The sequence below is a fragment of the Acidovorax sp. JHL-9 genome, from assembly GCF_000426205.1.
GTDB classification, from domain to species: domain Bacteria; phylum Pseudomonadota; class Gammaproteobacteria; order Burkholderiales; family Burkholderiaceae_C; genus Acidovorax; species Acidovorax soli.
Genome location: NZ_AUEX01000001.1, coordinates 1 through 57029, shown reverse-complemented (window position 1 = coordinate 57029; position 57029 = coordinate 1). Strand labels below are relative to the sequence as shown.

Here is a 57029-nt window from a genome sequence, read left to right as displayed (position 1 = left end):
ACTGCCTGTGGCTGGCGCTCGACCAGGCCCAGCAGCATCTGCAGCAGCTCGTCGCGCCGCCGCTGCGACAGGCGTCCCACCATGCCGAAGTCGATGAAGGCGATGCGGTTGCCTTCCAGGTAGAACACATTGCCGGGGTGCGGATCGGCGTGGAAGATGCCGTCCTGCACAATCATTTTCAGTACGGCCTGGGCGCCGCGCCGGGCCAGTAAGGCGCGGTCAAAGCCGGCTTCGGGTGTCAGCACATCCAGCTGCCCGCCGGACACGCCCTCGATGAATTCCTGCACGTTGATGCGCTCGCTGGTGTGCTCCCAGTAAACGCGCGGCACCACGATGTGGGGCAGGCTGGTGAGGTTGCCGGCAATGCGCTCGGCGCTGCGGCATTCGCCCGCCAGGTTGAGTTCGCGCCGCAGTGAGCGGGCGAACTCGCGCACCAGCTGCTGCGGGCGGTAGGGCTTGAGGGCGGCCAGTTCGGCTTCGGCCAGCGCGGCCAGCCGCTCCAGCAGGCGCAGGTCGGCCTCGATCACCTCGCTGATGCCAGGCCGGCGTATCTTGACCACCACCTCGCTACCGTCGGGCAGCTGTGCGCGGTGCACCTGTGCAATCGAGGCCGCGGCCAGCGGCTCGGTGTCAAAGCGCGCAAAAACTGCCTCGGGCTCATCCCCCAGGTCCTGGCGCAACTGGGGGCGCAGCACCTCCAGGGGCACGGCCGGGACATGGCTGTGGAGTTTCTCGAACTCGGCAATCCAGTCGGGGCCGAACAGATCGGCACGGCCCGCCAGGAGCTGCCCGAACTTGACGAAGGTGGGGCCCAGCTCTTCCAGTGCCAGCCGTACCTGCACGGGCGGCTCGACGCGGGCCAGGTCGCCCGCCAGGTTCCAGTGGAGTGCCTGGCCGGCGCGCTCCAGCTTGTCGGCCAGGCCGAGGCGGCGCACGGTGTCGCCAAATCCGTGGCGCACCATCACGCCCAGAATCTCCTTCAGGCGCCCCAGGTCGCGCGCGGTGTCCAGGGTCTCGATCAGCATGGGGCGATGATAGTCCGGTGCTTTCAATGGCCCCCTGCAGGGCCATGCCGCCTAGCGGCTGCGCGGGCCCGCTGCCGGGTATTCAGGTCCAGTGGTAGTGGCCCGCGGCATGCAACGCCCAGCGGCCGTCGCCCGCCAGTTCCAGTACCTGGTGGTGGTATTCCAGCACGCTCCGGTGGTGGCTCACACTCACTGGCGTGATCGACAGGCCCGCCAGCTGTCCGTACAGCAGCGCCTCATTGGCAGAGTCGAGCGCACTGGTGGCTTCGTCCAGCAGCAGGTAGCGGGGCTTGGCCAGCAGCGCACGGGCAAAGGCCAGGCGCTGCTGCTCGCCGACCGACAGCACCTTGGCCCAATCGAGGTGGGCGCTGAGCCCGCCGAAGCGCTCGGCCAGTGTGGGCAGGTTCACCCGCTCCAGCCATTGCTGCAGCTCCGCGTCCGTGATTTCGCGTTCCGTCTGGGGGTAGAGCAGCTGGCAGCGCAGGTCGCCCAGGGGCAGGTAGGGGTTCTGGGGCAGAAAAAGCATGTCGGGGTCGGCGGGGCGCACCACTTCGCCAGACCCGGTGGCCCACAGCCCGGCCACCACGCGCAACAGCGAGCTTTTGCCTGCGCCGCTGGGCCCCACGATCAGCAGGCCCCGGCCAGGGTGCACGCGGAGCGTGAGGTCGCGCAGCAGCAGGTGTTCGCGGTTGGGGGTGAGCACCGTCAGCTGCGTGACCCCCAGTTCGAAGCCGGGCACGGTATGGATATGGACCGCTGGTTCGAGGCTGGGCTCGCTGGTGCCCTGCGGTGCGGGGGGCAATGCCTGGCCTTCGAGGGTGGTGGCAAATGCATGCAGCCGGTCCACGCCGGCCGAGAAGCGGCTCAGGCTTTCGAAATGCTCGACGATCACTGTCAGCGCGCTCAGGATGGCCGCAAAGGCGCCCGCGGCCTGAATGGCCCGCCCCACCTCCAGGTCGCCCGAGAGCACCTGGTTGGCAATGATCACGCTGGGCAGCACGATGGTCAGGAAGCTGTGGGTGTACTGGAACAGGTTGAGCTTGAACTGCCAGCGCAGCACCTGCTGGTAGTTGGCATACAGGGCGTCAAAAATGCGCCGCAGGGTGGACATTTCACGCTGCTCGCCACCGTGAAAGGCGATGGGCTCGGCATGCTCGCGCACCCGCACCAGGCTGAAGCGGAAATCGGCCTCGCGCTGCAGCTGGCGGTAGTTCAGCCCGATCAGGCGTTGGCCAAAGACCTTGGCGGTGAACACGGTGCTGAAGATGGCGTAACCGATCAGAAAATAGACCAGCCCCTGCGAAATGGCCCACAGCACACTGGCAAACGCAATCAGCTGGATCACCGCGCCCAGCGCGATCATCGAAAAATACAGCGACTGCTGTGTGAACGCGTTGATGTCTTCCGCGATGCGCTGGTCGGGGTTGTCGATGCCCACAATGGCATTCAGCCGGTAATAGGACCGCTGGTCGAAATAGCGCGCCAGAAAATGCTGCGTGAGCCAGCGCCGCCAGCGCAGGCCCAGGGTGTCGCGCACGTAGTAATACAGCGCGTAAATCGGCACGGCCGCCACCAGGATGAGTGTGTAGCGCCGGATGGAAGCCCAGAAGCGGTCCGCATCGTGCGCCGCCAGTGCGGACGTGAATTCGCCGGTTTCGTGGTTGAACCACACGTTGAAGGCGGTCTGCCCCAGCAGCAGCAACACCAGCAGCGCCAGCAGACCGCGCGAGCGCCAGCGCTCCTCGGATTGCCAGTAGGGCCGTGCAATCTGCACGAAACGGCGCCACAGGCGGGCGTTGAAGCCTGATGGATTTTCGTGGGACATGGGTTGTTCGGTGTGGTGCAGGGCTTGCCCTGAGGATTGTCGCCGCAGCCCAGCCTGCCGTGCGCAGGCCGGAGACCTTGCGGACAGTCGCAAGAATCAAGAAGAGAAACAAGATTGCTATTAAAAGTATAGCTTATGGCGCTTTGTAGTAAGGCGCCATGGCCACTTTTTACCAAAATTCGCGCGGACCTTGTCTTTTGACGGCCCCGAGCTTGCGGTACACCGTGGCGCGGCTGATGCCCAGTGCGCGGGCGGCTTCGGCCACGTTGCCGCGCGCATCCTGCACAGCCTGGCGAATGAGGGCGGCTTCGGCCGCGCGCAGCGGCGCCAGGCTGCTGGCGCCGGCCACCACCGGGACGGTGTGCGCCAGGCGGGATGGCGTGCGGGCCGGACGGGATCGCAGGGCCAGGCCCTGCAGGCGCAGGCCCGACCACAGGGGCAGGTCCAGCGGCACGGCCGGTTGGCGTTGCCCCGCATCGAACAGCAGGGGCCACGGCAGGGCCAGCAGATCGCCGCAATGCACTGGCGTGTCGGGCTCGCGCAGCGGCTGCGGCAGCAGCTGGCGTGCCATGGTGTTGGTGCCCACCACGGCGCCGTCGGCGTCCAGCGCCATCAGGCCGTCGCCGTCGCCACCCAGCGTGCTGCCCGGCCAGTTGATGCGCAGCAGCAGCGCGTGCGGCAGTTGCAGCAGCAGGGCGTCTTCGATGGCGCGGGCCGAGCGGGCGACCAGGTGGCGCAGTTCGGGCCGCTCGGGCACCTCCACGCCGGTCAGGTCGAGCATGCCCACGCACTGGCCCTGGGGCCCGAACAGGGGGGCGCCGGCGCAGCTGTAGCCGCTGTTGGCGTCAAAGAAATGTTCGCCCCGGTGCAGCCACACCGGCTGCAGCTCGGCCAGTGCAGCGCCGATGGCGGTGGTGCCCACGGCGGCCTCGGACAGATCGATGCCCACGCGGCCGATGGCGTGGGCGCGGGGGTCATGGCGGTCCACCGCGCCCTGCACCTCGATCACCATGCCGCGCGCGTCGGTCAGCAGGGCGAAATAGTGCATGCCTGCAATGGCGCGGGTGAGTTGCGCCAGCACGGGCCGGGCTGCTTGCAGCAGCGCGGCGTGCAGCTCGGCGGTGCGCTGGACGGCGCGGGCACTGACGACGTTGAACACCAGCGCCTGCGCGGGCCGGTGCCCGCTGGCCAGGCAGCGCTGCCACGAGCGCACGATCCAGGGCTCGATGGCCAGCGCGGCGGGCAAGGGCCCCTGGCTGAGCATGGCGCTGCGCGCCTGGGAAATCAGGTGCTGGCGCTCGGCGGGCATGGGCGGGGCAACGGCAAGCATGGAACCTCCGGTAGAGGGGGTGGCGCTGGGTGCGCGGCAGATGTGGCGCGGCCCTTTGGATGCAGTCCGCATGTGCACTGCAACATGTTTCATTTTGAGAATATCCCGTGCAGCCCTCCAGGAACCGAGGGTTCTCCCTAGGGATCGCGAAGTGCGCGCAGCCCAAGATGCGGTTTGCAGTTCCAGCCAACACCGATTCAGGAGACAGCCAGATGCAAGTCCAGTTCACGGTCAACGGGCGTGCCGCCCGTGTTGACGTTCCTCCCAACACCCTGCTGGTCCACGCGCTGCGCGAGCACCTGCTGCTCACCGGCACCCATGTGGGCTGCGATACCAGCCAGTGCGGCGCCTGCACCGTGATCGCCAACGGCCGTGCCGTCAAATCCTGCGCCATGCTGGCCGTGCAGGCGCAGGGCGCCGAGGTGCAGACCATCGAAGGCCTGGCTGCACCCGACGGCACCATGCACCCCATGCAGGCGGCGTTCAAGGAGTGCCACGGCCTGCAGTGCGGCTTCTGCACCCCCGGCATGGTGATGAGCGCGGTGGACCTGTGCCAGCACCACCCCCACGCGAGCGAGGGCGAGATCCGCGAGCTGCTCGAAGGCAACATCTGCCGCTGCACGGGCTACCAGAACATCGTGCGCGCGGTGCAGGTCGGCCAGAAGGCCATGGCGTCGGCATAAACACAGGGGAGAACAACCATGGGTGCATCCGACTTTTCCAAGCTGCCGCACATCGGTGAGCCGCTCAAGCGCAAGGAAGACTACCGCTTCCTCACCGGTGCGGGCCAGTACACCGACGACGTGGTGCTGGCCGCGCAAAGCCACGCGGTGTTCGTGCGCTCGCCGCACGCGCACGCCAAAATCAACCGCATCAACGCCAGCGCCGCCCAGGCCGCGCCGGGCGTGCTGGGCGTGTTCACCGGCGCCGACGTGGCCGCCGACAGCATCAACGGCCTGCCCTGCGGCTGGCTCATCACCAGCACCAACGGCGAGCCCATGAAGGAGCCGCCGCACCCCATCCTGGCGCAGGGCAAGGTGCGCTACGTGGGCGACCATGTGGCCATGGTGGTGGCGCAAACCCAGCAGCAGGCGCGCGACGCCGCCGAGCTGGTGGAGGTGGATTACGACGTGCTGCCCGCCGTGGTCAACGTGGCCGATGCCGCCGCCGGCAAGGTGGCCGGGGCGGTGGTGCACGACATGGCTCCCGACAACCATTGCTTCCAATGGGCGATTGGCGACAAGGGCGCGGTGGACGCCGTGTTCGCCGGCGCCGCGCATGTGACGAAGCTCGACCTGGTCAACAACCGCCTGATCCCCAACGCCATGGAGCCGCGCTCCGCCATTGGCAGCTACAGCCGCGCGAACGACGAATACACGCTCTATGTGAGCAACCAGAACCCGCATGTCGAGCGCCTCTTGATGACGGCCTTTGTGATGGGCCTGCCCGAGCACAAGGTGCGCGTGATCGCCCCGGATGTGGGTGGCGGCTTCGGCTCCAAGATCTTCCTGTATGCCGAAGACGTGTGCCTGACCTGGGCCGCCAAGAAGCTCAACCGCAACATCAAGTGGGTGGCCGACCGCAGCGAGTCCTTCCTCTCGGATGCGCATGGCCGCGACCATGTCAGCCACGCCGAAATGGCCATGGATGCCAACGGCAAGTTCCTGGCCCTGCGCGTGCACACCGACGCCAACCTGGGCGCCTACCTCTCCACCTTTGCCAGCGCGGTGCCCACCATCCTGTATGCCACGCTGCTGGCCGGGCAATACAGCACACCGCAGGTCCATGTGGAAGTGGATGCCTGGTTCACCAACACGGCCCCGGTGGATGCCTACCGCGGTGCGGGCCGGCCCGAGGCCACCTACCTGCTGGAGCGCCTGGTTTCGCGCTGCGCCTGGGATATGGGGCTTGCGCAAGACGAGATCCGCAAGCGCAACTTCATCACCAGCTTTCCCTACCAGACGCCGGTGGCGCTGCAGTACGACATTGGCGACTACCACGCGTGCATGGCACAGGCCGAGCAGCTGGCCGACGTGGCAGGCTTTGCCGCACGCCGGGTGGCCAGCGAGGCCAAGGGCTTCAAGCGTGGCATCGGCTACAGCAGCTACATCGAGGCCTGCGGCATTGCGCCGTCGAACATCGCGGGCGCTCTGGGCGCGCGGGCCGGGCTGTTCGAATGCGGCGAGGTGCGCGTGCACCCCACGGGCAGCGTGACGGTGTTCACCGGCTCGCACAGCCACGGCCAGGGGCACGAGACCACCTTTGCGCAGGTGGTGGCCGCGCGCCTGGGCATCCCGGTGGAAAACGTGGACATCGTGCACGGCGATACGGGCCGCGTGCCGTTTGGCATGGGCACCTACGGCTCGCGCTCCATCAGCGTGGGCGGTGCGGCCATCATGAAGGCGCTGGACAAGATCGAGGCCAAGGCCAAGAAGATCGCCGCGCACCTCATGGAAGCCAGCGATGCCGACATCGACTTCAGCGGCGGCGAGTTCACCGTGCGCGGCACCGACAAGAAGATCCCCTTCGGCCAGGTGGCGCTCACGGCCTACGTGCCGCACAACTACCCGCTCGACAAGCTCGAACCGGGTTTGAACGAAACCGCGTTCTACGACCCGACCAACTTCACCTTTCCTGCGGGCACCTACATCTGCGAGGTGGAAGTGGACCCGGCCACGGGCTTGACCCGCGTGGACCGGTTCACTGCGGTGGACGACTTCGGCACCATCATCAACCCCATGATCGTCGAGGGCCAGGTGCACGGTGGCCTGGTGCAGGGCATTGGCCAGGCGCTGCTGGAAAACTGCGTGTACGACCATGAAACGGGCCAGCTGCTCACCGGCAGCTTCATGGACTACGCCATGCCGCGCGCCGACGACTTCCCCACCTTCCAGCTCGGCCATGTGTGCACGCCCTGCACGCACAACCCGCTGGGCACCAAGGGCTGCGGCGAGGCCGGGGCCATCGGCTCGCCGCCTGCCGTGATCAACGCCGTGCTCGACGCCTTGCGCCCGCTGGGTGTGCGCGACTTTGACATGCCCGCATCGCCGCACCGTGTGTGGGAAGCCATCCAAAGCGCCAAAACATGAAGCACCCCCTGAGTCGCTTCGCGCCTTCCCCCTCCAGGGGGACGCCGCCAGCGCGGCGGGGCGGCCCTTGCGCGGCGGCCGCTGGCCTTTGCCGCGCGTTTTTCACCGGTTGCGAGCCTTTGCTGTCGCAGCATGAAAACTGACAGGAGTTCCCTATGTACGCATTCACCTTTGAAGCGCCCACCTCCACCGCTGCTGCTGCGCAACTGATCGCCCAGGGCGGCAAGCTGCTGGCCGGCGGGCAAAGCCTGCTGCCCTCCATGCGCCTGCGCCTGGCCAACCCCGAGAAGATCGTCGATCTGAACCAGATTACCGAACTGGCGGGCATCCGCCGCGAGGGCAATGCGCTGGTCATCGGCGCCATGACGCGCCACGCCGACGTGGCCAGCAATGCCGATGTAAAAGCCGCCATTCCTGCACTGGCCGACCTGGCTGCCCACATCGGCGACCGCCAGGTGCGGGCGCGCGGCACGCTCGGCGGATCGGTGGCCAACAACGATCCCGCCGCCTGTTACCCCAGCGCCGTGCTGGGCCTGGGTGCCACGGTGGTCACCCACCGGCGCGAGATCGCGGCCGACGATTTCTTTGGGGGCATGTTCACCACGGCGCTGGATGAGGGCGAGCTCATCACGGCCATCCGCTTTCCCATCCCCAAGCGCGCGGCCTATCTCAAGTTCAAGCAGGCGGCTTCGCGGTTTTCGCTGGTGGGCGTGTTCGTGGCGCAGACCGACAGCGGTGTGCGCGTGGCCGTCACGGGCGCGGCCAGCTGCGTGTTTCGCCATGCGGGGCTGGAGGCGGCGCTGAACCAGAGCTTCACGCCCGCATCGGCAGCGGCAGTGACGATCGATGCGAGCGAACTCAACGCGGACATCCACGCCAGCGCTGCCTACCGCGCCAACCTGATCAGCGTGCAAACCCAGCGGGCCGTGGAAAAATTGATGGCAACCCCCTGAGTCGCTTTGCGCCTTCCCCCTTCTCTCGAATTGCAGCGCAATTCGGGAGGGGGGACACCGCCAGCGCGGCGGGGCGGCCCTTGCGCGGCGGTCGCTGGCGCAGGCTGTGCCAATATCGATAGCCTGTGCTTTTTCTTCGCGGTAAGTTGGATCAAATTGACCTCTGGTGCTTATGAAATAAGCACTAAAAGCTATTAATGAAGTAGCAATGAATTCGTCTATCGCCGCACCAGTCCCGGTTTCCATCGACGCCCTGGTGCATGCCTTGCAGGGCGTGGGCTACTTTGCCGACCGGCGCCTGGCCACGGCGGTGTTCCTGGCGCTCAGGCTGCAGCGGCCCTTGTTGCTGGAGGGCGAGCCCGGCGTGGGCAAGACGGCGCTGGCGCAGGCGCTCTCCAAGGTGCTGGCGCGCAGCCTGATCCGCCTGCAGTGCTACGACGGCCTGGAGCAGCGCGAGGCGCTGTACGAGTGGAACTACGCCGCCCAGTTGCTGCACATGCGCGCGGCTGAACTGTCGCCCCCCACGCTCGGCACTGGCGTGTCCTCGCTGCCCCCCGAGGGGGCGCTCGCCGCCTTGGGGCGGCCCGGCGGCGGCTCGGCAGTCACCACAGCTGGCGCCTTGCGCGATATCGAGGCAGAGGTGTACCAGGACCGCTACCTTATCCGCCGCCCCCTGCTGCAGGCGCTGCAGGCCCCAGCGCCCGGCGCCGTGCTGCTCATTGACGAGGTGGACCGCGCCGACGAGCCCTTCGAGGCCTTCTTGCTCGAATACCTGGGCGAGTACCAGGTCAGCATCCCCGAGATCGGCACCGTGCGCGCCACGGCCACGCCGGTCACCATTCTCACCAGCAACCGCACGCGCGACCTGCACGACGCCGTCAAGCGCCGCTGCCTTTACCACTGGCTCGACTACCCCGAGCGCGAGCGCGAGCTGGCCATCGTGCGTGCCCAGGTGCCGGGCGCCAGCGAAGCGCTGGCCACCCAGGTGGCCGAGTTTGTGGGCCGCCTGCGCAGCCAGCCCTTTGCCAACGCTTTTCAGCGCGCCCCCGGCATAGCCGAGAGCGTGGAATGGGCCAAGGCGCTGGTGGCGCTGGACACCATCGTGGTAGACCCGGAGGTGGTGTCGGACACCGCCGGCATCTTGTTCAAGCAGCGCGAGGACGTGGCGGCGCTCACGCGCGACATGGCGGTGCTGTTGCTGCAGCCCGCCGATGCATGAAGGCCTGGCCATGGCGCAGGGCGCAACGATCTCCCCGATATCGCAGCTGGGCGATGCCCGTACCGGCAAGCTGGCCGACAACCTGAGCGGCTTTGGCCGCACCCTGCGCCGCGCCGGTGTGCGCGTGGACGCCGCGCGCATGGCCCTGGCCCAGCAGGCGGTGATGCTGGTGGGCCTGCGGCGCGAGGATTTCAGCGCCGCGCTGGAGGCCGTGCTGGTCAGCCGCGAGCAGGATCGCATGGTGTTCCGCGAGCTGTTCGACGCCTACTTCAAGAACCCCGACGTGGCGCAAAAGCTGCTCGCGCAGATGCTGCCCAGTGCCGAATCCAGGGCCGAGCCCGCCAGGCGCCGCCCCCGCGTCAGCGAAGCCCTGGCACCCGTGCATGCCGCCCGCAACGCACCACCGCCGCGCGAGGACGACAAGGTGGATTTCGACGCCGCCATGACGTCCAGCGACCTGCAACGCCTGCGCCAGGCCGACTTCAACCAGCTCTCGGCCAGCGAGTACCTGCTGGTGGAGCGCCTGGCGCGCGACATCCCCCTGCCTTTGCCGCGCTACGCCGCCCGCCGCACCCGCCCGGGCCTGCGCGGCAGCCGCCCGCACTGGCCGGGCGCCATGCACCTGGCCGCCCGCAGCGGTGGCGAGGTGCTGCGTGTGCCCTGGCTGCAGCGGCGCCAGCAAGCCCTGCCGCTGCTGGTGCTGGTGGATGTGTCCGGTTCCATGGAGCGCTATGCGCGCCTGCTGCTGGCCTTCTTGCACGCTGCCACCGCGCCGCGCCACACGGGTGCCGTCGTGCGCCGCGATGTGTTTGCCTTTGGCACGGGCCTGACCGACCTCACGCCCGCCTTTCGCCTGGCCGACACCGATGCCATGCTGCAGGCGGCCAGCCATGCCATCCACGACTTTGCCGGTGGCACCCGCATGGGCGAGAGCCTGGCCCAGCTGCGCGCGCAGCATGCCCGGCGGCTGGTGGGGCGGCGCACGCTGGTGCTGCTCATCAGCGACGGGCTGGATACGGGCACGCCCGAGGTGCTGGCGCAGGAGCTGGGCTGGCTGCGCCGCCACGCAGGCCGGCTGCTATGGCTCAACCCGCTGCTGCGCTTTGAGGGCTACGCACCCACGGCGCGGGGTGCGGCCGAGCTGCACCGCCAGGCCCATGGCATGGTGGCCGTGCACAACCTCAGCCGCTTGCAGGGCCTGGCGGCCAGCCTGGCCACCTTGCTCCGGCAATGACCGATTTCAGAGAAACGAAAAACACGAGAGGAACCCGCCATGGAAATGCAAGCCACCCGCACCCTTGCCGTCAGCCAGCAACAGGCCTGGGATGCGCTCAACGACCCCGAGGTGCTCAAGCGGTGCATCCCCGGCTGTGACAAGGTCGAGCCCACGGGGGAGCACCGGTACGCCGTGGCCATGGCCGTCAAGATCGGCCCCGTGTCGGCCAGATTCACGGGCAAGATCACGCTGGCCGACATCGTGCCGCCCGAGAGCTACACCATCGCCTTTGATGGTTCGGGCGGCGTGGCCGGCTTTGGCAAGGGCCATGCGCGGGTCTTGCTGGTGCCATTGCCAGCCGATGGCGCAGGACAGGAGAATTGCGAGCTGAACTACACCGTGCAAGCCAGCGTGGGCGGCAAGATTGCCCAGCTGGGCCAGCGCCTGATCGACGGCGCCGCCAAGGGCATGGCCGAAGACTTCTTCCAGCGTTTTGACGACGAGATGCAGCGGCGCTACCCGCGTGACGATGCGGCGGAAACGGTGCCGTCGGAATACGACCAATTGCGCGATGCAAGGGCGGGTGATGGCCATCCCCCCGCGGGCATCCCGGTTTGGGTGTGGGTGGCTGGCGCGGTGGTGCTGGTGCTGTTAGCGTGGTGGCTGACTTGACTTCCAGGCTGGCCTGGGGTGTACCCGTTTGCAGGGCCTTGAATTGAGTGCAGTGTTTCACGCCGCTAGCAATCTTGATGGATGGGTGAACCATGGAAAACCTGGATGTGATGGTGCTGCGCACGCTGCAGGACTGGCGGGCGGCGGGGCGGCGTGCGCTCCTGGCTACGGTGGTGCGCACCTGGGGCTCGTCGCCCCGGCCGGTGGGTTCCATCATGGCGCTGTGCGAAGACGGCGCGGTGGTGGGCTCGGTGTCGGGCGGCTGCATCGAGGACGACCTGATGGACCGGCACACGCGGGCCTATGCGCAGGCTGCGCCGTCCGCCGATGCGCCCCCCGATGCGGACCACCGCATTCCCAGCGGCCCGCCGTCCTTCGTCAAATATGGCGTTTCTGCCGACGAGGCGCACCGCTTCGGCCTGCCCTGCGGCGGCACGCTGGAGTTGCTGCTGGAGTACGACCCCGATCCGGCCAGCCTGGCCGAGCTGGTCGCGGCGCTCGGAGCGGGCCGGCTGATGCGGCGCAGCGTGCGCCTGGCCGATGGCGGCGTCACCCTGTCGTTGGCCGATGCCCCCGGCGACCTGGTGGTGGATGCGGTGCAGCTCACCAACACCTTCGGGCCCGAATACCGCATGCTGCTGATCGGCGCGGGCCAGCTGGCCGAGTACCTGGCGACCATGGCCCTGTTCAACGGCTTTGCGGTGACGGTGTGTGATCCGCGCGAGGAATACCGGGGCAGCTGGGGTGTGCCCGGCGCCACCGTGCTGAGCGACATGCCCGACGATGTGGTGCTGGCCTTCAAGCCCGATCGCCGCAGCTGCGTGGTGGCACTCACGCATGATCCCAAGCTCGACGACCTGGCGCTGCTGGAGGCATTGAACACCGATGCGTTCTATGTGGGCGGCATCGGCTCGCGCCGCAACAACGAGGCGCGCCGGGCCCGCATGATCGAACACTTTGACCAGACGCCGCAGAGCCTTGCGCGCTTGCGTGGCCCCATCGGTATCTACATCGGCAGCAAGACCCCTCCCGAGATCGCCGTGAGCGTGATGGCGGAAATCCTGGCGGTCAAGAACGGCGTGACCCTGCCGCGCGACATGGCGGTAGCCCAGGCCAAGCAGGCCCGCGAGGTGCAGCCCAACGACCCTGGGGCGTTGATCTGCGGTGTGCGCTAGGCATTGCGGGTGTGCCAGGGGCCATGCGCAGAGCTGCACTGCGTGGCGCCCAGAAAAAAGCCCTCCGAAGAGGGCTTGTTTTCGCAGTGGCCCCGTGGGGCCATTGGGCCGATCAGCCGCCCTTCTTGGAGCGCTTGCCGGGGTTCTTCTTGCTGCGCGTAGCCACGCCACGCTCCAGGCTGACGCGCTGACCACGGCCAGACGTGGGCAGGCTCACGCCGGGCATGGGCTTGGGTTGGGGGGTGTGCTTGCGGTCTGCTTCGGTGACGATCTTGTTGCCCATGGTAGGTCTCTGAGGGAGTGGAAAAAGGGGGATATTAGGCCACAGCCGAAATCGGGGCTCTTCGGCGGACCTGCGTTGGACCACCACAGGAGCAGGGCGATGCCGGAACGGCTGGGCTGCGCTTCAGGCCGCAGGCTGGAAGGCATAGCCATTGCCCGAGGCCGCCATGCGCCCCAACGCCGGGAACGGGAAATGGAAGCCGCCCAGCATGGCATTGCGGGCCGTGATGTGCTGGAACATCTCGCGGCGCACCTTGCGGGCGGCTTCGGCATCCATGTCAAAGGCCACGGCCCAGTCGGGATTGCGGGCGAACAGGGCCGGCACATTGGTCAGGTCCGCCACATAAAAGAAACTCTGGCCGGCCGAGTTCAGTTCGAACAAGGTGTGTCCGGGCGTGTGGCCATAGGCCGCCACCGATTGGATGCCGGGTGCCACTTCGGCCCCCGCAGCAAACTGCACCAGCGTGTCGGCGGGCATGGTGGCAAAGGTGCGGCGCACGTTCTCGAACGCGCCCTTCATGCCTGCGGGAGCTGCGGCCATGCGGGCATCGTCCATCCAGAAGGCGTGCTCGGCGGCGGGCACCAGCACCTTGGCCTTGGGAAAGGTCCATTCACCCGCCTTGTTGCGCAGGCCGTTGATGTGGTCGCCATGGAAATGGCTGATCAGCACCGTGTCAATGTCGGCCGCCTGCAGGCCTGCTGCCCGCAGGTTTGCCAGCAGCTTGCCCGTGGTGGGGCCGCCAAACTCGCCCAGGCCGGTATCGATAAGGATCTTGCGTGCACCCGCCACCACGAGGAAGGGTGTGTAGGGCACGTCGATGTAGTCCGTAGGCAGGCCCTGGGATGCCAGCAGGGAGCGCACTCCGGCCAGGGGCGCGTTCTTGACAAACTCTTCCCTCAGCGGGCGGCGCGTGACACCGTCGTTCAGCGCAATCACCTCCACATCGCCCACCTTCATGCGGCGAAAGCCGGGGCCGGGCAGGGTGGGCGTGCCGAAATCAGGCGCGTTCTGGGCCCAGACAGGGACAAAAGAGCCCGCTGCGTAAACGGTGGTGGCCAGGCTTGCGCCCAGGAAGTGGCGGCGTGACAGCATGAAACTCTCCAGTATTGGGTTGAACCAGTGAGTCGAAAATGTAGCGCCACCGGCACGATCAAAGGTGTTCCGTGCGCGAACCTGTTGGCAATCTGGGGTCTTTGGTCGATAACCGGTGTTAACCCTGTGTTTTCTGGTGCTTCGTCCGCTGGCTAATCGATTTCGAAGGCTGCGCGCAAGGCCGTACAGAAGTCGGCATGTCCGCTGATCGTCAGGGTGATGGTGGTCCGCGGTGGCACCGGGTTGCCCGCCACCGTGCGCAGTTGGCTGGAGGCCACATCAAACTCCAGCACCAGCGGCGTGCTGACCTCCTGTGCACCTTGCAGGTCGTATTGCCATGCACCCCCGTCTTCCGCGGGGCCGCAGGCATCGGGCCAGTGCCGGTGCGCCCAGGCCAGCACGGCGCTGATTTCGGCCTGCAAAGCGGACACTTGCGTGGGTAGAACGCTGGCCATGGCATCGAAGCTGCCGGTGCCTTCGGCGTCTTCACTGAAATCGAAATCGAGGTAGCGCAGGGGCATGGCGATGAAAGGGCAGGGAACGTTGCCGGATTGTCGTGCACCGCGGCAAGATGCCCGGCGTGGCCACTTTCCGATGGAGCGCTGGTACCCTCCCGGGATGTCCTCGCCCATTGCCATGACCCACTCACCGCTTGTCTTGCAGATCCAGGGCCTGTCTTTTGGCTACCCACACCGCGCCTTGCTGGACCATTTTCACGCCACCCTGTCTGCAGGGCTCACGCTGGTGCGCGGGGACGAAAGCTGCGGCAAGACCACGCTGCTGCGGCTGCTGGCCGGCGAGCTTGCGCCGCAGGCGGGCCGGCTGGTGCTGGCGGGGCTGGACCGGCAGACCGCCCCTGACGCCTGTCGAGCGCAGGTGTTCTGGGCCGATCCGCGCTCGGATGCGCTCAATGAACTGACGGCGCGCGGGTGGTATGCCCGTTTGCTGCAGCAGCATGCGGCCTGGGATGCTGCCACGCTGGAGGCGCATATCGCCGGTTTTTTGCTGCACCCCCACCTGGACAAACCGCTGTATGCGCTCTCCGCAGGCAGCCGGCGCAAGGTGCTCATGGCGGGGGCGTTCGCATCGGGCGCGCTGCTCACGCTCATCGATGAGCCCGTCGCCGGTCTGGACAAGCCCTCGGTGGCTTACCTCACGCAGGTGCTGGCCCGGTTGGCTGCACAGACAACCCGCATCGTCGTGGTGGCCCACCACGAAGCGCTGGCGGGTGTGCCGTGGGGGCTGGTGGTGGATCTGCCCGCTGCGTGATGTTCTGGCGCGACAGGGATAGACTTGCGCTTTTTCGTCTTCATCTCCCAGGATCCGCCATGGACGCTCTTCTCTTTGTGCCGGTGGCCGTGGCCATTTCACTGACGCCCGGGCCCAACAATTTCTGCGGGTTGAACAATGGCATTCGTGCGGGCGTGGGCGCGGCTCTGGTCGCCACCCTGGGGCGGGTCGCGGCTTTCGCCATTTTTCTTGCGGTGTCCGCGGTGGGTCTGGGCGCCATGCTGCTGGCCTCCGAGGCCGCCTTCACGGCGGTCAAATGGGTGGGGGCCTGCTATCTTTTCTGGCTGGGCTGGCGGGCCTGGCGCAGCCGCGAGTTCAGCGGGCTGGCCGTGGTCGAGGGCGAGGGGGCGGTAACCAGCGGCGCGCCCGTGAAGTTGCGCGCGCTGATTGCACAGGAGTTCCTGCTGGGCATCACCAACCCCAAGGCCATCATTTTGTTTGCGGCCATCTTTCCGCAGTTCATCGATCCGGCGCAGCCTGCTGCGCGGCAGTTTTTCGTGTTGGGCTCGATCTACCTGGCCAGCGAGTTTGTCGCGACCGCCGTGTATGCGACGGGCGGGCGGCAGATTCGCCGGTTCATTCGCAGCTCGCGCGGGGTGGTGCGCCTGAACAAGGCCACGGGCGGGTTCTTCATGGGGGCGGGCGGCCTGTTGCTGGCCACCAACCGCTAACCTGGCGCGCCAGCGCCTGGTGGCCTGGCCAGCGATGGCCGGTAATACCAAGGTAAAGCCACCGTAAATTCCGGGCAGAGACGGCGGGGCGTGGCTACCATAGCCCGACTTCACTCTGCGCCGTCCCATGCTGCCCCACCGTTCCCACTGCCTTCCCCTGCGGCCTACCCTGCGCCAGAGTGGCCGCGCACTGTGGTGGGGACTGCTGTTGATCGTGATCGCCCTGGCCGCGGGCGGCGGCTGGTGGTGGCAGCAGCGCAACACGGCCACCGATGGGGCCGCGCCTGCTGCGCGTGCGCCGGGGCGCTTCAGCGCCGGCGGGCAGGTGCAGCCGGTGTCGGTGGGCGTGGTGCGGCGCCAGGATGTGCGCGTGATGGTCCAGGCCATCGGCACCATGAGCGCGCGTGCCACGGCGGTGGTGCGGGCCAAGGTTGGTGGCGAGCTGATGGCGTTGCACTTCAAGGAAGGCCAGCAGGTCAAGGTGGGCCAGTTGCTGGCCGAGATCGATTCGCGCAGCTACCAGGCCGCGCTGGGCCAGGTGCAAGGCAGCCTGCAGCGCGACCAGGCCCTGCTGCGCAACGCGCAGCTCGATCTGCAGCGCTACAAGGACCTGCTGGCCCAGGATTCGATCGCCACCCAGCAGGTGGACACGCAGGCGGCCCTGGTGCGCCAGCTCGAAGGCGCCGTGGCCGCCGGCCAGGCGCAGGTGGATGCCGCGCGCCTGCAGCTGGGCTACACGCGCATTACCGCGCCCATTGCCGGGCGCCTGGGCCTGCGCCAGGCCGACCGGGGCAACGTGGTCGGCCCGTCGGATGCCAATGGCATCGCCACCATCAACCTCGTGCAGCCCATCGATGCGGCCTTTGCGGTGCCCGAGGCGCACCTGGCGTCCATCACCCGGCGCCTGGCCGAAGGTGCCGATCTGCCCGTGGAGCTGTGGGACCGCGAGCAAAAGCGGCGCCTGGCAAGCGGGCGCCTGAGCGCGCTCGACAACGCCATCGACCCCACCACCGGCACCATCAAGGTGAAGGCGTCGTTCGCCAACGAGGACGGCGGGCTGTTTCCCAACCAGTTCGTCAATGTGCGCCTGCAGCTCGATGTGCTGCCGAACGTGCTCACCGTGCCCGGCACGGCGGTGCAGAACAACTACGTCTATCTGGTGCAGCCGGATGGCACCGTGACGCAGCGGCGCATCCGCGTGGGTGTGGCCGATGGCGGCCGGGTCAGCGTCGAGGGCGAGCTGAACGACGGCGACCAGGTCGTGACCGACGGCATCGATCGCCTGCGCGAAGGTGCCAAGGTGGCCGTGATCGATGCCGGTGTGGCCGCCCGCGCCGACGAGGCCGCGCAGGACGCTGGCGCGCGCCGTGCAGCCCTGTTGCGCAGCCTCACGCCGGCCGAGCGCGACAAGCTGGCCACCATGTCGCCCGACGAGCGCCGTGCTTTCCTGCGTGCCCGCCGCCAGCAGGCCGGCGGGGCTGCGCCGCCGGCATCGGCCGCTTCTGGCGCTGCGGCCACCGCATCTGCTCCCGTTCCCGCTCCCGCTGCTTCGCGCTAAGACCATGCACCGCGCCTTGCGGGCAACGCTGCCATGAATCTCTCGCGCATCTTCATCCTGCGCCCCATCGCCACCTCGCTGCTGATGGTGGCCTTGCTGATTGCTGGCTTGCTGGCCTACCGGCAGTTGCCTATCTCGGCCCTGCCCGAGGTGGACTACCCCACCATCCAGGTCACCACGCTGTACCCCGGTGCCAGCCCCGATGTGATGACCTCCAACGTTACCGCGCCGCTGGAGCGCCAGCTGGGCCAGATGCCGGGCCTGGCCCAGATGTCGTCCACCAGCTCGGGTGGGGCCTCGGTCATCACGCTGCGCTTTGCACTCGACATGTCCATGGATGTGGCCGAGCAGCAGGTGCAGGCCGCCATCAACGCAGGCAGCAACCTGCTGCCGAATGACCTGCCCATGCCGCCGCTTTACAGCAAGGTCAACCCGGCCGATGCGCCCGTGCTCACGCTGGCCATCACCTCGCCCTCGCTGTCAGTCATCCGCCTGAATGACCTGGTGGAAAACCGCCTGGCGCCCAAGCTCTCGCAGGTCAAGGGCGTGGGGCTGGTGGCGATCGCGGGCGGGCGCCGGCCGGCCGTGCGCATCCAGGCCAACCCCACGGCGCTGGCCAGCCTGGGCCTTACGCTGGAGGATGTGCGCACCGTGATCGCGGCGGCCAACGTCAAGCAGGCCAAGGGGGGCTTTGATGGCCCGGCGCGGGCCTCGACCATCGATGCCAACGACCAGTTGCAGTCGGCGCAGGAATACCGCGATCTGGTCCTGGCCTTCAAGAACGGCAACCCCATCCGCCTGAGCGACGTGGCGCAGGCGGTGGACGAGGCCGAGAACACCCGCCTGGCCGCCTGGGCGGGCACGCCCGAGACGGGTTCCAGGGCCGGTGTCATCCTCAACATCCGCCGCCAGCCCGGCGCCAACGTCATCGAGACGGTGGACCGCCTCAAGGCGCTGCTGCCCCAGCTGCAGGGCACGCTGCCCGCATCGCTGGATGTGCAAGTGCTGACCGACCGCACCACCACCATCCGCGCCTCGGTGAAAGACATGCAGGTCGAGCTGGCCCTGGCCATCGGCCTGGTGGTGGCGGTGATCTTTGTCTTCTTGCGCAGCGCCTCGGCCACGCTCATCCCCAGCCTTGCGGTGCCGCTGTCGCTGGTGGGCACGTTTGGCGTGATGTACCTGGCGGGCTTTTCCATCAACAACCTCACGCTGATGGCGCTGACGATCTCCACCGGCTTCGTGGTGGACGACGCCATCGTGATGATCGAGAACATCGCCCGCCATGTGGAACAGGGCGAGCCACCGCTGCAGGCCGCACTCCAGGGCGCCAGGCAGATCGGCTTCACCATCATCTCGCTGACCATTTCGCTGATTGCGGTGCTGATTCCGCTGCTGTTCATGGGCGACGTGGTGGGACGGCTGTTCCATGAATTCGCCATCACCATGGCCGTGGCCATCCTGCTGTCGGCCGTGGTGTCGCTCACCCTCACGCCCATGCTGTGCGCGCGCCTGCTGCGGCACACGCCCGAAGAAAGCCATGGCCGCATTTACCAGGCCACGGGCCGGTTCTTTGACCGCACCATTGCCCTGTATGGCCGTGCGCTCCAGTGGGTGCTGAACCACCGCGGGCTGACCTGGCTGGTGTTTGCGGCCACGCTCGCTCTCACCGTGGCGCTGTATGTGCTGGTGCCCAAGGGCTTCTTTCCAGTGCAGGACACCGGCACCCTGCAGGCCACCACCGAGGCCGACCAGTCCGTCTCGTTCGCCGCCATGGCCGAGCGCCAGCAGCAACTGGCCGGGCGCATCCTCCACGACCCGGCCGTGAAAAGCGTGTCGTCCTTCATCGGCGTGGATGGCACCAACGCCACGCTGAACACGGGCCGCCTGCTCATCGACCTGAAACCCCACGCCGAGCGCGACCGCGCCCCCGTGGTGCTGCGCCGCCTGGCCGATGCCACGCGCGACCTGCCCGGCATCCGCCTGTATGCCCAGCCCGTGCAGGACCTCACCATCGAAGACCGCGTGGCGCGCACGCAGTACCAGTTGCTGGTCTCGTCACCCGACCGGGCCCAGCTGCAGGCCAGCACCGCCGACCTGGTGCAGCGCCTGCGCGCGCTGCCGCAGCTGGCCGACGTGGCCAGCGACCTGCAAAGCCAGGGCCTGCAGGCCTTTGTGCAGATCGACCGCGCCCAGGCCAGCCGCCTGGGGGTGACGGTGGCGGGCATCGACACGGCGCTCTACAACGCCTTTGGCCAGCGCCTCATTTCCACCATCTTCACGCAGTCCAACCAGTACCGCGTGGTGCTGGAGGTGGCGCCGCAGTTCAAGCTGGGGCCCGAGGCGCTCAGCAGCATTTACGTCACCTCGAGCGCGGGCAAGCCGGTGGCGCTGTCGTCGGTGGCCCGCATCGAAGAGCGCCCCATGCCGCTGGCCGTGAACCATGTGGGGCAGCTGCCCGCGGCCACCCTCTCGTTCAACACCGCGCCGGGCGTGGCGCTGGGCGATGCCGTGAAGGCCATCCAGGCCGAGCAGGCAGCGGCGCGCGCGGCGGGCTCGCTGCCGCTGTCGGTGGACACCAACTTCCAGGGCGCGGCGCTGGCGTTCCAGGCTTCGCTGCCTTCCACGCTGCTGCTGATCCTGGCGGCGGTGGTGACGATGTACATCGTGCTGGGGGTGCTGTACGAGAGCACGATCCACCCGGTCACCATCCTCTCCACCCTGCCGTCGGCGGGCGTGGGGGCGCTGCTGGCGCTGGGGCTGGCGGGGCTGGATATCGACATCGTGGCGGTGATCGGCATCGTGCTGCTGATCGGCATCGTCAAGAAGAACGCCATCATGATGATCGACTTTGCGCTGGAGGCGCAGCGCGAGCAGGGGCTGCCCGCGCGCGAGGCGATCTACCAGGCCTGCCTGCTGCGGTTCCGGCCGATTGTGATGACGACGCTGGCGGCCTTGCTGGGGGCTTTGCCGTTGATGCTGGGCGGCGGGGTGGGCAGTGAGTTGCGGCATCCGCTGGGGGTGACGATGGTGGGGGGGCTGATCGTGAGCCAGTTGCTCACTTTGTTTACCACGCCGGTGATTTATCTGACGTTCGAGGGGTGGGCGGGGCGGTGGCGTAATCGGGTTGGGGTGAAAAGTGCCTGAAGCGTTTGTTTTATCTGCGCTGACAGTTATTACTTTGGAAGCGGGTTGTGTGCTTGTGCAGGGGGCGGAGGCCGGGTCTCGCCCCGGCGGGCGAGGTACTTTTCTTTGCTTCGCCAAAGAAAAGTGCCCAAAAGAAAGGCGACCCACAGTCTGCGACCCCCACGCGGTGCGTGGGGGCAAACCTGCGTCGGTGCGGTTGCGGGGTGCGCCGTGGAACTCGCTTTGCGCTGCGCGCGCCGCTCGGACAACCACGGCGAGTCAGTTGACGAAGCATGCGCGCACTGGCGCGCATGCCACCCCGCAACCGCCCCGCCGCAGGCGCAGCCAGATGGGGTGGATGGCCGAACATCCAAACAGCCATTCGGGCCATCGCTGCGCTCGGCCCAGGTTGCGCAGCGCGAGGCGCTTGCGCCCGCGAGGTGGGGCCGAGCGCAGCGATGGCCCGTGTGGATCTCCGCCCCCCGGGTTCCCTTCTGTGCGTGCCGAGGAGCGCAGGGCGTGGGGCGGGCGTGTGCCGAAGGACACACGCCTTCGTGAACTGACTTGCCGCAGTTGTTTGAACGGAGCGCCACAGGCGCGCAGTGAGTTCTGCGGCACGCCCCATGACCGAGCACCACAGGTTGCCCCGCAGCGCAGCGAAGGGGACACGCACAGCAGGGTCGCCTTTTCTTTGGTGACTTTCTTTTGGCGAAGCAAAAGAAAGTTACTGCGCCGCCGGGCGCACACCCCGGCCTCCACCCCACGCACAAGCACACAGCAAGCTTCCAAAAACATAGCTTCTAGCGCAAGCACAAAAAGCACCAGAGCCAAAAAACACTTCAAGAGAGGCACAAAATGAGCCTCTCCACCCCCTTCATCCACCGCCCCATCGCCACCACACTCCTCACCCTGGGCCTGGCCCTGGTGGGCGCGGTGTCCTACTTCCTCCTGCCCGTCGCCCCGCTGCCGCAGGTGGACTACCCCACCATCTCGGTCAGCGCCAGCCTGCCCGGCGCCAGTCCCGACACCATGGCTGCCACCGTGGCCACACCGCTGGAGCGTTCGCTGGGCGCCATCGCCGGGGTCAACGAGATCACCTCGCGCTCCATCCTGGGCAGCACCAGCATCACGCTGCAGTTCGACCTGAGCCGCGACGTGGACAGCGCCGCGCGTGACGTGCAGGCCGCCATCAACGCCGCGCGCACGCTGCTGCCCACGGGCATGCCCAGCAACCCGACCTACCGCAAGGTGAACCCGGCCGACGCGCCCATCATGATCCTGGCGCTCACGTCCAGCGCGCACACGCGCGGGCAGATGTACGACGCGGCCTCCACCGTGCTGGCGCAAAAGCTCTCGCAGGTCGAGGGCGTGGGCCAGGCCACCGTGAGTGGCGGGGCGCTGCCCGCCGTGCGCGTGTCGCTCGATCCCGTGCGGCTGGCGGCCAATGGCGTGTCGCTGGAGCAGGTGCGTGGCGCCATCAGCAGCACCAACGCCAACCGCCCGCTGGGCGCGGTGGAGCGCGAAGACCATTACTGGCAAGTCGGCGCCAACGACCAGGCGCGCGTGGCCGCCGACTATGCGCCGCTGGTGCTGCGCTGGCAGAACGGCAATGCCATCCGCCTGGCCGATGTGGCCGAGGTGACCGACTCGGTGCAGGACGTGCGCAACTTTGGCGTGGCCAACGGCAAGCCGGCGGTGCTGCTACAGGTGTACAAGCAGCCGGGCGCCAACATCCTGGAGGCGGTGGACCGCGTGCGTGCACTGCTGCCGCAGCTCAAGGCGTCGATCCCGGCCGCGATTGACGTGCAGATCGTTTCCGACCGCACGCCCACGCTGCGCGCCTCGGTCAAGGAAGTGGAGCGCGCCCTGCTGATTGCCGTGGCGCTGGTGGTCCTGGTGGTGTTCCTGTTCCTGCGCAACGGGCGCGCCACGATCATCCCCGCCGTGGCCGTGCCGGTGTCGCTGGCGGGCACGTTCGGCGTGATGTACCTGGCGGGCTACACGCTCGACAACCTCTCGCTCATGGCGCTGACCATCGCCACCGGCTTCGTGGTGGACGACGCCATCGTGGTGCTGGAAAACATCATGCGCCACATGGAGCGCGGCAAGACGGCGCTGCAGGCCGCGCTCGACGGCGCGCGCGAGATCGGTTTCACCGTGGTGTCGATGAGCCTGTCGCTGATCGCCGTGTTCGTGCCCATCGTGTTCATGGGCGGCATCGTGGGGCGGTTTTTCCGCGAGTTTTCCATCGTCATGGCAGCGGCCATCCTGGTGTCGCTGCTGGTGTCGCTCACCACCACGCCCATGATGTGCGCTGCGCTGCTCAGGCCGCACAGCGCGGTGGCTCGCACACCCGTTGCGTCCCGTTGGGCATGGTTCTCGCACTGGCTGGACGGCCTGGAGGCCCGGGGCCTGCGCGGTTACCGGCGCAGCCTGGCCTGGTGCCTGCGCCACCAGCCGCTGGTGCTGCTGGTGCTGGCGGGGGTGGTGGGGCTCAACGTGACCCTCTACACCGCCATCGACAAGGGCTTCATGCCCGAGCAGGACACGGGACGCATCTCGGGCTTCATCCGGGCCGATCAGGCCACGTCCTACCAGGCCATGGAGCAGCGGCTGCAGCGCTTTCTGGCCATCGTGCAGGCCGACCCGGCGGTGGAGCATGTCACCGGGTTCACCGGTGGCTGGCAGCGCAATGCCGCGCAGATGTTCATGACGCTCCATCGCGGGCCGGGGCGGGAAACCTCCGAGGCCGTCATCACCCGCCTGCGCGCCCAGCTCAAGGACGAGCCCGGCGCGCGCCTGTTCATGGTGCCGCAGCGCGACATCCGCATCGGCGGGCGGCAAAGCAGCGCCTCTTACGACTACACCCTGCAGGCCGACGACATCGCCGAGCTGCGCACCTGGGAGCCACGCATCCGCCAGGCCCTGGCCCAGCTGCCCGAGCTGGAAGACGTGAACAGCGACGTGTCCGACTTTGGCCTGCAGACCACGCTGGTGATCGACCGCGATGCCGCCACGCGCGCGGGCCTGACCATGGCGCAGATCGACGCCACCTTGAACGATGCCTTTGGCCAGCGCCAGGTGGGCGTGATCTACAACCCGCTCAACCAGTACCGGGTGGTGATGGAAGCCGCGCCGCGCTACCTGCAAAGCCCCGAAACGCTGCGCGGCTTCTTCTTTGTGAACAGTGCGGGCCAGCAGGTGCCCTTGAGCGCGTTTGCGCGCATCACCACCACCCATACGCCGCTGTCGGTCAGCCACGAGCGCGGCACGCCGGCCAGCACCGTGAGTTTCAGCCTGGCGCCGGGGGTGTCGCTGTCGCAGGCCACCGATGCGGTGCACAACGCGGTGGCCGAGCTGGGCGTGCCGGTGGGCCTGCGCGGCACCTTTGGCGGCACGGCGGGGGCGTTCCAGGATGCGCTGGCGGGCCAGCCGCTGCTGATCCTGGCGGCCATCATCACCATCTACCTGGTGCTGGGCATGCTGTACGAAGACCTGGTGCACCCGTTCACCATCCTTTCCACTCTGCCCTCGGCCGGTGTGGGGGCGCTGCTGGCGCTGATGCTGTTCAAGACCGAGTTCTCGCTGATCGCGCTGATCGGCGTGATCCTGCTGATCGGCATCGTCAAGAAGAACGCCATCATGATGATCGACTTTGCCCTGGTGCGGCAGCGCACCGGGCACATCACGGCCGCCCAGTCCATCTACCGCGCCTGCAGCCTGCGCCTGCGGCCCATCCTCATGACCACGCTGGCCGCCATTTTTGGTGCGTTGCCGCTGGCGTTGAACCGGGCCGATGGCGCCGAACTGCGCCAGCCCCTGGGCATTGCCGTGGTGGGCGGGCTGCTGCTGAGCCAGTTGCTCACGCTGTACACCACGCCCGTGGTCTATGTGGCGCTGGACCGGCTGAGCGGCCGCGTGCAAGGCGGGGCACGCTGGCGCCGCCACCCGGCTGCCGGCCCGGCGCCCGCGCTGCAAGGAGATTCCTGATGTCCCCTGATAACTACTGTTTGGATAGCTGCTCGCGCATTTCCAGCAAGCGCTGGAAGGCATTGTTGCTGGTAAGCGCTGCACTGCTCACGGCCTGCAGCACCCAGCCGCCCTACGAACGCCCCACGCTGCCGGTGCCAGCCGCCTACAAGCAGGCTGCCAGCGCCAGCGAGGGCGGTGTCTGGCAGCCCGCGCAGCCTGGTGGCGCCGTGCCCGATGCGTGGTGGACGCTGTATGGCGACAGCGCCCTCAATGCCTTGCAGCAGCAGGCCGCCGCCGGCAACCAGAACATTGCCTTGTCCGTGGCCCGCCTGCGCGCCGCACAGGCCGCACTGGCCGGCAGCAGTGCCGGCCAGTGGCCCGCGCTGGGCGCCAGTGCCAGCAGCGGGCGTGCGCGCAGCGGCAGCACTGCGGCCGACGGCAGCAGCACCGCCCGCGTCAGCACCAGCCATGCCCTGGGCCTGAACGCCAGCTGGGAGCTGGACCTGTGGGGCCGCGTGGCTGCCAGTGTGGATGCGGCGCGCGCCAGCGCCCAGGCCAGTGCCGACGACCTGGCCGCCATGCGCCTGTCGGTGCAGGCCACCGTCGCGCAGACCTATTTCGCGCTGCGCGCCGCCGAGCTGCAGACGCAACTGCTGGGCGAGACCCTGGCCGCCTACGAGCGCAGCTGGGCGCTGACACGCAACCGCCAGAAGGCCGGCGTGGCCTCGACCGCCGATGTGGCCCAGGCCGAGGCGCAATACAAATCCACCCAGGTGCAGCGGCTTGAAGCCGAAACCAGCCGCGCCCAGCTGGAGCACGCCCTGGCCGCGCTGGTGGGGCAGGCGCCGGCGGCGTTCAACCTGCCCGTCACGGCCACGTTGCCGGCGCCCCCGGTGGTACCCGCACAGCTGCCGTCACAGCTGTTGGAACGCCGCCCCGACATTGCCGCGGCCGAGCGCCGCGTGGCCGCAGCCAATGCCCAGATCGGCGTGGCGCGCGCGGCGTTCTTTCCGGCGCTCACGCTGTCGGGCACGGCGGGCTACCGCGGCGCGGAGCTGTCCAGCCTGCTCAGCGCCCCCAGCCTGTTCTGGTCGCTCGGACCGGCCCTGGCCGTTTCGCTGTTCGATGGTGGCGCCCGCAGCGCGGCGGTGGAGGCGGCCCGTGCCGCCAACGAGCAGGCCGCCGCCAGCTACCGCCAGACCGTGCTCACGGCCCTGCAGGAGGTGGAAGACAACCTGGCCGCAGCCGCCGCGCTGGCGCAGGAACAGCAATGGCAGACCGAGGCCGTGGCGGCGGCCCAGCGCGCGCTCGACGTGGTGGGCAACCAGTACCGCGCAGGCACCGTGGGCTATCTGAACGTGCTGAGCGCTCAGACCACGGTCCTGGCGGCCCAGCGCAGCCTGATCGACGTGCGCAACCGGCGGCTCGCCGCAGTGAACGCGCTGCTCAAGAATGTGGCGGGGAGCTGGGGGCTGGCAGCAACGGGTGCGGGCTGAATCGGGCAATGTGTGAAAAAACCTAGAAATGGCAGTGACCCGCCGCGTCCTCACGCCTTGCACACCGATCACCGCACTGGCAAGCGCGTTCAACGGCCGTTGCCAGGTTGAAGGCGTGACGCGCGCTGCACCACGGCTGAAGGAAGGTGCCAGCCCCGCCCATGGGACTGCAGCCCTGAGCCCCTGAAAATCCCGCTTTATGAACACCACGCCCTCTGCCACCACCGCCCGTTGGTTCACCCCGCTGTATCCCCTGTTTTTTGTCGTGCTGTGGAGCACGGGCTTCATCGGTGCCAAATTTGGCTTGCCCGATGCCGAGCCGCTCACCTTTCTCTCCCTGCGCTATGGGGCGGTGCTGGTGCTCATGGGCGCACTGGCCCTGCTGACCCGTGCCCCCTGGCCCCGCTCTCCCCGCCAATGGCTGCACATTGGCATGTCGGGCCTGCTGGTCCACGCGGTGTATCTGGGGGGCGTCTTTATCGCTATCGGCCACGGCTTGCCTGCGGGGGTCACGGCGCTGGTGGTGGGTTTGCAGCCAGTGCTGACCGCCTTGGGCGCCGGGGCATTTTTGGGTGAGCGGGTGCGTGCGACCCAGTGGGCTGGCCTGGCAACCGGGTTTGCGGGCGTGGGGCTCGTGGTGGCGCACAAGGTCATTTCGGTCACCACCGGCGGTGCGCTGTGGGCCATGCTGGTGCCCGCCGTATTGGCGCTGCTGGGCATCACGGCGGGCACGCTGTACCAGAAACGGTTCTGTCCAACGTTTGACTTGCGCACCGGCTCGGTCATTCAGTTCGTGCCAAGCCTGGCGGCCACCTGGCTGCTGGCCAGCCAGACCGAAACCATGCAGGTGCACTGGACGGGTGCCTTTGTCTTTGCGCTGGCCTGGCTGGTGCTGGTGCTGTCGCTGGGGGCCGTCAGTTTGCTGAATGTGCTGATTCGGCAAGGCAGCGCGGTAAACGTGGCCAGCCTGTTCTACCTTACGCCCCCCACCACGGCGCTGATTGCCTGGGCGTTGTTTGGTGAGACGCTCACGGGCCTGGCGCTGGTGGGCATGGGACTGGCGGTGTTTGGGGTGTGGCTAGCGCGCAAGTAGGGTAGCGGCAGGCCTCTCCAACGGCTTTTTCCGGGATTGCCGGGGATCTGTTCGTGGCGAATGCGCTGCCTTCTGTGTGGGAATGCGCCGGGATGCGCAAATTCGCTGGTCAGGTGACCGGTGCCGGGTTGAACAGTACCAGCGCGTTCTGCAGCTTCCAGTGCTCGGCCCAGGTGCGGCGGCCGCTGGCCACGTCGAGCAGCAGGCGCAGCAGCTCCCAGCCGGCTTCCTCGATGGTGATCTCGCCGTCGGCGATGCGGCCCGCGTTCAGGTCCATCAGGTCGTGCCAGCGGCGCGCCAGGTCGGTGCGCGTGGCCACCTTCACCACCGGGCAGGCCGCCAGGCCATACGGCGTGCCGCGCCCCGTGGTGAATACATGCAGGTTCATGCCCGCGGCCAGCTGCAGCGTGCCGCAGATGAAATCGCTGGCGGGCGTGGCCGCGAAGACCAGGCCCTTCTGGTCGGGCCGCAGCTTGTCGCCGGGTGCCAGCACGCTGGCGATGGCCGCCGTGCCGCTCTTGATGATCGAGCCCATGGCCTTCTCGGCGATGTTGGACAAGCCGCCGGCCTTGTTGCCCGGCGTGGTGTTGGCGATGCGGTCCACGCGGCCGCGGTCGAGGTAGGCGTCGTACCAGGCCAGCTCGCGCACGATGTCCTCGGCCACCTGGGGCGAGGCCGCCCGGGCGGTGAGCTGCTCGACGGCGTCGCGTACCTCGGTGTTTTCGGAGAACATCACCGTCGCGCCCGCGCGCACCAGCAGGTCGGCCATGTGGCCCACCGCCGGGTTGGCGGTGACGCCCGAGAACGCGTCGCTGCCGCCGCACTGCACGCCCACCACCAGCGCGCTGGCGGGCACGGTCTGGCGCTTGCGGGCATTCAGCCGTTCCAGGTGGGGGCGGGCACGGGCCACGATGTCGTCGACCATCGACATGAAGCCCACATGCGCTTCGTGCTGCAGGCAGACGACATCGGGGCCGGCCTTGCGGTCGCCCTGCACCGGAATGCTGCCCGGCGGCAGCAGGCGCTCGGGCTGCAGCTTCTCGCAGCCCAGGCTGACCACCAGCACCTCGCCGCCGAAGTTGGGGTTCAGGCTGATGTGGCGCAGCGTGCGGATCGGGATCTCGGCGCCTGGCGCGTCGATGGCCACGCCGCAGCCATAGGTGTGCTCCAGCGCCACCACGCCGTCAACGTGGGGGTACAGGGGCAGCAGTTCGTCGCGGATGCGCTGGGTGGCCACGTCCACCACGCCGGCCACGCACTGCACCGTGGTGGTGATGGCCAGCAGGTTGCGCGTGCCCACCGAGCCATCGGCATTCACATAGCCCTCGAAGGTGAGGCCAGTGAGGGGCTCCCACGCCGGGGCCGGCCGGGTGGCCATGGGCAGGCCCTGCAGCGCGCGGGCCTCGGGAATGTCGAGCAACCGCTCATGCACCCAGCTGCCGGCCGGGATGGCCTGCCGGGCGTAGCCGACCGGCACGTTGTAGCGGACCACCGCATCGCCCGGGGCCAGGTCGTGCAGCGCCACCTTGTGGCCCTGGGGAACCTTGTCGCGCAGGACCAGGCCTTCTGGCAGGGCGGTGCCGGCGGGCAGGCCGCCGTCGGTGGCGACGATGGCCACGTTGTCCGCAGCGTGCATGCGGATCAGCACCGGGTGGGGCGCCGGCGGGTGGGAGTCTGGAGTGTTCATGGGGCGGTGGGAAAGGGGGGGCTCAGGCCGCTGCGGAGATCAGCTGCCCCGTGGCATAAAAGCTGGCCAGGTTGTCCAGCACGCGCCGGGCCATCGCCTGACGGGTCTCTTCGGTGGCGCTGGCGATGTGCGGCAGCAGCACCACGTTGTCCAGCGCCAGCAGCGCGGCCGGCACCTGCGGTTCGTGCTCGAAGACGTCCAGGCCAGCACCCGCGATGCGCCGCTCGGCCAGGGCGCGCACCAGCGCCGCCTCGTCGACTACGGAGCCGCGCGCCACGTTGATGAGGTAGCCGCGCGGCCCCAGCGCGTCGAGCACGGCCGCATCGATCAGGTGCCGGGTTTCGGGGCCACCGGCGGTGATGACGACCAGGTAGTCAGCCCAGCGTGCCAGTTCCACCAGTGCCGGCTCGTGCGCCCAGGGCACGCCGGCCACCGCGCGGCGGCTGTGGTAGCGCACGTCCATGTCGAAACCGCTGGCGCGGCGCGCGATGGTCTGGCCGATGCGCCCCAGGCCGACGATGCCCAGGCGCGCTCCGCTGACCTTGCGGCCCAGGCCGAAGGTGGCGCCGGCGGCCCAGCGTCCGGCGCGCACGAAGCGGTCCGCCTCGGCGGTGCGGCGCGCCACGTCGAGCATCAGCGCGAAAGCGGTGTCGGCCACGCAGTCGTTGAGCACGTCGGGTGTGTAGCCGACGGCGATGGCGCGCGCACGCGCCGCCGCCAGATCGATCTTGTCCAGGCCGACGCCGAAGCTGGAGATCACGCGCAGCTGCGGCAGCGCGGCGATCAGCGCGGTCGGGGCGCCGGCGCCGCCGGCCGAGGTCACCAGGCCGGTGAATTCGGCGCCGTGGCGCGCCAGGAAGGCGTCGGGATCGGCCTCGTCGGCGAGGCGGTGCAGGTCATGGTCGGCGGCCAGCTGCGCTTCGAGCGCTGGCAGCAGGCGTCCGGCCTGGAGGATGCGGTGTTTCATGGCGGAGGGGCTGTCCGTGGGATGTGATGCCGCGCTGGCGGAGGGGCTGTCCGTGGGATGTGATGCCGCGCTGGCAGAGGGGCTGTCCGTGGGATGTGATGCCGCGCTGGCAGAGGGGCAGGCGGCGCGCTGGCTTGTTTCATTCGGGCGGGGCCGGTGGCGAGCCGGCCCGCACGCGTCACTCCAGCGTCACCTTGCCGTCCTTGACCACCTTGGCCATGGATTTGACCTCGGACCCCAGCCAGGTCTTGAACCGGGAAGGCGGCATGTCGTAGGGATCGGCGCCCAGCACTTGCAGACGGCCCCGGACCTCGGGAATGGCCAGGATGCGCTGGACCTCCTCATGGAGCCTGTCCACCACGGGCTGCGGCGTTCCGGCGGGCGCCAGAAGGCCTTGCCAGCTGCCCGTCAGGAAGCCCGGCAGCGTTTCACCGACGGTGGGCACCTCGCCCAGTACCGTGTTGCGCTTGGCGCTCGATACGGCGATCAGCTTGATCTTGCCGGACTTCACATGCGGATAGGTGGCCACCATGCCGTTGAAGGTCACGTCCACCTGTCCGCCGATCAGGTCGGTCATGGCCTGGGCGCCGCCCTTGTAGGGCACATAGCCCCAGTCCAGGCCGGCACGCTGCGCAAACACCACGCCGGCCAGGTGCGTGGCCGAGCCCATGCCCGCTGCGGCGGCAAAGTTCACCTTGCCCTTCTGGGACTTGGCCCAGGCAATGAGCTCCTTGGTGGTGTTGGCGGGCACCTGGCTGCTGGTGACCAGCAGGTGGGGGGAGTAGGCGACCATGGTCACCGGCGCGAAGTCGCTTTCCAGGTTGAACGGCAGCTTGTACAGCGATGGGGCGATGGAGAGGTTGCCCACATCCGTCAGCAGCAGGGTGTAGCCATCGGGGGCCGCCTTGGCCACCGCGTCGGCGCCCAGGTTGCCGCTGGAGCCAGGCTTGTTGTCCACCACCACGGGCTGCCCCAGGGATTCGGACAGCTTCAGCCCGATCAGGCGGGCCAGCACGTCCGAGGTGCCGCCGGCGGGAAACGGTACCACGATCTTGAGGGGCTTGGCTGGCCAGGTCTGGGCCTGGGTGAATGTGGCCGTGGCGGCCAGCGCAAGGACGCACAGGGTGCGCAGCGGGTGCTTGTTGAACATCGTTGTCTCCTGAGGGGTCTCAAAAAAAGGACGGCGCGCTCCCAGACCGCGCCGTGGCGCCAGGTCAGCAGGGCTGGCCCTGCCGCGCGGCCAGCCAGCCCGGCGCATCCTGCAGCGCCACCGGGCGCAGGAAACGGTCCATCGCGGCCCAGCCCACCGATGTGCTGCCCGGCTGGGTGGAGGAGGGGAAGGGGCCGCCATGCTGCTGGCCGGCCGAGACGGCCACACCGGTGGGGTAGCCCGAGAACAGGACCCGCCCGGCCACCTGCGAGGCGGCGCGCACCAGTGCAAGCACTTCGTCGGAGGGTTCGTCGGCACCCCAGACCGTCACCGTGAGCGAGCCGCCAATGGCCTGCAGCACCTCGATTGCCTGCGCCGTGCCGGCCACGCGCACGACCAGGGCAGCGGGGCCAAACACTTCCTCATGCAAGGCCGGGTTGGCGAGGAAACCGGCGGCGTCGATCTGCGCCAGGAAGGGGCGCGGCGGCTGCCCTTCGGCGGCCGTCTCGCCCAGCACGACGGCCAGACCGGGCTGCGCGGCCCAGGCGGTGCGGCCGGCGTCGAAACCCGCACGCATCTGCGCTGTGAGCATGTGGTGCGGGGTGCTGGCTTTCAGTGCACCAGTCAGCTGAGCGACGAAGGCGTCGCCTTGCGCGCCCTGCGGCACGACGATGACGCCGGGGCTGGTACAAAACTGGCCGCAGCCCATGGTGATGGAGCCGGCCAGGCCCTGGGCCAGTTGGGCCCCCTTGGCGGCCAGGGCCGCAGGCAGGGCGATCAGCGGGTTGACCGAACCCAGCTCGCCGAAGAACGGAATCGGCCGCGGCCGCGACTGTGCCGCCTTCTCCAGCGCCAGGCCACCGCGCACCGAGCCGGTGAAGGCGGCGGCCGCGATCAGCGGATGCTGCACGAGCGCCACGCCTGTTTCCGTGCCACGGCCGTCCACCATGTCCAGCACGCCGGATGGCAGGCCCTGCGCCGCGACCACGCCCCGTGCCAGCTTGGCCACGGCATGCGACAGGGCGCGATGCCCGCGGTGTGCCTTGACCACGACCGGGCAACCGGCCGCCAGTGCCGCAGCGGTATCACCGCCCAGCACCGAAAAGGCAAAGGGGAAGTTGCTGGCGCTGAACATGGCCACCGGACCCAGCGGCACGCGCACGCGCATCAGGTGCGGGTGGCCGACCGGCGGTGCACCCGCCACGGCCGGATCATCGGTAAAGGCAAATGCCGCGCCCTGTTCGACCTGGGTGGCGAAGCCGCGCAGCTGGAATGCCGTGCGATCGAGCTCGCCATTGAGCCGGGCCGTGCCGAGGTGGGTCTCCTGGTCGGCCAGTGCCACCAGCGTTTCGCGCTCGGACTCCAGTGCGTCGGCCAAGCCGCGCAGCAAGGTGGCGCGGGTGGCCGCAGGCGAGGCGCCGAAGGTGGCGAACGCATGGCTGGCAGCGCTGACGATGGCGTCCAGCTGGCTGGCGGAGGTGTCCTGGAAGGTCATTGGGGTTGGATGGGTAAGGGGGAGTCTTGTGCGGGCAAGCCGAGGGTGAATCGCCGAACCGCCAAGCACCCAGGCGATGGGTGCCGCGATCCGGGGGGCCAGGTCGTCAGTCCGCAGTGATCTTGCGGGCCACGATGAGCTTTGCCCAGCGGGCGTATTCCGCCGCCTGGAAGCTGGCGAACTGCTCGGGCGTGTTCAGCACCATTTCGAAGCCCAGTTCCAGCAGCCTGGCCTTGGTTTGCGGCTCGTTCAGGATCGAGGCGATGGCGGTGTTGAGCTTCGTCTTGACGTCGACAGGCAGGCCTTTGGGGCCGGCGATGGCCTGCCATGAATACACGTTCGCGTCCTTGATGCCGCTTTCTTCCAGCGTGGGCACGTTGGGCAGCAAGGTGGACCGCTTGGCGCTGGTGATGGCCAGTGCCTTGAGCTTGCCCGCCTGGATTTGTGGCATGGCGGTATTGATGTTCATGAACGAAGCATCCACCTGGTTGCCCAGCAGATCGGTCATCACGGGACCGCCGCCGCGGTAGGGCACATGGATGCCGCTGGTGCCGGTCTGCTGCCAGAACAGTTCGGCCGTCAGGTGGTCGCTGCTGCCATTGCCCGAGGACGCAAAGGTCATCTTGCCCGGATTGGCCTTGATGAAGGCAATCACATCGCTCAGCGTGTTGTGCCTGGATGCTGCCGGCACCACCAGCACATTCGGGGCCTGCACCGCCACGGTGATGGGGTCCAGGTCCTTGAGTGCGTCATAGGGCACCTTGATCAGGTGCGGTGCAATCACGAACGGGCCCAGCGATGCCACCAGCAAGGTGTGGCCGTCGGCCGGGCTGCGTGCCACCTGCGCTGCGCCGATGGTTCCGGTGGCCCCGGGCTTGTTCTCGATGATCACCGTGCCGCCCAGTTTGTCGGGCAGCTTGCTCGACAGGGTGCGGGCGATCATGTCGGTGGAGCCCCCTGGCGGGAAGGGCACCAGCAGCGTGATCGGCTTGGTCGGCCATGCGAGGGCGCTCGTGGATGCGAGCGCGCCCAATGCGAATGTGCAAAGAATTTTCCTGATCATCGTGTGTCTCCTCTGGATGGAAAGGGTGCTTTACTGGGGGCCCAGCTTGGCGATGAGTGCCGCGAGTTCTTCACACTCGGAGGGCGTCAGTTCCGACAGCGGCGCGCGCACCGGCCCGGCATCGTGGCCGACGATGCGGGCGCCTGCCTTGATCATCGAGACGGCGTAGCCCTGCTTGCGGTTGCGGATATTGAGCAGCGGATGGAAGAATTCGCGCAGCAGGCGGTGCTGGGTGCCCATGTCGTCGGTGCGCACTGCTTCATAGAACTGCATGGCGGTGCGGGGGATGAAGTTGAAGACCGCCGACGAGTACACCGGCGTGCCCAGCGCCTTGTAGGCGGCGGCATACACCTCGGCGGTCGGCAACCCGCCCAGATAGGAGAAGCGGTCGCCCATCTTCGAATAAATGGCGCTCATCAGTTCGATGTTGCCCACACCATCCTTGAAACCGACCAGGTTGGGACAGCGGTCGGCCAAAATGGCCAGGGACTCGGGGGTCAGCTTGCTGACGCTGCGGTTGTAGACGATGACACCGAACTTCACGCTCTTGCAGACCTGCTCGACATGGTTGATCAGGCCTTCCTGGCTGGCTTCGGTCAGGTAGTGGGGTAGCAGCAGGACGCCATGCGCGCCCTGGCGCTCGGCTTCCTGGGCACAGGCAATCGCAAAGCGCGTGGGGCCGCCCGCGCCTGCAATGATGGGCACCTTGCCACGGCAGGTCTGTACCGCGGTCTTGATGACCTCCGCATATTCGCTGCCCGTCAGGGAAAAGAATTCGCCCGTACCGCCTGCGGCAAAGAGGGCGGATGCGCCATAGGGTTTCAGCCATTCAAGCCGTGCGGCATAGCCCTTGGGGTTGAAGTCGCCGTTGGCGTCGAAGTCCGTCAGCGGGAACGACAGCAGGCCGCTGGACATGATTTGCTTGAGGTCTTGGGGATTCATCGGGGCGGTTCCTGTGGAAGGGCTCAGTAACGGGTGAAAGCGGCTTGGGGGGGGCGGTCTGTTGCAGGAGCGCCATTTCGACGGGCCTGCGTGTTACAGTCAAACCTGACATTGATATACGTTATCAGTTGTCGTACAAGTTGGATCGAATTATTACGTGGTCACGGTATCCATGAATCTAGGGAATACCCTATGAATCTTCCTCTCCTGCCCCGCCGCAAGCCGCGCAGCCTCGCCATCGAGGTGGTGGAAAAGCTCACCCAGGACATTCGGGCCGGGGGACTGCCCGCCGGCAGCAAACTCCCTACCGAGGCCTCCTTCATGGAAGCCTTCGGTGTGAGCCGCACCGTGGTGCGCGAAGCCATCTCGCGCCTGCAGGCGGCCGGGCTGGTCGAGACCCGCCACGGCATTGGCACTTTCGTGCTGTCCCAGGACAGCGGGCCGTCATTTCGTGTCAGCCCCGATCAGTTGGGAACCTTGCGCGACGTCATTGCCCTGCTGGAATTTCGCATCAGTGTCGAGACCGAAGCCGCGGCCCTGGCGGCCATACGGCGCAGCGACGACAACCTGCGCGAGATGCGCGGTGCGCTCTCGGCTTTCACGGCGGCCATGGAAGAGGGGCGCGATGCGGCCAGCGCCGACCTGCAGTTCCACCAGGAAATCGCCCGCGCCACCCAGAACCACCATTTTCTGGACCTGATGAAGTCCCTCGGGCTGGGGGTCATACCGCGCACCCGGCTGGAAGCGCCCGCCATGGTGCAGCCTGAGCGCGTGGCTTATCTGCGCGGCGTCCACCAGGAGCACGAGAGCATTTACAACGCGATTGCAGCGCAGGATTTTGAGGCGGCACGCGCGGCGATGCGTACCCATCTGTCCAACAGCCGGGATCGGCACCGGCGCAGCGAGGCCGGGAGCCGCTGAACAGGCCTGGAGGGGATTTCAAGGGTTTTCCCTTGGTGTTGATTGGAAATATAGTTGTACGATGTCTGTTGACATTTGGCGCTGTTTTTTTGTTTTACCCCATGCCCACACCCCACCCAACCCCTATCGTGACCCACATGCAGGTGGTCCCCGTCGCGGGCCGCGACAGCATGCTGCTCAACCTCAGCGGCGCCCATGGCCCCTTCTTCACGCGCAACCTGGTGATCCTGACGGACTCCAGCGGCCACACCGGCGTGGGGGAGGTGCCCGGTGGCGAAAAGATCCGGCAAACCCTGGAAGATGCCCGCGCCCTGATCGAAGGGCAGCCTGTCGGCGACTACAACCGGCTGCTCAACGCCATGCGCAAGCGCTTTGCCGACCGCGACAGCGGCGGGCGTGGCCTGCAGACCTTCGACCTGCGGATCACCATCCATGCGGTCACGGCGGTCGAGAGTGCCTTGCTGGACCTGCTGGGCCAGCACCTGAATGTGCCGGTGGCGGCGCTCCTGGGCGAAGGGCAGCAGCGCGAGCGCGTGCAGATGCTGGGCTACCTGTTCTACATCGCCGATCGGCGCAAGACCGGCCTGGACTACCGCAGCGAGCCCGACGCCGACGACGACTGGCTGCGCCTGCGCCACGAAGAGGCCATGACCCCCGAGGCCGTGGTGCGGCTGGCCGAGGCGGCCCAGGCGCGTTATGGGTTCCAGGATTTCAAGCTCAAGGGCGGTGTGCTGCGCGGCGAAGACGAGATCGAGGCCGTCACGGCCCTGCACGAGCGGTTTCCGCAAGCGCGCATCACGCTGGACCCCAACGGCGGCTGGCTGCTCAAGGATGCGGTGCGCCTGATGCGCAACATGCACGACGTGGTTGCCTATGCCGAAGACCCCTGCGGCGGTGAAGGCGTGTTTTCGGGCCGCGAGGTGATGGCCGAATTCCGCCGTGCCACCGGCCTGCCCACCGCCACCAACATGGTCGCTACCGACTGGCGCGAGATGGCCCACAGCATCCAGCTGCAGTCGGTCGACATTCCGCTGGCCGACCCGCATTTCTGGACGCTGCAGGGCTCGGTGCGCGTGGCGCAGCTGTGCCAGATGTATGACCTGACCTGGGGCTCGCACTCCAACAACCATTTCGACGTGTCGCTGGCGATGTTCACCCATTGCGCCGCCGCCGCGCCGGGCAAGGTCACGGCCATCGACACCCACTGGATCTGGCAGGACGGCCAGTTTCTTACCAAGGAGCCCCTGCAGATCCGGGACGGCTACGTGGACGTGCCCGCCAAACCCGGTCTGGGCATCGAGCTGGACAGGGATGCCGTGCACAAGGCCCATCAGCTGTACCTGCAGCACGGCCTGGGTGCCCGGGACGACGCCGCAGCCATGCAGCACCTGATCCCGGGCTGGAAGTTCAACAACAAAATGCCTTGCATGGTGCGTTGAGCCACGCGCGCAAGGGCCCGCCACGTCTTCTGCGCGGGGCGGCCCCCTGGCAAGCTCAGAGCACCAGAAAGGCCAGCGCTGCAACGGCGGTGGGCCCCAGCGCTCCCAGCAGCAACCCGCCCGCGCCAATGGTTTCATCGGCAAAGCCGCGCTTGAGCAGGGCGATGCCGGCCGGATTGGGTGCGTTGGCAATCACCGTCAGGCCGCCACCGGCCACGGCCCCAGCCACCAGCATGTATTTGGCAGGGTCGGAAATGCCCTCGATCAGCGAGCCCAGGTAGGTCAGCGCTGCGTTGTCGGTGATGGCTGTCAGGCCGAGGGCGCCAGCGAACAGGGCCAGCGGCTGCAGGCTGGAGACGATGGGTTGCAGCCACCACTGCTGCATGCCGCCCAGCACCACCAGACCCGCCAGGAAGAAGCCCACCAGCAGTGCTTCCTTCAGAATGAGCGGGCTCTGGTGGCGTTCATAGGCCTGCGTGAAGGCCAGGAACAGCAGAAAAAGCGCCAGGAAAACCACCGGGTGGTGCGCGAACAGCACCACGCCGGCCAGCAATGCCAGGTGCACGGCCGCCACCGTGGCGGAAACGGGTGCGCGGGCCTGCTGGCCGGCTGCCAGAGAACTGGGGTGGGGCAGGTGCTTGCGCAGCAAGAAAGTGCAGACCGTGGCGTTGAGCAGTACCGCCAGCGCGGCCTTCCAGCCGAAGGTGGCCAGCATGAAGGTGCTGTCCCATTGCCAGGTGGCGGCCACCATCAGCACCGGCGGTGCGGCGTACGAGGTGAGCGTGCCGCCGATCGACACATTCACGAACAGCACCCCCAGCGCCAGGTATTTGTGGCCTTCGGGCACCGAGGTGCGAAAAATCTGTGGCGCCAGCATCAGGGCGGCAATGGTCATGGCGGCCGGTTCGGTGATGAGCGAACCCAGCAGTGGCACGGCGGAGAGCCCCAGCCAGGCGGTGGCCATGGGGGTGGGCAGGGGCAGGACGCGGGCCATGGCATCCACCAGGGCCACCACGGTGCGCAATACCGGGCGCGAGGCGGCAATCACCATCACCACGAAGACGAACAGGGGCTCGGTGTAGTTGCGCGACTCGGCATATTGCAGGGCCTGCCCGCCACCATCCACCAGCGCCATGGCGACGATCAGCACCATGGCCCAGAAACCAAACACCACCTCCACCTCGCCCAGCAGATGGAACAGGCCTGCGTGGCGCGGAAAGCGGTGCGATAGCCGCTCGAAATGCTTGACGCTAAAGGTGTGGAGCAGGGCAATGCCGAACAGGGCGGCGGCAATCCATTGAAGGATGGTGGGGATCATGTGTTTGCGGTCGCAAAAAAACCGCGTGGCGGCCCGACCAGCGCATGAACCTGTCGCGCCTGCTGGCGCATACACCCGCCACCATCTTACCAGCGGCGCCTGGGGCCAACAGGTGGCAAAACGGGACGCCATGATTGCGTCAAGAAGTAGCTTATCAGCCTATCTGGGAAAAGCGCTGCAGGCCGCTTTGGCAGGTTAATTCTGGGAATCCGCAGGCAGCGCCGTGGGACGAAGAAATTCCTCTGCGGGGCACGGAATGCCGCTTCACCCGTGCCGGTGGCAGCGCGCCGTCAGAGGATAATTCGCCCTTTTGCCAGCCCCCAGGGCTTGAAGGACGCACGCGTGGACATTGTTTTGCTGGTCAAGGCCGCCATCATGGGCGTGGTCGAAGGACTGACCGAGTTTCTTCCCATCTCCTCCACCGGCCACCTGATTCTTGCGGGGTCGCTGCTGGGCTTTGACGACGCCAAGGCCAAGGTGTTCGACATCGCCATCCAGACGGGGGCCATCTTCGCGGTCATCCTGGTGTACTGGCAAAAAATCCGCGCCACGCTGGCGGCCCTGCCCTCCGAGCGGCAGGCGCAACGGTTTGCGCTCAATGTGCTGATTGCCTTTGTGCCGGCGGTGGTGCTGGGGCTGCTGTTTGGCAAGGCCATCAAGGCCCATCTGTTCACCCCTGTGGTGGTGGCCAGCGCCTTCATCATTGGCGGCTTCATCATCCTGTGGGCCGAACGCCGCCCCGCTGCGGCCACCCGCATCCATGCGGTGGATGACATGACGGCGTGGGACGCCGTGAAGGTGGGCCTGGTGCAGTGCCTGGCCATGGTGCCGGGCACCAGCCGCAGCGGCGCCACCATCATCGGTGGCATGCTGCTGGGACTGTCGCGCAAGGCCGCCACGGATTTCTCGTTTTTTCTGGCCATTCCCACGCTGATCGGCGCGGGGGCGTACAGCCTGTACAAGGAACGCGCCGTGCTGTCGGTGGCCGACATCCCGATGTTTGCCGTGGGCCTGGTGTTTTCCTTCTTCAGCGCCTGGCTGTGCGTGCGCTGGCTGCTGCGCTACATCAGCACCCATAGTTTTGTGCCGTTTGCGTATTACCGCATCGCGTTTGGCGTGGTGGTGCTGATTTCGGCATGGACTGGCTTAGCGCAGTGGGCCGGCTGATAATGGCGCCATGACTTATCTGCCGCGCATTCTTCGGGGCCTTGGGGGCTGCACTGTGTTGTTGTGGGGCCTGGGCGCAGGCCTGCCTGCCCTTGCCGAGGAGGCGCCACCCTCCGTCCATGCGGATGGATCCCCCAAGTTCAACTACGTGCTGGGCGCCATCGTGGGCAACAGCCCGGACTATGCCGGTAGCAGCGAGCGCTCGACCCATCTGCGCCCGGCCTGGGCGCTGGAATATGGGCGGTTTCGCCTGAGCACCTCGCGCGGCAGCACGCTCATGGGCCATGGGCTGGAGCAGCGCGAATCGGGTGCCACCGCCATCCTGACCGAAAGCGACCGGTTCAGCCTGAGTGCATCGCTGCGCCTGGACAGTGGCCGCAAAGGCAGCGACTCGCCGCTGCTGGCCGGCTTGCCCGAGGTGCGTTCCACCGTGCGCGCCCGTCTCAGCGCGGGCTATGCCATCACGCCCCGGTGGTCGGTGGGTGCCGGCTTGTCGCAAGACATCCTGGGGCGCTCCGGCGGGGCGCAACTGAACACCAGCGTCTCCTACACCCTGCCCGTCACGCAGCAGACCCGGGTGGTTTTTGGTGCTGGCGCCAGTTTTGGCGACCGCACCTACATGCACTCCCGGTTTGGTGTGCCTGCCGTGGCGGGTGGCGCCGGGGTCGCCCGGCTGCCCGCGTACGAGCTCGGTGGCGGCCTCTACAGCGTGGATCTGGGCGTGGATGTGATGACGGCGCTCAATCGCCATTGGGTGCTGTGGGGTGGCGTGGGTGTCTCGCAAGTGCAGTCCGACGCCCGCCGCAGCCCCCTCACCGTGCGGCCCACCGGCTACAGCGCTTCGCTGGGGCTGGCCTACCGCTGCTGCCGCTGATCGAAGCCTGGCGGCGCGGGAGGCACGCTGGTTCTTGCCTCAGGCGGAAGCCGGCGCGAGATCATCCCTGTTGCGCCGCAGGCAGAACTTGCCCGCCTGCTTGCCGCTGTACATGGCGGCGTCGGCCTGCTTGAGCAGGGCGCTGGCGTCCTGGCCGTCGAGAGGCGCGATGGCATAGCCGATCGTGAGGCCCACACTCACCTGGAGGTCGCCCAGCGCAAACGGGCTGCGAAACGCCTCCAGCAGCTCAAACCCCAGGTCCTGGGCCTGCCCTGGCGTGGCCAGGCCACTGGTCATCACCACGAACTCATCGCCCCCCACGCGCGCCACCACATCGTTGTGCCGCACCTGGGCCAGCAGGCGGCGCGTAGCGGCCACCAGCAAGGCATCTCCCACGTCGTGGCCATGCTGGTCATTGACGGGCTTGAATCCATCCAGGTCCATCACATACACCGCCAGCAAGGACTGCGCATCGCAGCGCGCAAGGGCCGATGACAGCGCAGCGTGCAGCCCCCGGCGGTTGACCAGGCCGGTGAGCGGATCGGTATGCGCCAGCGAGCGCATGGCATCGCGCTCCTGGCTGGCAACCTGCGCCGCCTTGCGCAGCCGGCGCGCCTGCTCGCCCAGCACCCGCATGAACAGCAGCATGTCGATGGTGGCTCCGAACTGGAACGAGTGCAGCGTCCAGAAGTTCACCGGCAGCCAGCCGCGTATCACCCCGACGATCACGGCCGTGGACCCAAAGTACACCAGCCAGGCCAGCAAGAAGGTGGTGCCGATGCTGTCGCCACTGCGCGCGCGCTGCACCGCACCGGGAATCCCCATCAGGGCGGGCACCAGCCCCAGAATGCTGACAATGCGTGCGATGGTGTGCGTAGAGACCCCGTCGAGCGTGTAAACCAGCGCCAGCACCACGCACAGCGCGGCACCGGAGCGCATCGCCCACAGCAGCCGGCTGCGCGGCAAATGGCCAACCAGGGCCTGGCTGATGAACAGAAACGAGCCACAGGTGGCCATGAGCGCGGCCAGCGAGGCGCCATGCACTTCAAACCACGGGTTGTCGGCCCACAGGTACTGCTGGCCTACCCCGAAGAAGTGCAGCGAAAACAGCAGGCTGCCCGCCAGCAGCAGCGCATATTGCACAAACAGCGGGTCCCGCAGGCTGGCCCATTGCGCCAGGCTGTACACCAGCAGGCACAGCGCCAGCCCGGTCAGCACGCCCTGCAGCATCTGCTCATGCACGGCGCGGCTCAGTTGTGCGGCTGGCTTGTTGAGGGTGATGGGCAAGACCATGGCCCCGGTGGTCTCCACGCGCAGCCACAGTTCATACGGTTGCCCTGGCACCAGGTTCATCGCTACGGTGTGCGAGCGCGTGCGCAAGGGGCGCTGGGAGTAAGGCTGCAGATTGCCCAGGGTGGCGTGCTGCACGACTTGCCCGCCCAGGGTAAGGAACATGTCAATGCGGTTCAGTGGCGGGTAGTCGATGTCCAGCGCCCAGCGGCCATCGGACAAATGTTCGGCCATCAGTTCCATGCGCAGCCACATGGCTTCGGGCCGTACACCGAGCGTGCCGCCAGCGCCGGCAGGGGCTTCGAAGCGCGACACCTGCGCCTGCATGTCCGCCAGCGTTTGCTGCCGGGTGGCATCGGCCAGCACCGTCACGGCGGGCCAGGCCTGCACCGTGGCGGCTGCTTCCCGCAGCACGAGCATGGCGGGCGCGGCGTTCACCCAGGTGCCAACGCACAGCCACAGCAGGAACAGGGCCCAGCGCAAGATGGACCCTGGTGGTTGGGGGGCGGGGCAGGGCGGCATGGCGAACAAGGCTGGGGCAAGATGGCCATTGTTTTGTATCGCAGTGTAACTTTCTCGCCCCGGAGCAGCTGGTAAAAAGCGGCCTGCGCCTGCACTGGCGAAGCGCAGATTTTTACCGCGTCACGCCCGTCCCGCATTCATGGCCCTTGGCCAGCCGGGTACAAGGCTCTTAGCGTCCTGCAGCCGGCAGCGCCGCCAGGTTCAACAAGGCCGCCTCGATGGCGGCGGCGGTGGCCAGCGGCTGCTCCATCGGAAACAGGTGGCTGCCGTCCAGCATCATGATGCGCCCGTGCGTCACGCGCTGCGTCAGCGCCATGCCCACCTGGCGCATCTCCACCGATGCGCGCCCGCCAATGAAGGCGGCCGGGCAGCTCAGCGGGTGGCGGCGCAGCAGGCGATCCAGGTTGTGTGGCAGGGTGTTGTAGATGGCGGTTTCCACCGCGCGGTCAAAGCCCAGCACCCGGCGTCCGTCCGCGTCGTGCAGGCCGTGGGTGACATAGTCTTGCAGCACCTGCGGGTTCCACTGCGCAAACACCTTTTTCTTGCGAAAGTGCTCCAGCGCCTCTTCGGTGCTGGCCCAGCTCATGCGGCGCTGTCGGCTCACACGGCCAGGCGACACAGCACCCACGACCTGGGTGCGCTTGGCCATGCCCACGGTGGTGGCACGCCAGCCGCTGATCAGCGGGGAGTCGAGCATCAGCACGCCACGTGCCAACGTGGGGTACTGGGCCGCCGCCATCACGCTCAGGATGCCGCCCAGCGAATGCCCCACCAGGTACACCGGCTCGCCAGCGGCCTCCACCTGCTGCGCCGCAAAGTCGCCCAGCTGCCGCACCAGGTGCGGCCAGTTGCTGGTGACCGGGTATTTCTCATCGTGGCCAAAGCGGTCGATGGCGGCTACCTCGAAACCGCGCTGGCGCAGGTGTTCGAAAAGTACGTTGTAGGTGCCCGCCGGAAAACTGTTGCCATGCGAAAAAACGATCTTGGTCATCGATCAATCCGGGTGCGGTGGGTCAGATCAGCTTTTCGCGGAAGTTGGTGATCTTCTTGAGCGGCCTGCTGCGCGCCGGGTTCACCAGAATGGGCGTATCGGTCGAGCGGCCGTCCCAGGCCGGGTCCTCGATGCTGTCGAACACCGCGCGCAGCTTCTGCCCCCAGCTGTCATGCAGCATGCGAAAGTAGGGGTTGTGCTCGTCAATGCACACGATCTTGTCGGTGGTGAGCCGGTCGGCCTCGTACACCACCAGGTCCATGGGCAGGCCCACCGAGAGGTTGGACTTGAGCGTGCTGTCCATCGACACCAGCGCGCACTTGGCGGCTTCGTCCAGCGGCGTTTCGGGCGTCAGCACGCGGTCGAGCACCGGCTTGCCGTATTTCGACTCGCCCACCTGGAAATACGGTGTCTCGGCGGTCGATTCGATGAAATTGCCCGCCGAATACACCTGAAACAGGCGCATGCCCTCGCCCTGGATCTGGCCGCCAAACACCATCGACACATTGAAATCCACCCCCGAGCGCTTGAGCGCCGCGCCATCGCGCTCGTGCACATGGCGCACGGCGGCGCCCAGCACGCGGGCGGCGTCGAACATGCTCTTGGCGTTCCAGATGGTGACGGGCTCGCCGTCCGCGTCATCCTTGATCTGCGTGGTTTGCAAGATCTCGCGCACCGACTGCGAAATGCTCAGGTTGCCCGCCGACAGCAGCACCATGAAGCGCTCCCCCGCCTTTTCATAGACCATCATCTTGCGAAAAGAGCTGATCTGGTCCAGCCCGGCGTTGGTGCGCGAATCGGACAGGAACACCAGCCCGGCATTGAGTTTGATGGCGACGCAATACGTCATGGGAGTGCGAGAGAGAGGGAAAGGCACCGAGTGTAGTGCCGCGCCGCAACGCGCCTGAAGCGCAGTTGCCGCCAACGGAAAGATGACGAAAAGACGCAGCTACTGTATGGCTGATGGCGTATGCCCTGCAAGCGCTGCGGGGCGATATCTATCCGTCTTTGCAGAAGACTCTGATCGCTTGCGCCCGGCATCACTGCCCTGCCAGCTTTTTAAGCTGGTACAGCGCATCCAGTGCCTCGCGCGGGCTGAGCTGGTCGGGGTGGATGGCCGCCAGGGCGGCTTCGACGGGGCTGGCGCCCGCGCTCTCGGGCACTTCGGGCGTGGCGAACAGGTCCACCTGCAGCTCGTCTTCGCCCGCGCGCTCTTCCAGCGCGGCCAGGGCGTGGCGGGCGTGGTGCAGCACGGGGGCGGGTACGCCGGCCAGTTTGGCCACCTGGATGCCGTAGCTGCGGCTGGCGGGGCCGGGTTGCAGTTCGTGCAGAAACACGATGTCGGTGCCGGCCTCGGCGGCGGCCACATGCATGTTGACGGCGTGGCGGGCCTTGGCGGGCAGTTCGGTCAGCTCGAAGTAGTGCGTGGCAAACAGCGTGAAGGCGCGGGTCTTGTCGTGCAGGTGCGTGGCAATGCCACTGGCCAGGGCCAGGCCGTCAAACGTGCTGGTACCGCGGCCGATTTCGTCCATCAGCACCAGGCTGTGGGGCGTTGCGGCATGCAATATCTGCGCGGCCTCGGTCATCTCCAGCATGAAGGTGGATTGCGCGTTGGCCAGATCGTCGGCTGCGCCAATGCGCGTGTGGATGGCGTCAATCGGCCCCAGGCGGCAGCTCGCGGCGGGCACATGGCTGCCCATGCTGGCCAGCAGCACGATGAGCGCCACCTGGCGCATGTAGGTCGATTTGCCGCCCATGTTGGGGCCGGTGATGACCTGCATGCGCGTGTTGGCGTTCAGGCGCGTGTGGTTGGCGATGAAGGCGCCGCTCGATGTCTCGGCCAGGCGCGCCTCGACCACGGGGTGGCGGCCGGCCTCGATCTCGATGCAGGGCTCGGGCACGAACTGTGGTGTGCACCAGTTCAGCGTGAGCGAGCGCTCGGCCAGCGCGCACAGCACGTCGAGCGCGGCCAGGGCGTGGGCCAGGCGGGTGAGCTGCGGGATGTGCGGCTGGAGCTGGTCGAGCACCTGCTCGTACAGCCATTTTTCGCGCGCCAGGGCGCGCTCGTTGGCCGACAGGGCCTTGTCTTCAAACGCCTTGAGCTCGGGCGTGATGAAGCGCTCGGCGTTCTTGAGCGTCTGGCGGCGGCGGTAATCCTCGGGCACCTTGTCGAGGTGGCTGCCCGTCACCTCGATATAGAAGCCGTGCACCTTGTTGAACTGCACGCGCAAATTGGGGATGCCGGTGCGGGCCTTCTCGCGCGTTTCGAGGTCGAGCAGGAAGGCGTCGCAGTTGCTCTGGATGGCGCGCAGTTCGTCCAGTTCGGCATCGAAGCCGCTGGCGATCACGCCGCCGTCGCGCACCAGGGCGGCGGGTTCCTCGTCGATGGCGCGGCGCAGCAGCTCCGTGCAGCCTGCGGGCGGTTGCAGGTGGCTGAAAATCTGAACCAGATACGGCTCTGGTGCCCACCCATTCTGCGCCAGAAGCGCTGCTTTCTGTAGCGTTTTGCCCAGACCCACCAGTTCGCGTGGGCGTACCTGGCGCAGGGCGGTGCGGGCGGTGATGCGTTCCACGTCGCTCACGCCCTTGAGCTGTTCGCGCAGTGCCTGCCAGGGCGCCTGGTTGGCGCTGCCGTCGCCGCGCAGCGCGGTGGTGGCGGCCAGGCGCTGGCGGGCCTCGGCGCGGTCGCGTTGCGGTTCCAGCAGCCAGCTCTTGAGCAGGCGGCTGCCCATTCCGGTCATGCAGGTGTCGATCAGCGAGAACAGCGTGGGCGCATCCTCGCCACGCAGGGTCTTGACCAACTCCAGGTTGCGGCGCGTGCTGGCGGGCAGGTCGATCAGGTCGTCGCCGCGCTGCACCTGCACGCTGTGCACATGCGTGAGCGTGCGGCCCTGGGTGTGCTCGGCGTATTGCAGCAGGGCGGCGGCGGCGGCATGCGCCTGGGCCAGCTCCTGCGCGCTCCAGGCCTGCAGGCTGGCGGCGCCCAGGTGTTCGAGCAGCTTGCGCTCACCCAAAGCACTGTCAAACTGCCAGTCCGGCCGGGGGCTCATGGGGCAGGTGAAGGCGCCACCCTGGCGCAGCACCTGCAGTTGCTGTTCAAACCGCTCGGTCACGCCGGCGCTGTAGATCAGTTCGCTGGGCGCAATGCGCGCCAGCCAGGCGCCCACTTCGTCGTGCGCGCATTCGGCCAGGAAGACGCGGCCCTGCGTCACGCTCAGCCACGCCAGGCCACAGCGCGCGCGCGGCGCCTGGTGCACGGCCAGCAGCAGCGATTCGGACTTGTCGGACAGCAGCTCGGTGTCGGTCAGCGTGCCGGGGGTGACCACGCGCACCACCTTGCGCTCCACCGGCCCCTTGGCCGCGCCCACCTCACCCACCTGCTCGGCAATGGCCACCGACTCGCCCATCTTGATCAGCCGGGCGAGGTAGTTTTCCAGCGCATGGAAGGGCACGCCCGCCATCGTCACCGGCTGGCCGCCCGACTGGCCGCGCTGCGTGAGCGTGATGTCGAGCAGGCGCGCGGCCTTCTCGGCGTCTTGCCAGAAGACCTCGTAGAAGTCGCCCATGCGGTAAAACAGCAGCGTGTCGGGGTACCCGGCCTTGAGGGACAGGTACTGCGCCATCATCGGCGTGTGCGCGGAGAAGTCTATTTTTGTCATTAAAATCAACAGCTTAGCGATTACGCCATCTGATTTTGGGGTAATTTCGGTGTAATTTGGGTCATGTTTTGCATGCCCTCCCAGATGCGCTCAAGTTCCCTGGAGGACTCTGTGTCAATCCATCGGCCGTAGACCGTCACGAGCATGGAGTAGTCCTTGTGCCCCATCTGATTGGCGATGAAGGCCAGGTTGCCCCGCGCGGTGAGATTCCAGCAGGCATAGGTGTGCCGGGTTTGGTAGGCCGGGCGCGTGCGGATCTCTGCGCGCCGCACCAGATTGGCCCATTTGGTGTTCCAGGCGCTCGGCACGAAGTAGTCGTTGACGACCGCCTTGCGGGCCTGCGTCTTCGGCGATAGCAGCACGCGCACACGGTCGGTGCGCGATTCATGGCGGTTCAGCCAGACGGTCAGGTCCGCCGCTTCGCGCTTCTCGGCATCGGCGACCAGCACCTTCAGGGCATCGCGCGCCGGCGGCTGCAACAGCACAGTGCGCTCCTTCTTCGTCTTGGGCACCTTGAACGTCACCGACTGCGTGATGGAGCGACGCACGGTGATCTTGCTGAAATCCGGCGCCACGTCCTCCACGGCCAGGGCGAGGAGTTCGCCCGGCCGCAGCCCGGTGTAGACGGCCACCGTCACGGCGGCGTTGTCGATCGGGTGCAGGCAACCTTTCTCGATGAGCGACAGGTATTCCTCGTAAGTCAGCGGGTCCGGGTCCTTGATGCTTTTGGTGAAGCGGGCGCAATGCTTGCCAAGCTCACCGCAGTAGTGGTTGTTCTCACACCAGTAGAGGAAGCCGGAGAAGGTCGCCAGGTAGTGGTTCACTGTGGAAACGGCGCGCGTGGCGATCAGGTCCACACGCAGTTTCTGGATGTCCTCGGGCAGCAGGGAGTCGACCATGCGGTTTCGGCCGAGCGTATCCACGCAGATATTGAGCGCTACCTCGTAGCGCGATTGCGTTTCCGGCGTGATGTCCACTGCTTTGAGCGGCTTGTAGCGGTCGCAGAGTTCGCCCACACGCTTGCCGGGCGCCATGCTCGCGGCCGAACGCGCGTGCGGGAAGAACTCGGACTCGTTGTAGCTGCCGCTCCTCAGTGCGAACAGCGCCGCGCTGCGTAACTGGACGGCGTGTTTGATGTTGTTGCGAGTCGGCTCCAGGCGAAGCGTATGGGTATGGCGAGCGCGTTTGAACATGAAGAAGACGCGGATCGAATTGCCGCGTACTTCGACGCCGGGGTACCCCGTATTGGTTTCCGCTGTCTTCGCCATCTGTCTTACCTCACTGTTGAGTTCTCCGCGATGCCATCGAGTGGCCACTGGCCGGTCTTGAGCATGAACAGCTCGAACAGCCCAGGGGGCATGGCTCGCTCGCCGGCCTCCCATTGCTGCCATCCACGCATGGAGGCATGCACCATGTGCGCTGCTTCTGTCTGCGTGAATCCCACGGTAAGGCGGGCTTTGCGGATGGCGTCGGGCGTGGGGTTGTGAGGTTTCGGGTCGTTCATGGCGCCGGTAGCGAAAGCCCGATCCGCAGGAGCGACTGGGAGGTACTACGGGCTGAATTGTACACTCAATGAGTGTGTCAAATTTTCATTCGTTCTCGCGGCGTCTGCTTCGTCGAAGAAGGGCTAGTAGGCCCTGACGAGCGCATCGCTTTCGACCCAGCGCTCGAACTCGCCCAGGTTCACGAAGATGCGTCCGTCGGGTGCCTTGCGCCAGATGCGGCCTTCGATCCAGATTCCGCCCTTGATCTTGTGCCGCACGGCGTTCTCGCTGTAGCCGGTGACTTCGGCGAATCGCTTGACCAGTACCCATTGACTGGGATTACCCATGATGACCTCCGCTCAAACCAGGTCATCGACGTAGGGGAGGGTGATGGCCTTGTGTTCGAATTGTCTAGACGACGGACTGAACGCAAAACCCGCGTGGGCGTGTTTGGGCGCAGGAGGGCGTGAAAAGGCCGCGCGAGTTGCTGTACTGGGGGCACAGCAGTTTGGTCAGCTATCGGATATGAGCGTGCGAAGAGAACCTGGGGCTATCACCGTTACGCTGAACCAAATTGCCAATTCGAAGGGGTGGGAATGAACTATGAACTTTTGGAGGATTCGGCATGGCGCGGTCCTCTTATGCTGGCGATGCAGCGCGCCATCGTGGCTGAATTCAACTCGACGGACTGGCATGAGCTTGGCTATCTAACGGGGCTCCATGACTACATTCGTGGACATGCCCGGCTGCTCCGCAGCTTGGGATTTGGGGATGACGACTACGGCGGCTGCGTTTTTCAGGTCCTTGAGTATTTTGCGAACAACGACATCCGGGCCTTAGTTGCCGTTGTCGATCACTCCAAGATTCGCCCGCATCTTGAACGGGATCAGGCAGGCAAACTGATTGAACTGGGATACCAGGCGGGACATGTGCCCGCTGTTCTGCCGACAGTCTCTGCCTCTGAGGTCGTGCGTCGCGCTCTGCAAGATGCCGATCACCTGCTTGCTACATCGGGGGCACCGAGTGCGATTGACCGTCTTCACACCGCCATGCATGGATACCTCAAGTCCATTTGCCAGGACTGTGCGATCCCGCTCACCGAAGGGGCGACGCTCACACAGGCCTACAAAGCACTTCGTGGTCACCACCCCGCACTGCAGTCATTGGGGGAGCACGACGGAGAGATCGGAAGAATATTGGTGTCGTTTGCATCTGTCCTCGATGCGCTCAACACCCTTCGCAACCATGGAAGCGTCGCCCACCCCAACGAAGACATCGTTGAGCGGGCTGAGGGCGAGTTGGGTGTCAATGCCGTCCGAACGATCTTCCATTACCTGCGCATCGCCTTTGACTGCCGTCATAAGGGCATGGGTCAGCGCGCGGGTATCCAAGTTAGTGCAATACGCGGGTGTGCCCGGCTGCTGCCTCCAGGAATCTGCCAGGCTGCCGGCGTTGATGCCGTCGAAGCCCGCGTCGCTCACTAGCCCGATGACCTTTCGGATCGCCTCTTCGTGGTCGCCGGATACGGGCAGCGCTATCCGGTCCGGCGCGTCCGTTGGGCGTCCCTTGTCGGCCAAGCTTGGAGCCATGATGCTGTTGAACGCCTTGATAACTGGATGCCCGAGTTGCTCCTCCACCCATTGGCTCTCCGGCATACCTGCTTCGATCTGAGCGATTGGCTCGTCCCGAAGACTAGGGAAGTAGTTACCGGTATCCACAACGGGCACATAAAGCGGAAGCGCTTCGAACAGTTCCTTCGGCAACTGAGGAATGCTGCCTTGGGGAATCGACACAACGACGACATCCATTCCTCTAATGGCCTCCGCGACTGAAACGGCGGTAGCCCCGATCGCTCGGGCCTTTTCCTTGATGCTGGCTGGTCCTCGCGAATTCGCGATGAATACCTTATGACCGGCTGTTTGGAACTTGCATGCAAGGGTTGAGCCGACATTTCCCGCTCCGATGATTCCAATTCGCATGTCCTACCTCCGACTGGTGATTGATTGACGCTGTGTTGTAGGCGTTGCCGCCGGGCCCCGGCGTTTACTAGGAGCGACGCTGGTACACCTTCCCATGACTGAGACGCTCCAAGTTGACGATGCCCACGATTGGCCTTTTGCTTGGTATCGAGTAGGCACGAGGTCGCAGCACCAGTGCTCGTCGCCCTTCCCGCCGTTGACACACGCCGAAGCATCTCGGGAAAGTACCTACGATCCAAAACTGGAATTCCGAATTCTGTTCAGGCATGATAGCAGGCATGGAAAATAGAATTCAGCATTCCGTAGAGGCGACGCCACAGTACATCGATCAGGTGTTTCACCTGCTGCTCGACTCGATCGTTCTTGGAGAACTACAGCCAGGGCAGCGAGTTCGCCAGGGCGAGTTAGCCGATCGGCTGGGCGTGTCTCGACAGCCAGTCAGCCATGCTCTGCAGTTGCTCAAGCAACAGGGGTTGGTGCGGGAGGCAGGCAAGCAAGGAGTTGAGGTCGCGCCAATTGATTTGGAGTACATCGTTCATCTCTATCGGGCGCGTACAGCGCTTGAGGGCATGGCCGTGATGCTGGCGACGTCCAGGGTTCGGGGCAACGAGGCGTTGGCGGTGCAAACCGACGAGCTTCGGTCGGCGCTGGAAGCCGGGAGTGAGGCCTGCGGAGCAGCCAACCCGACATTGCCAGCTTTGGTGAAGGCTGATGCACGCTTTCACAATGCTTTGTATCGGCTTTCCGGCAATCCGGTGATCGAACAAATGATGTCCGCGCAATGGCCGCATCTGATGCGCTCGATGATGGCCACCTATCTGGGCGAAGGCGATTGGCCCAAGCGCGCTTGGGAAGAGCATGGGCTGATCGCTCAGGCCGTTCTGGCGGGCAACATCGATGAAGCCCATGATCTCATCACCCGGCACCTGCAGAGGGCAGGTTCGGAAAGCCATCAACGACTTCGAGCGGTGCTCGACTCAAAGCAGGTTGCACAGTCTGTGACCGGTCGCCAGTCGCTGATGATCGTCGCAGCCTCTGCCGGAGGGCACGAGTAGCGAAGTGCTTCATTCGGCTCTGATCTAGCGCGCTCAGCGCACCTCTGTTCGTAACTGCGTCGAAAGGCGTGTAGGGCGTTTTTTTGCCTTTTTTTCTTATGGGTGCCCCCAAAAGGCGGCCCAGGAGGTTGCTCGCCTTTTTCCTCACTCGGATCGCCAAGCGATCCATCACATCAACTTAGTCAAAGGAGACTTAAATGAAACTCAATGCCGAACAATTGGCCCGCTTCGACGAGCTGGGCTATGTCTTCATCCCGGAATGCTTTTCCCAGAAGGAAGTCGAGGCTCTTCGACAAGCCGCTTCTGACGTGCTGAATCAGCAGCGAGAGGAGGTCTGGCGCGAAAAGGATGGCACGCCGCGCACGGCGTTCGCATGCCACACGTACAACGAAGCCTGCGAATTGCTTGTGCATGACGCTCGACTGATTGAGCCGCTCGAGCAGTTGTTTGGTGAGCGGACTTACGTCCATCAGTTCAAGATCAACGCCAAGGCAGCATTCACCGGCGACGTTTGGCAGTGGCACCAGGACTTCCCCACGTGGCACAAGGACGACGGTATGCCCGAGCCGAAGGCAATGAACATCGCGATCTTTCTGGACGAGGTCATGCCCATCAATGGTCCTCTGATGATTGTTCCGCGCAGCCACAGGGTCGGGGAACTTGAATCGGCTCACGACCTAAAGACGACCTCATACCCGCTGTGGACCCCCGACAACGAAACGGTCTCTCGGCTGGTGGAGAAAGACGGCATCATTGCACCGACTGGCAAAGCTGGTGGCGTGCTCATGTTCCACGCGAACATCCTGCACGGTTCGGCAGGCAACATCACGCCTTATCCGCGGCGCATCGTGTACCTGACGCTCTCAGCAGTCTCCAACGCTCTGACCAATCCGACTCGGCCTGACTTCATCGCGCACCGCGACTTCACGCCGGTAGAGAAGGGGGCCAGTGATGCATTGGCGCGCTATGCGGACGAGCATCTGGTATCGGCTTGACACATTTATAGGTCGTGGCACGTCAGTTCCGACCGACGTGCCGACCAAGTGAGTTGCCATGAACGAACGATATCCATCCAGCTACGCACGGGCGCGGACTTTGATCCATCCGGGTCCATTCAACCCAGTGCGTATTCAGACGAAGCGCGCGGATCGCGCGCGCCACTTTCGCCTATTGCTTGCTCCAGGGCAGAACCTTTTCGAAGCATTGGTTCGTCCGCTCGCCGCGCTAGGCGTTGAAAGTGCCTCTACAACGATCTTGGGAGGCATGTTCGAGCGTCTGGAGTACTGCACGGCGCCCCCTGATCCGTCGCGGCAGGCCATCATCCGATACACCAGGCCGATTGAAAGTGGCCGGACGTGGATGGTGTTCGGCAACGCGACTATTGGTAAGAACTCCACGGGCGAACCCTTGGTGCATTGCCATGCCGCAGTTCGTACGCAATCGGGCGAATTGAAAGGTGGACACATCATCACGCAGACCAGCGTCGTAGGACCTACACCCATCTCTGTTCTCGTTACGTCGCTTGACGGATTCCAGTTGCGCGTCGCCTTTGATCCAGAAACCAATATACCGCTGATTCAGCCTTTGGATCCAGCCGGAAAGGAGAGCTTTCATGAGTGAATTGCCCGTTGTTGAAAAGGGCTCGATGGGCCGCGTGGCATATGCACGCATCGCACCCAACGAAGATCTGCTCTATGGCGTAGAGAAGATGTGCCTCTCTGTTGGCTTTAAGAACGCCTTCGTGCGCGGAGCACTTGGTAGTCTGGTAGACGGTTGCATTCTCGGTGGCGATGGGCAGAACCTTGTTGTGAAAGGCCCTGCGGTGGAAATTGTCAGTCTCGCGGGCGAGGTGCGTTCAGTGGACGACGGGTCGGTGCGTGCAGCGCTGTCGGGCGTCATCGCTGACCCTGAAGGGCAGGTCTACGGTGGGCCCTTCGTTGCCGGCTTGAACCCGATTTGCATGACCTTCGAGGTCACGCTTGAGGAGTGGCTGCCCGAGGACCTGCGGGCTGCCTCGTGATGTCGGAAGCGAGGTCCCGTATGGACGCGAAGAACTGGAGCGTGCGTGTCGTGAGAGGAGGCGAGCTAGTTGAACTCGGCCGTGTCACGGAGAATTCGGAAAGGTCTGCGCGACATAAGGCGCTTCGGCTCTTTGGCGTTGCGGACTATCAGGTGGAGGTTGAAGGCGTCCGGCCACGTGGTGTTGCGATCTACCCCGATGAGGAGTTCGAGGTATTGCTCACATCGGACGAATTGTGAGCTTAGCGGAGGTAACTGTTCTCGCGGAGTTTCCGTTGCAGCTTACAGGTGATCCTAGTGGGCTGCGGCATCATGCTCCACCTGCCTTCGCGTTATGACTTCGGCGACCGCCAAGCGATTCTTCATCCAGGGCGTAACCGGTGACGGGCGCATCTTCCGGCCGAGCGATTGGGCCGAGCGCCTAGCCGGCGTGATAAGTCCATTCCGACCTGGCGGGCATGCACCAGACAAGCACCTTAGCTATTCGCCTTGGTGCTTGCCGACCGCGATGCATGGTGTGAAATGTGTTGTGGTGCATAGCGACTTACACGACGCAAATGTGATGGCCTGGGACTTCGTGATGAAATTCGCTCGTGACAATGATCTGAGGGTCAGCGAAGGCTGTTTGCTGTCCGAGCAGCAACAAATCTCCAGCAGTACGTCGTGCGTGGGCCTCTTTCTCGATCGGACGGCATAGGCTGAACCACTGGCGCTGCAGTGCCTGATGCGTAAAAACGCTGCGCGGGCTCTGTGCGTCGGCTTTGCTTTGCAGTTGAGCAGGACGGCGGCGAGGCCGTCTAACTACCTCAATGCGGGAGCCATTCATAGCGTCTTTTCGGCCGCCTGTTGCTGTGTGAGCTCTTGACTCGCTTGCATCAGCCGATTTCCCAGGTATATGCCTTTGGCGCCGTCGATCCGAGATTTGATAGCGGCAATACTGATCGAAGCGACAGGTCGACCTTCGAAGTCGTAGACGGGAACACCTACGGCCCAACTATCTTCGAGAACCAAGCCAGGATTGATGCAGTAGCCGTTCTCACGCGTCTCCCTGATCAATCGCCGAATGGCTTTGCCCGTACAGCGCGGAAACCGCGCACTTCGGATCTGGGCCGTGCGCTGCAGTGCGTCCTCAACTTCGTCGTTCGACAGCGCTGCGAGCAGTGCGGTTGCACCCGCTCCGACGCCTAGTGGCCAACGGTCGCCGGCCTTCACGAGCTGATTCTTGATGGGGAAGGAGCCTTCGTCGCGCGAGAGGCAGATGGTCTCATAGCCGTGAAGCACAGAAAAAAACACCGTGTCGCCAGACACATTGGCCAAGTCTCGCAACGTAGGCGCAACCAGGCGCTGCAGCTGGTAACTGTCCTCAGCTGCCAGGCCGACTGCAAATGCCTCGGGACCTAGTCGATAGCGGCCTGATTGCTTGTCGTGCAACACGAAGCCTTCGTCGACCAGAGTCTTCGTCAAGCGGATCACGGTGGCCTTGTTCAACTCCAGTCGGCGCGTGATTTCTAGCATTCTCAGACCGGACGGACCGATCTGCGTGAGCAATCGAAGGACAGCAAGACCGCGTCTAAGCGTCTGGGCGCCGGCCGTCATCGGTGTATCAACTTCTTCCCGCACATCACCTCCTCATACTGTCCACTATATGAACCAAATGACTGAAACTTACCCGATGCCTGAGTAGCGGAATGTGGACCACTTTCAGGCCTGAAACCACAGATAACTAAGTTGCCATTGCGCAGACCGACATAGGATTTGGCAGCGATTTGCTCGGGAGTTTCTCGAAAATTAGGTTCATATAGTAAACCTAATGTGAGTCTTCTGCAACAGAGATGCGGCTCGAAAGAGTCGCTCCGCAGCGGATAAGCCGGAGTGGATCGCGGGTGTCTCGCCAACGCTCAGTCAGGCATCAAAAGCATCGACGACCTGAGGAAGGCGGCCAGTAGTGCAGTCACGGGACTGGACATCGGCATACCAGCAGTTGGGTCGCCGGCGCATGTTCTGAGTGCCGCGGTCTCGGATCGCCTGGGACTCAAAGCGACTTTGGTTCCACTTGCCGGGGAGCCGGGTGGGGTCACCAGCCTTCTCGCCAACCAAGTTCCAACGTTCGTCTTCTTGGTAGGCTCCGCGCAGCAGTACATCGAGAAAGGGCAGATGGTTCCTCTTCTGGCGTTTACACGAGAACGGTTGCCTGAGTTGCCCCAGGTGCCGACGGTCGTCGAAGTCTTTGGCGATGCCCAGCTTGCGCGAGAAGGGTGGCTCGGGGTTACAACGAAGGCGGGAAGTCCCCCCAACGTCGCCCGGTCGCTGGAGCTGTGGACAAAACGGTGTCTTGAGACACCAGAGTTTCAGCAGGCCGTGCGACGATCCTTCTTTCATCCCCGGTTTGCCGGCCATGTTGAGTTCAACAAGATCGTTGACGAGGACATCGCCTTTTGGAGCGATTGGATTCGTAAGTTGCGAATCACAAACGACTGAAGTCGCAGTGAACTGCCGCCAGTTCACTGGACGTCGATTCAGCTTTTAGCGCAGCCTCGAAATGTCGGCCCGGACTTGTCTCGGCTGCGGTAGACCTTCTTGGCACTGCGCTCAGTCCTCGTCCTGCACCACGCGGTTGGAGATAGTGATGATGGAGCGGCACAGCTTGGAGCGCTGGTGCAGGGTGACCAGCAAGAGCTCAGCACTGACGTCGGCAATGCGTCTGACCAGAAACAAATCGTCCAGAATCAATAGGTCCGGCTCGATCCGGTCCTTGAGTCGACGGGCCTGATCTGCAGCGCTGGCCAGGCCGTAGCGGGCGAGTTCGGTGTCGACCTCCACATAGCGCACGTCAAAAGCCTGCAGCGCGCTCGGTCGTCCACCGCTTTGGCCACATGCCTCTTGCCCGTTCCGTGCTTGCCCGATGATCAGCGCGCTAGGGCCGCCACTAGGCCGTCGAACTGCGCGCTGGTGAGTTCCCGCGACACAGGTGCGGCCGCCATCGCGACAACCAGACGAAGCGCCCGACGTTCAGTTGCCGAGAAGCGCGCTTGTCCAGTGGCTGCACGCACAGCCAAATCGCGTCGATACGGACCTCTTCAGTGCCGCAGCCACTTCGCCCAGCGAGGGTGCAGTGCACGGCCTGCGAGCAGGGATTGCACCATCAGGCGAGTCTCGCCGCGTTGCCGTGGGAGTTGGATGTCGGCTTCCGCGCTCGTTCCCTTTGCATCGCAACGGTCAACCGACGCCACAGCGTCGGCAGCGCCTGAAGCCGGGTGCACGGGAACGAAGTGCAGCGCTGTCGGTGGTTTGGTGTGGTAGGCGCTGTCGCTGACACCAGAGCATTGTCCCGCATGTGGTGCTATTTCGTCCTCATCAAGGCGGCGTTGGCTAGACGGCCTCCGTTGGCCTCAGACCTCAACAAGGTGTCCTTCTGGCCGGCAGCGCAGTCCGGCATTGCTGCCATTTGTAGATAAGCGTTAGGACGGGTCCGGGGCTCTGAGGGAGAGCTACCTCAATGAAGTCGAGGCGCTCTTCGAAATTGGAGGCTGCAGCCCTGATCGTATCAATCCGATGTTGCGCAAACGCGGCCTGCTCTTGAAGTGTTGATTTCCACGCAGAAGTGACCCACTAACCCCCAGGATTTCCATCTAAATCTGATCCACGTACTAACCCTAACCTGCTGCTTTCTTAAGCAGCAGGAGACCAGGAGTGATAGACGTGGCAACACTGAGTGTCATCAGGCGCTGGGCCCTGCGAGAGCAGCTGTCCATCCGAGAGATCGCCCGCCGCACGGGCCTCTCGCGCAACACCATCCGCAAGTACCTGCGCGCGGGCGAGGCCGAGCCGCACTACGCCAAGCGGGTCAGCCCTTCCAAGCTCGACCCCTTTGCCTTGAAGCTCGCCGGCTGGCTCAAGACGGAAGCTGGCCGATCCCGCAAGC

Annotated in this window: 49 protein-coding genes and 2 pseudogenes (1 of these 51 running past the window's edge); 28 read left to right on the top strand and 23 right to left on the bottom strand. The window is 66.1% G+C overall.

Annotated features, from left to right (window positions below; genetic code table 11):
- The 3 genes from K225_RS0100245 to K225_RS0100235 form a co-directional block, all read right to left on the bottom strand.
- Positions 1–1025 carry the 5' portion of an AarF/ABC1/UbiB kinase family protein gene (locus tag K225_RS0100245; RefSeq protein WP_026434529.1) on the bottom strand. The gene continues 673 nt to the left of window position 1, outside the view, so 1025 of the gene's 1698 nt are visible here — the first part of the coding sequence; its start codon is at positions 1023–1025; its stop codon lies beyond the left edge, outside the window.
- Positions 1026–1107: 82 nt separating this feature from the next.
- A complete protein-coding gene (locus K225_RS0100240; RefSeq protein WP_026434528.1) occupies positions 1108–2850 on the bottom strand; it encodes an ABC transporter ATP-binding protein/permease in 1743 nt (580 codons plus the stop codon).
- Between the two features lie 169 nt (positions 2851–3019).
- A complete protein-coding gene (locus K225_RS0100235) occupies positions 3020–4180 on the bottom strand; it encodes a helix-turn-helix domain-containing protein (RefSeq protein WP_026434527.1) in 1161 nt (386 codons plus the stop codon).
- Positions 4181–4392: 212 nt separating this feature from the next.
- On the opposite strand from K225_RS0100235, the gene K225_RS0100230 reads away from it, so the two are divergent.
- The 7 genes from K225_RS0100230 (at position 4393) to K225_RS0100200 (ending at position 12504) form a co-directional block, all read left to right on the top strand.
- Positions 4393–4863 carry a (2Fe-2S)-binding protein gene (locus tag K225_RS0100230; protein WP_026434526.1) on the top strand — a complete coding sequence of 157 codons (471 nt, stop codon included), beginning with the start codon at positions 4393–4395 and terminating at the stop codon, positions 4861–4863.
- A gap of 18 nt (positions 4864–4881) precedes the next feature.
- Positions 4882–7269, top strand: coding sequence for a xanthine dehydrogenase family protein molybdopterin-binding subunit (locus K225_RS0100225; RefSeq protein ID WP_026434525.1), 2388 nt, complete (start codon positions 4882–4884; stop codon positions 7267–7269).
- 155 nt (positions 7270–7424) lie between these two features.
- Positions 7425–8222: a xanthine dehydrogenase family protein subunit M gene (locus K225_RS0100220; RefSeq protein ID WP_026434524.1), complete on the top strand. Its 798-nt coding sequence runs from the start codon at positions 7425–7427 to the stop codon at positions 8220–8222.
- 208 nt (positions 8223–8430) lie between these two features.
- On the top strand, positions 8431–9441 hold the full coding sequence (locus tag K225_RS0100215) for a MoxR family ATPase (protein ID WP_034711443.1): 1011 nt from the start codon (positions 8431–8433) through the stop codon (positions 9439–9441).
- The gene (locus K225_RS0100210) at positions 9434–10675 is read left to right on the top strand and encodes a VWA domain-containing protein (protein ID WP_369794822.1); all 1242 of its coding nucleotides are present in this window, start codon (positions 9434–9436) and stop codon (positions 10673–10675) included. Before K225_RS0100215 ends, K225_RS0100210 begins: the two co-directional genes overlap by 8 nt.
- Before the next feature lie 39 nt (positions 10676–10714).
- A complete protein-coding gene (locus K225_RS0100205; protein WP_026434521.1) occupies positions 10715–11329 on the top strand; it encodes a CoxG family protein in 615 nt (204 codons plus the stop codon).
- A 92-nt stretch (positions 11330–11421) separates the two neighbouring features.
- A complete protein-coding gene (locus tag K225_RS0100200; RefSeq protein ID WP_026434520.1) occupies positions 11422–12504 on the top strand; it encodes an XdhC family protein in 1083 nt (360 codons plus the stop codon).
- Between the two features lie 112 nt (positions 12505–12616).
- Here K225_RS0100200 and K225_RS22400 read toward each other — a convergent pair whose 3' ends face one another.
- The 3 genes from K225_RS22400 to K225_RS0100185 all read right to left on the bottom strand — a co-directional run bounded on the left by K225_RS22400 (position 12617) and on the right by K225_RS0100185 (position 14400).
- Positions 12617–12787, bottom strand: coding sequence for a hypothetical protein (locus K225_RS22400; protein ID WP_167544072.1), 171 nt, complete (start codon positions 12785–12787; stop codon positions 12617–12619).
- Positions 12788–12910: 123 nt separating this feature from the next.
- The gene (locus K225_RS0100190; RefSeq protein WP_026434519.1) at positions 12911–13879 is read right to left on the bottom strand and encodes an MBL fold metallo-hydrolase; all 969 of its coding nucleotides are present in this window, start codon (positions 13877–13879) and stop codon (positions 12911–12913) included.
- A gap of 152 nt (positions 13880–14031) precedes the next feature.
- The gene (locus K225_RS0100185; RefSeq protein WP_026434518.1) at positions 14032–14400 is read right to left on the bottom strand and encodes a hypothetical protein; all 369 of its coding nucleotides are present in this window, start codon (positions 14398–14400) and stop codon (positions 14032–14034) included.
- A gap of 115 nt (positions 14401–14515) precedes the next feature.
- Between K225_RS0100185 and K225_RS0100180 the strand changes: the two genes are divergently transcribed.
- The 7 genes from K225_RS0100180 (at position 14516) to K225_RS0100150 (ending at position 27085) form a co-directional block, all read left to right on the top strand.
- Positions 14516–15148, top strand: coding sequence for an ATP-binding cassette domain-containing protein (locus tag K225_RS0100180; protein ID WP_026434517.1), 633 nt, complete (start codon positions 14516–14518; stop codon positions 15146–15148).
- A gap of 59 nt (positions 15149–15207) precedes the next feature.
- Positions 15208–15840, top strand: coding sequence for a LysE family translocator (locus K225_RS0100175; protein ID WP_026434516.1), 633 nt, complete (start codon positions 15208–15210; stop codon positions 15838–15840).
- A 127-nt stretch (positions 15841–15967) separates the two neighbouring features.
- On the top strand, positions 15968–17398 hold the full coding sequence (locus K225_RS20065; RefSeq protein ID WP_081679558.1) for an efflux RND transporter periplasmic adaptor subunit: 1431 nt from the start codon (positions 15968–15970) through the stop codon (positions 17396–17398).
- A 33-nt stretch (positions 17399–17431) separates the two neighbouring features.
- Positions 17432–20545 (top strand): multidrug efflux RND transporter permease subunit, encoded by a 3114-nt coding sequence (locus K225_RS0100165; RefSeq protein WP_026434515.1) that lies wholly within the window; start codon positions 17432–17434, stop codon positions 20543–20545.
- Between the two features lie 834 nt (positions 20546–21379).
- Entirely contained in the window at positions 21380–24514 is a 3135-nt protein-coding gene (locus K225_RS0100160; protein WP_026434514.1) for an efflux RND transporter permease subunit, read from the top strand.
- On the top strand, positions 24514–25992 hold the full coding sequence (locus K225_RS0100155) for an efflux transporter outer membrane subunit (RefSeq protein ID WP_051248537.1): 1479 nt from the start codon (positions 24514–24516) through the stop codon (positions 25990–25992). The genes K225_RS0100160 and K225_RS0100155 overlap by 1 nt, the downstream gene beginning before the upstream one ends.
- A gap of 199 nt (positions 25993–26191) precedes the next feature.
- Positions 26192–27085: a DMT family transporter gene (locus tag K225_RS0100150; RefSeq protein WP_051248536.1), complete on the top strand. Its 894-nt coding sequence runs from the start codon at positions 26192–26194 to the stop codon at positions 27083–27085.
- 109 nt (positions 27086–27194) lie between these two features.
- Here K225_RS0100150 and garD read toward each other — a convergent pair whose 3' ends face one another.
- The 6 genes from garD to kdgD form a co-directional block, all read right to left on the bottom strand.
- Entirely contained in the window at positions 27195–28772 is a 1578-nt protein-coding gene (gene garD, locus K225_RS0100145) for a galactarate dehydratase (RefSeq protein WP_034711441.1), read from the bottom strand.
- Between the two features lie 22 nt (positions 28773–28794).
- Entirely contained in the window at positions 28795–29739 is a 945-nt protein-coding gene (locus K225_RS0100140; protein WP_026434510.1) for a 2-hydroxyacid dehydrogenase, read from the bottom strand.
- A 178-nt stretch (positions 29740–29917) separates the two neighbouring features.
- Positions 29918–30889, bottom strand: a complete 972-nt coding sequence (locus K225_RS0100135) for a tripartite tricarboxylate transporter substrate binding protein (RefSeq protein ID WP_051248534.1) — start codon at positions 30887–30889, stop codon at positions 29918–29920.
- Positions 30890–30953: 64 nt separating this feature from the next.
- Positions 30954–32435, bottom strand: coding sequence for an aldehyde dehydrogenase (NADP(+)) (locus K225_RS0100130; protein ID WP_255346450.1), 1482 nt, complete (start codon positions 32433–32435; stop codon positions 30954–30956).
- Positions 32436–32490: 55 nt separating this feature from the next.
- Entirely contained in the window at positions 32491–33447 is a 957-nt protein-coding gene (locus K225_RS0100125; RefSeq protein ID WP_034711439.1) for a tripartite tricarboxylate transporter substrate binding protein, read from the bottom strand.
- Positions 33448–33477: 30 nt separating this feature from the next.
- A complete protein-coding gene (gene kdgD, locus K225_RS0100120; protein ID WP_026434506.1) occupies positions 33478–34389 on the bottom strand; it encodes a 5-dehydro-4-deoxyglucarate dehydratase in 912 nt (303 codons plus the stop codon).
- A gap of 192 nt (positions 34390–34581) precedes the next feature.
- Between kdgD and K225_RS0100115 the strand changes: the two genes are divergently transcribed.
- Together K225_RS0100115 and gudD are read left to right on the top strand one after the other, a co-directional pair.
- On the top strand, positions 34582–35310 hold the full coding sequence (locus tag K225_RS0100115; protein ID WP_026434505.1) for a FadR/GntR family transcriptional regulator: 729 nt from the start codon (positions 34582–34584) through the stop codon (positions 35308–35310).
- Between the two features lie 101 nt (positions 35311–35411).
- Entirely contained in the window at positions 35412–36749 is a 1338-nt protein-coding gene (gene gudD / locus K225_RS0100110; protein WP_026434504.1) for a glucarate dehydratase, read from the top strand.
- 55 nt (positions 36750–36804) lie between these two features.
- On the opposite strand, the gene K225_RS0100105 is transcribed toward gudD, so the two are convergent.
- Positions 36805–38067 (bottom strand): putative Na+/H+ antiporter, encoded by a 1263-nt coding sequence (locus K225_RS0100105; protein WP_026434503.1) that lies wholly within the window; start codon positions 38065–38067, stop codon positions 36805–36807.
- A gap of 342 nt (positions 38068–38409) precedes the next feature.
- Here K225_RS0100105 and K225_RS0100100 point away from each other — a divergent pair, with 342 nt between their 5' ends.
- Together K225_RS0100100 and K225_RS0100095 are read left to right on the top strand one after the other, a co-directional pair.
- Complete coding sequence (locus K225_RS0100100; RefSeq protein WP_026434502.1) at positions 38410–39234, top strand: undecaprenyl-diphosphate phosphatase; 825 nt, start codon at positions 38410–38412, stop codon at positions 39232–39234.
- Between the two features lie 10 nt (positions 39235–39244).
- Positions 39245–40108 carry a MipA/OmpV family protein gene (locus tag K225_RS0100095; protein WP_081679557.1) on the top strand — a complete coding sequence of 288 codons (864 nt, stop codon included), beginning with the start codon at positions 39245–39247 and terminating at the stop codon, positions 40106–40108.
- 39 nt (positions 40109–40147) lie between these two features.
- On the opposite strand, the gene K225_RS0100090 is transcribed toward K225_RS0100095, so the two are convergent.
- The 7 genes from K225_RS0100090 to K225_RS0100060 all read right to left on the bottom strand — a co-directional run bounded on the left by K225_RS0100090 (position 40148) and on the right by K225_RS0100060 (position 48401).
- On the bottom strand, positions 40148–41881 hold the full coding sequence (locus K225_RS0100090; RefSeq protein WP_026434500.1) for a diguanylate cyclase: 1734 nt from the start codon (positions 41879–41881) through the stop codon (positions 40148–40150).
- 208 nt (positions 41882–42089) lie between these two features.
- Positions 42090–42911 carry an alpha/beta fold hydrolase gene (locus K225_RS0100085; protein WP_026434499.1) on the bottom strand — a complete coding sequence of 274 codons (822 nt, stop codon included), beginning with the start codon at positions 42909–42911 and terminating at the stop codon, positions 42090–42092.
- A gap of 22 nt (positions 42912–42933) precedes the next feature.
- Positions 42934–43761 carry a proteasome-type protease gene (locus K225_RS0100080; RefSeq protein WP_026434498.1) on the bottom strand — a complete coding sequence of 276 codons (828 nt, stop codon included), beginning with the start codon at positions 43759–43761 and terminating at the stop codon, positions 42934–42936.
- Between the two features lie 190 nt (positions 43762–43951).
- Positions 43952–46570: a DNA mismatch repair protein MutS gene (gene mutS, locus K225_RS0100075; protein ID WP_026434497.1), complete on the bottom strand. Its 2619-nt coding sequence runs from the start codon at positions 46568–46570 to the stop codon at positions 43952–43954.
- Positions 46571–46590: 20 nt separating this feature from the next.
- Positions 46591–47838 (bottom strand): tyrosine-type recombinase/integrase, encoded by a 1248-nt coding sequence (locus tag K225_RS0100070; RefSeq protein ID WP_026434496.1) that lies wholly within the window; start codon positions 47836–47838, stop codon positions 46591–46593.
- 5 nt (positions 47839–47843) lie between these two features.
- Positions 47844–48074 carry a helix-turn-helix domain-containing protein gene (locus tag K225_RS20060; RefSeq protein WP_034711437.1) on the bottom strand — a complete coding sequence of 77 codons (231 nt, stop codon included), beginning with the start codon at positions 48072–48074 and terminating at the stop codon, positions 47844–47846.
- A gap of 123 nt (positions 48075–48197) precedes the next feature.
- Complete coding sequence (locus tag K225_RS0100060) at positions 48198–48401, bottom strand: excisionase (protein ID WP_026434495.1); 204 nt, start codon at positions 48399–48401, stop codon at positions 48198–48200.
- A gap of 249 nt (positions 48402–48650) precedes the next feature.
- Here K225_RS0100060 and K225_RS22500 point away from each other — a divergent pair.
- Positions 48651–48860, top strand: a pseudogene (locus tag K225_RS22500) (hypothetical protein); the annotation flags it as partial.
- 123 nt (positions 48861–48983) lie between these two features.
- Positions 48984–49331 (top strand): annotated as a pseudogene (locus K225_RS22775) (abortive infection family protein); the annotation flags it as partial.
- Here the strand turns inward: K225_RS22775 and K225_RS22770 are convergent.
- Positions 49215–50033 (bottom strand): NADPH-dependent F420 reductase, encoded by an 819-nt coding sequence (locus K225_RS22770; RefSeq protein ID WP_081679556.1) that lies wholly within the window; start codon positions 50031–50033, stop codon positions 49215–49217. The pseudogene K225_RS22775 and the gene K225_RS22770 sit on opposite strands and share 117 nt — an antisense overlap.
- 278 nt (positions 50034–50311) lie before the next feature.
- Between K225_RS22770 and K225_RS20050 the strand changes: the two genes are divergently transcribed.
- From K225_RS20050 to K225_RS20045, 6 genes are all read left to right on the top strand, one after another.
- Positions 50312–51088, top strand: coding sequence for a GntR family transcriptional regulator (locus K225_RS20050; protein ID WP_155885195.1), 777 nt, complete (start codon positions 50312–50314; stop codon positions 51086–51088).
- A gap of 197 nt (positions 51089–51285) precedes the next feature.
- Positions 51286–52083: a phytanoyl-CoA dioxygenase family protein gene (locus K225_RS0100040; RefSeq protein ID WP_026434493.1), complete on the top strand. Its 798-nt coding sequence runs from the start codon at positions 51286–51288 to the stop codon at positions 52081–52083.
- Positions 52084–52141: 58 nt separating this feature from the next.
- Positions 52142–52708: a PPC domain-containing DNA-binding protein gene (locus K225_RS21505; protein ID WP_081679555.1), complete on the top strand. Its 567-nt coding sequence runs from the start codon at positions 52142–52144 to the stop codon at positions 52706–52708.
- On the top strand, positions 52701–53108 hold the full coding sequence (locus K225_RS0100035) for a PPC domain-containing DNA-binding protein (RefSeq protein WP_026434492.1): 408 nt from the start codon (positions 52701–52703) through the stop codon (positions 53106–53108). The genes K225_RS21505 and K225_RS0100035 overlap by 8 nt, the downstream gene beginning before the upstream one ends.
- A gap of 20 nt (positions 53109–53128) precedes the next feature.
- Entirely contained in the window at positions 53129–53347 is a 219-nt protein-coding gene (locus K225_RS22340) for a hypothetical protein (protein WP_026434491.1), read from the top strand.
- 94 nt (positions 53348–53441) lie between these two features.
- On the top strand, positions 53442–53804 hold the full coding sequence (locus tag K225_RS20045; protein WP_051248530.1) for a DUF3579 domain-containing protein: 363 nt from the start codon (positions 53442–53444) through the stop codon (positions 53802–53804).
- 125 nt (positions 53805–53929) lie between these two features.
- Here K225_RS20045 and K225_RS20040 read toward each other — a convergent pair whose 3' ends face one another.
- Positions 53930–54727 (bottom strand): IclR family transcriptional regulator, encoded by a 798-nt coding sequence (locus K225_RS20040; RefSeq protein WP_238323152.1) that lies wholly within the window; start codon positions 54725–54727, stop codon positions 53930–53932.
- Between the two features lie 252 nt (positions 54728–54979).
- Here K225_RS20040 and K225_RS22765 point away from each other — a divergent pair, with 252 nt between their 5' ends.
- Entirely contained in the window at positions 54980–55585 is a 606-nt protein-coding gene (locus tag K225_RS22765) for a tripartite tricarboxylate transporter substrate-binding protein (RefSeq protein ID WP_026434490.1), read from the top strand.
- A gap of 111 nt (positions 55586–55696) precedes the next feature.
- Here K225_RS22765 and K225_RS21410 read toward each other — a convergent pair whose 3' ends face one another.
- Complete coding sequence (locus K225_RS21410; RefSeq protein ID WP_026434489.1) at positions 55697–55936, bottom strand: hypothetical protein; 240 nt, start codon at positions 55934–55936, stop codon at positions 55697–55699.
- 861 nt (positions 55937–56797) lie between these two features.
- On the opposite strand from K225_RS21410, the gene K225_RS0100005 reads away from it, so the two are divergent.
- On the top strand, positions 56798–57029 hold a 232-nt coding region (locus tag K225_RS0100005; protein WP_034711495.1), incomplete at its 3' end, for a winged helix-turn-helix transcriptional regulator.

What these genes read in the sequence shown, in the direction of transcription:
- K225_RS0100240 (WP_026434528.1), bottom strand. Translation starts at nt 2,850, where the DNA reads ATGTCCCACGAAAATCCATCAGGCTTCAACGCCCGCCTGTGGCGCCGT.
- K225_RS0100235 (WP_026434527.1), bottom strand. Translation starts at nt 4,180, where the DNA reads ATGCTTGCCGTTGCCCCGCCCATGCCCGCCGAGCGCCAGCACCTGATT.
- K225_RS0100230 (WP_026434526.1), top strand. Translation starts at nt 4,393, where the DNA reads ATGCAAGTCCAGTTCACGGTCAACGGGCGTGCCGCCCGTGTTGACGTT.
- K225_RS0100225 (WP_026434525.1), top strand. Translation starts at nt 4,882, where the DNA reads ATGGGTGCATCCGACTTTTCCAAGCTGCCGCACATCGGTGAGCCGCTC.
- K225_RS0100220 (WP_026434524.1), top strand. Translation starts at nt 7,425, where the DNA reads ATGTACGCATTCACCTTTGAAGCGCCCACCTCCACCGCTGCTGCTGCG.
- K225_RS0100215 (WP_034711443.1), top strand. Translation starts at nt 8,431, where the DNA reads ATGAATTCGTCTATCGCCGCACCAGTCCCGGTTTCCATCGACGCCCTG.
- K225_RS0100210 (WP_369794822.1), top strand. Translation starts at nt 9,434, where the DNA reads ATGCATGAAGGCCTGGCCATGGCGCAGGGCGCAACGATCTCCCCGATA.
- K225_RS0100205 (WP_026434521.1), top strand. Translation starts at nt 10,715, where the DNA reads ATGGAAATGCAAGCCACCCGCACCCTTGCCGTCAGCCAGCAACAGGCC.
- K225_RS0100200 (WP_026434520.1), top strand. Translation starts at nt 11,422, where the DNA reads ATGGAAAACCTGGATGTGATGGTGCTGCGCACGCTGCAGGACTGGCGG.
- K225_RS22400 (WP_167544072.1), bottom strand. Translation starts at nt 12,787, where the DNA reads ATGGGCAACAAGATCGTCACCGAAGCAGACCGCAAGCACACCCCCCAA.
- K225_RS0100190 (WP_026434519.1), bottom strand. Translation starts at nt 13,879, where the DNA reads ATGCTGTCACGCCGCCACTTCCTGGGCGCAAGCCTGGCCACCACCGTT.
- K225_RS0100185 (WP_026434518.1), bottom strand. Translation starts at nt 14,400, where the DNA reads ATGCCCCTGCGCTACCTCGATTTCGATTTCAGTGAAGACGCCGAAGGC.
- K225_RS0100180 (WP_026434517.1), top strand. Translation starts at nt 14,516, where the DNA reads ATGACCCACTCACCGCTTGTCTTGCAGATCCAGGGCCTGTCTTTTGGC.
- K225_RS0100175 (WP_026434516.1), top strand. Translation starts at nt 15,208, where the DNA reads ATGGACGCTCTTCTCTTTGTGCCGGTGGCCGTGGCCATTTCACTGACG.
- K225_RS20065 (WP_081679558.1), top strand. Translation starts at nt 15,968, where the DNA reads ATGCTGCCCCACCGTTCCCACTGCCTTCCCCTGCGGCCTACCCTGCGC.
- K225_RS0100165 (WP_026434515.1), top strand. Translation starts at nt 17,432, where the DNA reads ATGAATCTCTCGCGCATCTTCATCCTGCGCCCCATCGCCACCTCGCTG.
- K225_RS0100160 (WP_026434514.1), top strand. Translation starts at nt 21,380, where the DNA reads ATGAGCCTCTCCACCCCCTTCATCCACCGCCCCATCGCCACCACACTC.
- K225_RS0100155 (WP_051248537.1), top strand. Translation starts at nt 24,514, where the DNA reads ATGTCCCCTGATAACTACTGTTTGGATAGCTGCTCGCGCATTTCCAGC.
- K225_RS0100150 (WP_051248536.1), top strand. Translation starts at nt 26,192, where the DNA reads ATGAACACCACGCCCTCTGCCACCACCGCCCGTTGGTTCACCCCGCTG.
- garD (WP_034711441.1), bottom strand. Translation starts at nt 28,772, where the DNA reads ATGAACACTCCAGACTCCCACCCGCCGGCGCCCCACCCGGTGCTGATC.
- K225_RS0100140 (WP_026434510.1), bottom strand. Translation starts at nt 29,739, where the DNA reads ATGAAACACCGCATCCTCCAGGCCGGACGCCTGCTGCCAGCGCTCGAA.
- K225_RS0100135 (WP_051248534.1), bottom strand. Translation starts at nt 30,889, where the DNA reads ATGTTCAACAAGCACCCGCTGCGCACCCTGTGCGTCCTTGCGCTGGCC.
- K225_RS0100125 (WP_034711439.1), bottom strand. Translation starts at nt 33,447, where the DNA reads ATGATCAGGAAAATTCTTTGCACATTCGCATTGGGCGCGCTCGCATCC.
- kdgD (WP_026434506.1), bottom strand. Translation starts at nt 34,389, where the DNA reads ATGAATCCCCAAGACCTCAAGCAAATCATGTCCAGCGGCCTGCTGTCG.
- K225_RS0100115 (WP_026434505.1), top strand. Translation starts at nt 34,582, where the DNA reads ATGAATCTTCCTCTCCTGCCCCGCCGCAAGCCGCGCAGCCTCGCCATC.
- gudD (WP_026434504.1), top strand. Translation starts at nt 35,412, where the DNA reads ATGCCCACACCCCACCCAACCCCTATCGTGACCCACATGCAGGTGGTC.
- K225_RS0100105 (WP_026434503.1), bottom strand. Translation starts at nt 38,067, where the DNA reads ATGATCCCCACCATCCTTCAATGGATTGCCGCCGCCCTGTTCGGCATT.
- K225_RS0100095 (WP_081679557.1), top strand. Translation starts at nt 39,245, where the DNA reads ATGACTTATCTGCCGCGCATTCTTCGGGGCCTTGGGGGCTGCACTGTG.
- K225_RS0100085 (WP_026434499.1), bottom strand. Translation starts at nt 42,911, where the DNA reads ATGACCAAGATCGTTTTTTCGCATGGCAACAGTTTTCCGGCGGGCACC.
- K225_RS0100080 (WP_026434498.1), bottom strand. Translation starts at nt 43,761, where the DNA reads ATGACGTATTGCGTCGCCATCAAACTCAATGCCGGGCTGGTGTTCCTG.
- mutS (WP_026434497.1), bottom strand. Translation starts at nt 46,570, where the DNA reads ATGACAAAAATAGACTTCTCCGCGCACACGCCGATGATGGCGCAGTAC.
- K225_RS0100070 (WP_026434496.1), bottom strand. Translation starts at nt 47,838, where the DNA reads ATGGCGAAGACAGCGGAAACCAATACGGGGTACCCCGGCGTCGAAGTA.
- K225_RS20060 (WP_034711437.1), bottom strand. Translation starts at nt 48,074, where the DNA reads ATGAACGACCCGAAACCTCACAACCCCACGCCCGACGCCATCCGCAAA.
- K225_RS0100060 (WP_026434495.1), bottom strand. Translation starts at nt 48,401, where the DNA reads ATGGGTAATCCCAGTCAATGGGTACTGGTCAAGCGATTCGCCGAAGTC.
- K225_RS22770 (WP_081679556.1), bottom strand. Translation starts at nt 50,033, where the DNA reads ATGCGAATTGGAATCATCGGAGCGGGAAATGTCGGCTCAACCCTTGCA.
- K225_RS20050 (WP_155885195.1), top strand. Translation starts at nt 50,312, where the DNA reads ATGGAAAATAGAATTCAGCATTCCGTAGAGGCGACGCCACAGTACATC.
- K225_RS0100040 (WP_026434493.1), top strand. Translation starts at nt 51,286, where the DNA reads ATGAAACTCAATGCCGAACAATTGGCCCGCTTCGACGAGCTGGGCTAT.
- K225_RS21505 (WP_081679555.1), top strand. Translation starts at nt 52,142, where the DNA reads ATGAACGAACGATATCCATCCAGCTACGCACGGGCGCGGACTTTGATC.
- K225_RS0100035 (WP_026434492.1), top strand. Translation starts at nt 52,701, where the DNA reads ATGAGTGAATTGCCCGTTGTTGAAAAGGGCTCGATGGGCCGCGTGGCA.
- K225_RS22340 (WP_026434491.1), top strand. Translation starts at nt 53,129, where the DNA reads ATGGACGCGAAGAACTGGAGCGTGCGTGTCGTGAGAGGAGGCGAGCTA.
- K225_RS20045 (WP_051248530.1), top strand. Translation starts at nt 53,442, where the DNA reads ATGACTTCGGCGACCGCCAAGCGATTCTTCATCCAGGGCGTAACCGGT.